Genomic DNA, 56,285 nt, shown 5'->3' on the forward strand with positions numbered 1-56,285 from the left:
GGGCCGAGGTGGAGGGCGGCGATGCGGTCTTTGATGTCGAGGTGCACGACGACGGTGGTGTGCGCGCTGTGGGGGCGCCGGGCGGCGTCGGCGTCCCAGGCGGTGTCGATGATGTCGAGGAACGCATCCACCGTCGTCGGGGCTGGGGGCCGCTGCCCGGACGGGGTGTCGGCGTGGTCGCGGTCCCACTGGGCGACCATGCCTTCGCGCCGGAACGTCAGGGCGGCGTCGACTTTCGCTGATTCGGCGTGGGGCAGGGTGATGCGCCAGTAGGTGTGCTGCTCATCTGAGGTCGTGGTGATCGACGCCTGCGGCGGCTCAGCCGCGGGTTTGGGCTCGTTTTCGAGCTCGGGTTCGGGTGCGGGTTTGGGTTCGAGTTTGATGGCGGTGCGCAGTTGGGTGACCGAGGCGTTGGCGGCCAAATGGGCGTCGTGCTCGTCGGATCCGGGTCCGGCGCTTTCGGCGATCACCCCGACCTGATCCAACGACAGTCGGCCCTCCCGTAGGGCCTGCACGCAGTGGGGGAATTCGGTGATGCGGTGGGCGATGGCGGCGATGGTCTTGCCGTTGCGCGGCGAGGACCCGGTCTTCCAGGCCATCAACGCCGCGATCGAGCGCGCACCGGTCATGCCCGCCAGTTCGTCGTGTTCGATCTCGGCGGCGATCTCCACCAGGCGCCCATCGATGGCGTTGCGCTGACCCATCAGCTCGCCGATCTCCTCGAACAACGCATCGAGACGATCCGCCGAACGCGTATCCACGCCATAGGAAGTCGCGACCGAAGGCATGACCCCATACAAGCAGAGGGGTCCGACAAGCAGCGCTACGGCTGGATGCGGATCTCGCCCGGCTTCCACAGCCCGCTGTGTGTCGCGGTGCCCAGATCGATCTGCGCCGGTTCGGCGTCGACGATGGTGTCGAACCTGCGCAGCGACCCCCAGTCCTGACCCCAGTCCTGGGAGAGGTACGTCGACATCACCGACGCCCGCAGCAGCAGGTCGGTGATGCCCAGCAGACCGCCGTTGAGGCCGTCCTGCCAGGTGTCGGTGCTCTGCAGCTTGGCGTAGTAGTCCGGTGAAATGCGGAATTTGGGGACCTCGGTGACCCCGTTGGCGTGCAGCATCGGCTGCTGGCACGGGAACGCCAACCCGACCGCCCAGTCCATCAGCACCGGCTGCTCGGAGCCCACGTACTCCTGCACCGACCGAACCTCGGGCACGCGTGGCGGCGTCACCGCGATCCAGTCGCCCTGACCGAGATTCAGATCCTCGGCGATCACACGGACGGCCACCGCGTCACCCGGGATCTGCGCCCGCGGATAGCGCAGATTGCGCCACGACGGTGTCGGCCCGATGTCGTACGGGTCGACGCGACCGGCGGGCACCGGCGCACCGTCGGGGCCGCGGCGGGCGTACTCCAGCGCGACGGTCTGTCCGGAGGTGAATCCCTCTGCGACACTGCTTCCGGCGATCGTGCCCGCTGCGGTGATCACGACGAGGGGGTGGGCGTCGTCGGGTGCGGGCAGTTCGTACCATGCGGACGCCAGCCGGCTTTCCTGTTGCACGCCAGTCGAATACGTGCCTGCGACCGGGATCCGGGTGGGGTCCAGGCCGTAGGGCAACGGCACCGTCGAGCCGTTCACCCCGGGCTCGGACAGCTGCTCGGGCTGGTTCCAGTCGTAGTCGGTGCCGGGCTGCGGATTGTTCAGCCGGATCGCCTCGGCGATGATGCGGTCCGGAACGCCGTTGGGGGAGAAGCCCACCGGCCCGGTGCCGCCGAGCGGTCCCAGCGACCCGTATTCACCCGGCAGCGCCCGCAGGAACCCCGCGTTCGAATCGGGTTCGACGAGCACGTCGTCGGCCAGGCCGCAGCCGCCGGCGAACGCGCGGATGTTGGCCCACCCGTTGGAGTAGGTCGGGTACTGGCGCACCACGCCGATCGCCATGGACGCCACCATGACCAGGACCATGAACCCGGCGGCCACGGGAATCGGTGCCGCGGTGAGCACGTCGACCACGCGGGACCGCCGCTTGTCACCGACGTGCAGCAGGAACGCCCACACGGCCGCGACGCCGCACAGCACGAAGAACACCGCGCTGACCGTCACACCGCCGAGCGCGGGCACCGACGTGTTGAAGGGTGCGCCGAAATTCGAGACGTACCACCAGCCGTTCGTGGACGCGAAGCACAGCGCCAGCACGAAGAGCAGCCCCGCCAGGAACGCCATCCGGTTGCGCGCCGACCGCAACACCACCGGCGAGACCAGTACCGTCGCCAATGCCGCCATCGCGCCGCCCACCGCGGCGAACAGGCCGAAGTGGTGGATCCACTTGGTGGGGGTGAACATCAGGAAGAAGATGGTGGCGAAGATGATGCCCATCAGCCGCCAGGCCGGTCCGCGCGCGACACCGGGTATCCGTTTGCGCCGCAACATGATGAACAGCGACGAGAACAGGCACAGCGCGGTGAACAGGAAGGCCACCCGCCGGGCGATCGCGCCGTCCACGGTCGGCAGGATCAGGTAGTAGTACCGCAGATTCTCGGTGTACCACTCCTGGCTGGGGCCGATCGCGGTGCGGATCCTGGTGGCTTCCAGCACCGTCGACAACGTCTGGTCGGCGAACACCACTGCCAGCACCACGGTGCCCGCGGCGAGCAGCGGCGCGAGCAGCGGCCAGATGCCCACGGTCTGCCTGCGCCGCATCAGGATTCGCAGGATCGGGCGGCCACCGGCCACCAGCGCGGCCACGGCGATCAGCCCGGTCGGCTGGATGCCGAGCGTGAACGCGGCGGTGGTCACGGCCAGCGCAGCGGGGGTGAGTCGGCCCGACGTGACCGCCCGTTCGATCAGCACGTAGGTGATGAGCGCGCCGGTGGCGATCTGACCTTCGGGGCGCAGCCCGTTGTTGAACGGCATCCACGCGCCCAGCAGGACGAACCCGGCTGCCCACAGGGCGGGGCGACTGGCGATCACGGCGGGCCCGAGGCGGGGCAGCACCTCGCGTGAGAGCAGCAGCCAGCAGACGACCGCGCAGATGAGGTCGGGCAGCCGCATCCAGATACTGGCGGTGCTGACGTGGGTCATCAGTGCCAGCAGGTTGTAGTACCAGCCGAACGGATCCTCGGGGCTGCCGAACCAGCGGAAGTAGTTCGACATGTAGCCGGCGTGGTCGGCGACTCGCGCCATCTGCAGGATGTAGCCGTCGTCGGAGGAGTTCGCGCCGATGACGTACCAGATCGCGAAGCCACCGAGCACGACGCCGTCGACGGCGGTCACCGTGCGCCATCGCGTGGGGATCAGGTGGTGCATCCGGCGACCGTCGAGGCGGTCCAGCCGCCACAGCGCCAGCAGCGCGATGACGGTCGAGATGATCGCCAGCAGGATCGCGGTCAGCTTGAGCGCGGTCGGCTGAGTGGTGAACCGGGTGTCGATGGTCGCCGAGAGCGACATCCCCGGTGGTGCGGGTCCGGTGAGGTCGGTGAACACGCCGACGATGGCGGGCCGCAGGTTCGGGTCGGCGTAGCCGGTGCGCTGCGGTGAGCCGTCGGCTCGGCGCAGACCGACGAAGTCGGCGAACGTGCCGTCCTCCGAGGAGGTGATGTCGATGCGTTCACACCCCGGGGTCCCGGTGACCCGGGCCCGGTTCACGCTGGCGACCACGACGTTGCGGACGATGACGTCGACGCGGGTGCGGGTGACGTTGACCAGCATGGCGTTGAGTGCCGCGTCACGGCCCTCGGCGGGGGCGGTGCCGAACACCAACCCACCCTCGGCGGGCAGCGTCCGGACCACCTCGCACGGCACCGAGGCGGTCAGGCTCACCGGCGCCTGGGAGAGCAGCGGCGCGGTGACGTTCGCGAACTGTCCCTGCTGTGGCCAGTTCAGGGTCGCCGTGGTCTGGGTGACGGGCAGCAGCGGGGTGGCGACGGCCATGACGAAGCCGAGGAGCCCGGCGATCGTGGCGACCCAGCGCGCGAGCTTCACGTCCCGGCCTGATGCGCCGTTCACGGCTTTTGCTGATGTGCCGTTCACGGCTGTTGCTGATGTGCCGTTCACGGCAGTGCCCTCACCGGTCCGCCGCGGCTCCACCCGAACACTCGCTTCGACCCCTCCTCGATCACGGCATTGGGAGCGTCGTCGCGCGGCACGAGCCGGATGTAGCGTTCGATCGAACCCCAGTCCCGGTACCAGTCGTTGCTCAGGTAGGTCGGGATCGTCGCCGTCCGCAGCAGGGCCTGGATGAACAGGAACGGCCCACCGTCCTCGGCGGACTGCCACTGGTTCGACGAGGTGACCACCTGTTTGAAGTTCGGCAGGATCCGGTACTCCGGCAGTTCGGCCACCCCGAGGTGTTCGGCGAACGGCCGCTGACACGGGAAGTTCGCCGCGGTCGCGATGTCCATCAGCACCGGTGTCTGCGAGCCGAGGAACTCACCGGCGGTCTGCAGCACCGGAACCCGCGGCGGCGTGAACGCGAACCACTGATCCTCCGACAGGTTCGGGTCGTCGGCGACGATGCGGGCCACGTTGGCCTCCGGCGGCGCCCAGGTGAGCGGGAAGCGCAGGTTGCGCCACGCCTTCTGCTGGACGATGTCGATCGGCTGGACCTCGTCGAGCGCCTGGTAGGAGCCGTCGGGCCGGTGCACACCCCACTGCAGTTTCAGTGACTGCCCGTAGTTGAAGGACCCGTCCTCCTCGTAGTACCAGATCGCCCCGGCGGCCGCGACGGTCACCAGTGGCCGGTCGGGGGTCCGCGGTGGCAGCTGGTACCACGCCGAGGTGGCCTGCGCGGCAACTCCGGCCTGATCCGAGCCGGGCTCGTCGAAGCTCCCCATCACCGGGGTGCGGTCGGGGTCGAGGCCGAACGGCAGGAACACCCGCGAACCGTTGACGCCCTCGGGCCCGTAACCGCCGCCGGTGCCCGCCGCGTATCCGACACCGATGTTCGGTTTGTCGACGGGTCCGTCTGAGTTCACCGTGCCCGGGTTGGCCGCCACGGGTTCGGCCGGTTCGAGGGTGTCGCTGACGCCGTTGGGGGTGAAGCCGACCGGGTCCTCACCGCCGAGTGGGCCGTACTCGCCGAAGCGCTGACCGGGAACCGGTTGCAGCATGCCGGCGTTCGTGTCGGCCTCCACGAGCACCTCGTCGGCCATCGCGCAGCTCGTGTCGGACAGGCCCGAGCGCAGGGCCGCCGCGTTGGCCGCGCCGATGGTGTAGACGGGATAGCGGCCGACGGTGGCCTTGACCATCGACCCCAGTTCGAGCACCACCATGATGACGGCCACCACGAGCAGCGGGGTCGACGCCAGCGCCCGGTTGCGTCCGGTGTCGGCGACCTCGGTGTGGCCGGCGTAGTCGATGCGGAAGTGCAGCCAGCCGGCGAGGATGCCGCCGGCGATCGCGAGCACCAGGAAGATCGTGGTGACGGGGTAGCCGACGATCACCGGTTGCTTGTCGAACCAGGGCACCCCGTAGTTCGCGACGTAGAACCAGCCGTTGATCCCCGACGTCGCCCACGCGAGCACGAACAGCAGTGCGGTGACGTACAGCGCCAGGTTCCGTCGACTGTTGACGCCCACCCGGGCGAACGCGAACGCGGTGATCCCGCCGAGCGCACCGGCCAGCCCGGCGAACGCGCCGAACTGCACCGCCCATTTCGTCGGCGTCAACGTCAGCAGCAGCAGCCCGACGGCCGTCGTCCCGGTCAGCCGCCACACCGGACCCCCGAAGGTGCCGGGCAGCCGTCCGCGGCGCAGCAGCAGCACGATGAGGCCGAACAGACACAGCAACAGGATCAACACCGAGAAGCGGCGGCTCAGGGAGCCGTCCACGCTCTCCTCGACCGTCAGGAAGTAGTACCGCAGGAACTCCTGGTACCACGGCAGCGTCGGGCCGACCACGTACTTGATGCGCACCGACTCGGCGACGGTCGCCAGCGTCTGATCCCGGAAGACGACGACGAACAGCAGCGAGGCCGCGGCCACCAGCGGGGCGAGCGAGGGCAGCAGCCCGTCGACAGCACGGCGGGCCGAGACGATGTGGGCGATCGCGCGCGCACCCACCAGCAGCGGCGCGAGGGCGACCAGACCCTGCGGCGCCAGCGTCACGGAGAACATCGCGACGACGACGGCGGCCGCGGCGGGCCACAGCTGCCGCGTTCCGATCGCGCGCTCGACGAGCATCCACACCGCGATCACCGCGAACGCGATCAGCGGTTCGGGCCGCAGACCGTTGTTGAACGGCAGCCAGGCCGCCAGGAACACCGCGCCCGCGGTCCACACCGCGACCCGGTTGGCGGCCAGACGCCTGCCGAGCCGCGGCATCACGCAGCGGCTGATGATCAACCACGTCGCGATCGCGGCGGCCGTGGCGGGGATGCGCATCCACACGCCGGCCGTGCTGACCGACGCCAACTGCGCGAGAACGCTCTGATACCAGTCGAACGGTGCCTCCGAGGCGCCGAAGTAGCGGAAGTAGTTGGCGGTGTAGCCGGCTTCGTCGGCGACGCGCGCGATCGTCAGGTTGTAGCCGTCGTCGGACGACTGCGCCCCGACCACATGCCAGATCAGCAGCGCCCCGATCACCCCGACGTCGGCCAGCCACGTCGACAGGCCGACCCTCCGCAGCGTGCGCCAGGAGCGCGGAACACCACGTCCGACGCGCCGGTCGAGGACGGCCAGCGCGATCATCGAGGCGATCACACACAGCACGCCCAGCGTCATCACCGCCAGCTTGAGCGGCGTGGGGCTCGTGATGAACCGGGTGTCGACGTCGATGCGGGCGCTCAGACCGGGCTGCGAGGCCACCTCGAGTTCGGTGAACACCCCGGCGACCTGCGGCCGCTTGTCGAGCGACAGCGTGCCCGCCGCACCGGGGATGCCGACGAAGTCCGCGCCCACCGCGCCCACGTTGGCCCAGATGCGCAGTTCACTGCAGGCGCCGGCGGCGATCGCGCTCCGTGGGGCGACGGCCGCCACGGTGTCGCGGAACGCCACCACCACGGCGTCGGCGTTGGCGCGGACGAACAGCCCGTTGCGGCCCGCGGCGATGCCCCCGGGCGGGATCGTGGAGAACACCAGGCCGCCGTCGGCGGGCATGGTGGCGATGGCCTGACAGGGGATGGTCACGTCGAGCGCGAGCGGGGCGCCGGACACCAGCGGGGCGGTCAGGTTGCCGACGAACCCGTCCTCAGCGGGGGCCTGGGGCCACAGAATCGTGGCGGTGGTCTGCCTGACCGGCAGCAGCGGGGCCAACGCGCACAGCACGATGCCCGCCAAGCCCGCGACGACGGCGATCAGGCGGACGAAGCGGTGTGCGGGCACGAGCGTCGATGGTAGGCGACGCACCTAGTGGCGCAGCGGCGCCGGGCTCCACAGGCCGCTACGCGTTGTCGAACCGAGATCCAGCCGGGCCGGCACGGCGTCCCGGTAGAACGGCGTGAGCTGCTGCAGCGCACCCCAGTCGCGCGACCAGTCGTCCTGCAGATAGGTCGGCAGCGTCGTCGGGCGGAGCAGCAGTTCGGTGATGCCCAGCGGGCCGCCGCCGAGGTAGTCCATCACCGGGGAGTTGGCCTCCGCGCCGAACCGGTCCGGCATGATCCGCCACTTGGGCACCTCGACGACGCCGTTGCGGTGCTCGAACGGCCGCTGGCAGGGGAAGGCCAGCCCGACCAGCCAGTCGAGCAGCACCGGATCCTCGGAACCCACCACGTCCTGCAGTGACCGCAACTCGGGGATGCGGGGCGGGGTCAGCGCGATCCAGTGGTCCGGGCTCAGGTCGTCGTCGGTGGCGACGAGGCGCACCCGGGTGGCGTCGGCGGGGACGGCCGCCAGCGGCACCCGCAGGTTGCGCCACGCCGGCGATGCCCCGACGTCGGCGAACCCGACCGCGCCGCCCGGCTCCGGGTTCGCGCCGCCCTCGTCGCTGGCCCACTGCACCACCACGTCGCCCGGGTCGAAGCGACCCGCCGCCGACACAACGAGCAGCGGTCCGGCTTCGTCGCGGTCGGGCAGCCGGTACCACGCGGACCGCAGATCGGCCGGCGCCTGCGTGCCGCTGCGCCAGCTGCCCAGCACGGGGGTGCGGGCCGGGTCGAGGTTGAACGGCAGCCGGGCGCGCGAGCCGTTGATACCCGCGCGCGCGGTGGTGCCGCCCTCGGTGCCGGCCTCGCCGCCGGTCTCGGTGTCGCCGTCGGTGTCGGCGAAGTTCGTCGCCCCTGTCTGGTTCATCACCGCGTCCGCGGACACGTCGGACGGGATGCCGTTGGGACTGAACGCCTGCGCGGAGGCCGCCCCCAGCGCGGCGCCCGCCGGACTGCCGAGGGGAGCGAGGAGCCCCTCGTTCGGGTCCTGTTCGACCATGACGTCGTTGGCGAGCCCGCACGTCTTCCCGGTCAACGCATCGAGATTGGACCGGCCGACCGTCCACGCCGGGTACTGGCTGACCATCGCCAGCGTCAGCGACACCACCTCGAACAGGACCACCAGCCAGGCGGCGATCGCCAGCGGGGACTGCGCGATGCGGCGCCAGCGCCAGCGGCCGTCGTCGCCGGGGGAGGTGTCACGGCCCGAGAAGTGGAACCACGCCGCCAGCAGCAGCGTGACCACCGACAGCCCGAGCAGGATCGTGGTGAAGCCGAACTTGTACTCCGGGAACGAATTCGACCACGGCACACCGAAGTTCGAGACGTACCACCAGCCGTTGACCGTGGCGAACGACAGCGCGGCGACGAACAGCACCGTGGCCGCGAACATGGCCCGGTTGCGTCGCGAGCGCATCGCCACGGCCAGCACCGCCACGGCCGCCAGCGCGCCCAGCGAACCCGCGAGTCCGGCGAACACCCCGAAGTGGTGGGTCCACTTGGTGGGCGTGAACATCATCGCCAGGAACGAGATGATCGTGATGCCGATGATCCGGCGGCTGGGGCCCGCGGCGGTGCCCGGGATGCGGCCCTTGCGCAGCGTCATCGCCACCGACACCGTCAGCGCGAGCAGCAGCGTCAGCACCGCGAAGCGCCGCGCCACCGATCCGTCGGGGCTGGTGGTGAACAGCCGCGAATAGCGGATGTGTTCGTCGAACCAGCTCAGGCTCGGCCCGACGGCGCTCTTGAAGCTGCTGGCCTGCAGCTCGCCGACCAGCGTCTGGTCCCGGAAGATGAGGATCGCGGTGACGGTGCCCGCGGCCAGGACCGGTGCCAGCAACGCGAGGTACCCGAACCGTGAGGTGTGCCGGGCGACGATCGTCTTCAACGGTCCGACGGCCACCAGCAGCGCACCGACCGCGGCGATACCGGTCGGCCCGGAGAACAGGGTGAGCGCGCCGATGATGATGGCGATCGCGACGGGCAGCAGCCGGCTGGTGGCCACGCCGCGCTCCACCGAGCACCAGGTCAGCAGGATGCCCAGCGCGATGATCGGCTCGGGGCGCAGGCCGTTGTTGAGCGGCAGCCAGAACGCCAGGAACATGCCCGCGGCGGTCCAGGCCGCCGCCCGGTTGGCCTTCACGGCATGCCCGAGGCGGGGGATCACCTCGCGGCTGATGACCCACCAGCAGGCCAGGGCCATCAGCAGCGTCGGCAGCCGCATCCACACGCTGGCGGTGCTGACCTGCGCCCACAGCGCGAGCAGGTCGTAGTACCAGCCGAACGGGGCCTCGGGGGTGCCGAACCAGCGGTAGTAATTGGCCATGTAGCCGGCGTGCTCGGACACCCGGGCCATGGTCAGGATGTAGCCGTCGTCGGCGGTGTTGGCGCCGACGAAGTGCCACCACACCAGCACGGCGGTCACCAGCCCGTCGAGCGGTGTCATCGACCACCAGCGCGACGGCAGGAAACGGCGGTGGCGCATTCCGTCGTCGGTGTCGAGGACGTGCAGCGCGCCGAGTGCGATGACGGTCAGCGCGACGCCTGCGAACATCACCAGCAGTTTGAGCAGGGTCGGGGTGCTGCTGTAGCGGGAGTCGACGGTGGCCGAGAACTCCAGGCCGGGCGGCGCCGGTCCGGACAGGTCGGTGAAGACACCGACGATCTGCGGCCGGAAGTCGTAGCCGCTGCGTTCGCCCCGCAACGGGCCGCCGGGCTCCTCGCCCGGTTGCACGTCGTCGGGGCCCTGGACGAGCCCGACGAATTCGCCGGTCACCTTGTCGGCGTGGGCGGTGAACACCAACTGCTCGCACTCCGGGCTGAGCACCTCGGTCAGCGGCGCCGAGACCACGGGTGTGTTGCGGACGATGACCAGCAGGTCGTTGTTGACCCGCTCGATCAGCAGGCCCCGGTCGATGGCCTTGGGTGCCTGTTTGGGGACCGTGGACAGCAACACGGTCCGGCCGGTGTTGGCCGGTCCGGCGAGCCCGGCGGCCGCCTGGCACGGCACCGTGATGGTCAGATCGGTGGCGACATAACCGATCAGCGGGGCGTCCACACTGCGCAGCACGCCGTCCTGCGGCCAGTTCAGCTCGGCGGTGGTCTGCTTCACCGGCAGCAGCGGGGTGGCCAGCGCCATCGCCGCGCCGAGCAGTCCCGCGACGATGGCGATGAGGCGCGCCGTCCGGTGGTTGCTCCCGACCGCAACCCCAGAGTTCACGGGCGTAGATGTTAACGGCCTGGGCTGGGTGTCAGCCATCGGCCGGTTGTCTGATCGCCAGCACGAACGGACCGATCTCGGAAACCTCGAAGCGCGGGTCGTCGAACAGCGCCGCGTCGAGCTTGACCTGGTACCGCCGCACATTCGGCTGGTTGGGGTAGACGTCGGAGGCCAGCCGCAGGGTGTAGGTGTTCTCTGATCCGCGGCGCATCAGGAACACCGTCGGCGGATCCCACGGCAGTTCGTCGAGGGCCGTGATGAACCGGTCGGCATCGCCCAGGGTCTGCCATCCCTTAATGGCCTCGGCGCGCTGGTCGAACTGGGCCAGCGGATTCGCGTAGTGCGACGTCAGACCCTGGAACCCGTAGTAGGGGTAGTAGGACAGGAAGCTGTAGTCCGCGGTCAGCACGATCGTCTCGTTGCGGGGACGGCCGGTGGCGTCGAGGATCGCCGCGTCCACCTCGCGGTAGTAGCGTTCGGCGCCGGGCGGCCTACGGTCGGCGCGCTGCCCGTAGCCGTCGGTGTCGGTGTAGGCGACGGCGATGTCGGGCCGCAGCGTGTCGGGGATGTCCTGGCTGAACGTCAGCGCGCCGATGGCGCCGATCGCACCGGCGGCCACCAGCACACGACGGCTGGAGAAGCTGTCGGCCAGGCCCCGCGCCGCCTCCACGAATCCGAAGACGCCGGCGGCCGACAGCAGCACCACCAGCGTCGGCTGCAGGCGGAACGAGAGCAACGTGGTGCCCGCCAGCGTGGTCAGCATCGACAGCAGTGACCAGGCGTAGACCGCGAGGACCGCGATGGCCAGCGCCCCCGCCCTGGTGGAGGTGCGGGCGCGCACCACCAGCCACACGGTGCCGACCAGGCAGAGCGCGCCGAGCAGCGTGAAGCTCAGCATCGGGAACGACAGCTGCGCGCCGTCGGCGGGCAGATAGTGCTGCGCGGTCCCGGTGTCGGCGGGGGTGCCGCGCAGCGCGGCCAGCAGGTACGGCGCCCACCCGATCAGCGCGATCGCGCCGGAGATCACCGCGATGACCAGCAGGCGCAGCAGCGGTTCGGCGCTCCGGCGGGCGACGGCGACGACGGCCGCCATGATCACCAGCGTGAACGCCGCGTAGGCCAACAGCAGCGTGTAGAACAGTGCGGCCACGCCGAGGAACAGCCCGACCCCGACGATCGCCGCCCAGCCGCCGCCGGGCCTGGTGCCGGCCCGCAGCCCGGACCAGGCGAGCACGAACACCGGCGGCAGCAGCACGGCGATGATCGCGGCGTACGGTTCGGCCGGCGAGTAGGCCAGCATCACCGCGGTGGTGGCGGTGGCGACGAGCAGCGCGTACCCGAACCGGATCATGGCCGCCCACAACACGAATGCGAGGGCGACGGCGACGGCGATCGAGATGATCGCCCACGGTTTGAACATCTCCCACGCCGGCGTGCCGGTCAGCGCGGCGAGCCGGCCGCCGAGCCAGAACCACCCGGGCGGGTAGAACGGCGGCAACCCGTAGTAGGTCATGTCGTGCAGCGCGGCGGTGTCGGCGAAGCGGGTGAGGTATTCGGTGCGGAACTGCTGATCCACCGAGATGCCGAACAGATAGAGCCTGGTCGCCCCCAGCGGCATCGCGAGCGTCACGACGGCGAACGCCGACAGGAACACCGTCGACGCCGCGTGCGCCGCCAGGCGCCGTCCGCGCCGGTGCAGCCAGCCCGCGGCGAACAACCCTGCCAGAGAGCCGAACTGGCCGACGGTGGTCAGTGCGTGCAGTTGGTTCGACGAGTTGTACGCCGGCCACTCGACCCGCGCGATCGCCGTGAGCGACACGACCGCGACGGCCGCGGCGATCAGCGCCGCCACCACCATCCGGCCGGCGGTCGTGATCGGGGCGGCCAGCGAGTTGGTGCCCACCGGGTTAGATGGGCAGCTTGCGGAAGATGGGCCGCGGGATGTGGCGCAGCACCATCATCACGTAGCGGAAGGCGCCGGGCGCCCAGACGAGGTCCTTGCCCTTGGCCGACGCGGTGACCGCCAGTTCGGCGACGTACTCCTTGTCGACGGTCAGTGGCGCTTCCTTGACGTGGGCGCTCATCCGCGTGCGCACCTGGCCGGGGCGGATCACTAGCACGCGAACCCCGTACTCGCGCAGGGCTTCCCCGAGGCCGAGGTAGAACCCGTCCAGCCCGGCCTTGGTCGAGCCGTAGACGAAGTTGGACCGCCGCACACGTTCACCGGCCGCCGAACTCATCGCGATGATCTGGCCGAAGCCCTGCGCTCGCATCTGTTCGCCGAGCAGCACCCCGACCGAAACAGCTGCGGTGTAGTTGATCTCGGCGATCTGCACCGCCTTGCGCTGGTTCTGCCAGAGTTCCTCGGCGTCACCGAGCAGTCCGAACGCGACGATCGCCACATCGATGTCGCGGGATCCGCCGGCGGTGGCTTTGTCGATGACGTCCGGGTGGCTCTTGGTGTCGACGGCGTCGAAGTCGATCACCTCGACCGATTTCGCTCCCGCGCTACGCATCTGAGCGGCCGCGGCGTCGCGGCCCGGATCGTCGGGCAGGGCGGCGAGCACGATCCGGGCGGGCGCGTCGCGCAGGTAGCGCTCGCAGATCGCCAACCCGATCTCGGAGGTCCCGCCGAGCAGCAGGATGGTCTGGGGGTTGCCGACGGCATCGATCACCATGCGCGCACCATCTAGAGCAGCTCCAAACGTCGGGCCATGTCGGAGGCGAACACCCCGTCGGGGTCGACGCGGCGGCGCACGGCGATCCACTCGTCGATGCGCGGGTACATGGCGTGGAAGGTTTCCGCGGTGGTGCGGGAGTCCTTGGCGGTGTAGAGCCGTCCGCCGAACTGCAGCACCCGGTGGTCGAGCCCGCTGACGAAGTCACCGAGTCCGGGTTTGATCGGGAAGTCGACGCAGACGTTCCAGCCGGGGATCGGGAAGCTCAGCGGCGCTTTGTTTCCCGGACCGAACAGCTTGAACACGTTGAGGAACGAGTAGTGCCCGGAGCGCTGGATGTCGACGAGGATGGCCTTGAACTCGTCGACCGCCTCGGTGGGGACCACGAACTGGTACTGCAGGAATCCGTTGCTGCCGTAGGCGCGGTTCCACTCTCCGAACATGTCGAGCGGGTGGTAGAACTGCGTCAGGTTCTGGATCTTGCCGCGGTAGGTGCCCGACTTGCGGTACCACAGTTCGCCGATCGGGCCGAACGTCCACTTGTTGGCCAACCCGTTGGGGAAGATGTCGGGGAACGTGAGCAGTTGCGGCGCATCGAATTTCAGCGGATTGCGGCGCAGCTTTTGGGGCAGCTGGTCGAGGGTGGCCAGCGAACCGCGGGAGATGGCGGCGCGACCGAGCTTGGGTGGCGGGCTGATCGCGTCGAACCAGGCGCTGGAGTAGGTGTAGTCGGCCTCGCTGCCGTCGCTGTGGATGGCGATGGTCTCGTCGAGGTCGGCGTTGGGGTCGCCGTCGGCGATGAAGTACGCGGTCTCGGTGGGTGTCATCGCGATGGTCGCGCGCAGGATGATCCCGGTCAGCCCGTTGCCGCCGACGGTCGCCCAGAACAGGTCGGCGTCCTTGCCGCGGGGTTTGAGGGTGCGCACGGTGCCGTCGGCGGTGAGCAGGTCCATCGAGCGGACGTGGTTGCCGAAGCTGCCCGCGCTGTGGTGGTTCTTTCCGTGGATGTCGCAGGCGATCGCACCGCCGACGGTGACCTGGCGGGTGCCGGGCAGCACCGGAACCCACAGGCCCAGCGGCAGCGCCGCGCGCATCAACTGGTCGAGATTGACCCCGGCGTCGACGTCGACGAGCGCGGTGTCGACGTTGATGGTGTGGATGCGGTTCAGGGCGGTCATGTCGACGACCAGACCGCCGCCGTTCTGCGCGTTGTCGCCGTAGGAGCGGCCCAGCCCGCGGGCGATGACGCCGCGCTGCGGATCGTCGGCGACCCGCGCGACCGCCTTGGCGATCTCTTCGGGGTCGGGCGTCGACAGCACCTCGGCCACGGTGGGCGCGGTGCGGGCCCATCCGGTGAGCCGCCGGGTCGTGGTCTGCAACATCGTGACGAGGGTACCGCCCCGGCCGTCCGGCTCCGTCGAGCCCGGAAAAGGTGAGCGGGGCCGGCGTGACGCCGCGGTAGCGTTGAGCAAACTGTAGGCGGGGGCGGGAATGCTGCTGAGTGACATCGACTCGTGGAATGTCGGTGCGCTGCATTCCATCGCGTTCGAACTCGGCGACGAGCTCACCACCATCGAAGGGGTCGCGTCCGACCTCGAGCTGATCTCCCGGTTGCCGGGTTGGGACTCGCCGGCGGCCGACGCCGCCCGTGGCAAGATCCACGACACCAGGGGCCGGGTGCTCGACGACGCCGCGGTGATCGGCGCGGTCGCCCAGTTGGCCGAGGAGACCGGCGCGGCGGTGACGACACTGCAGACGGAGTTGGCGGCGGTGCGCGCCGACGTGGCCGCGCAGGGCGGTTTCCTCCTCCTCGCCGACAACGGCGACGTGACGGTCACCGGGCCACCCGAGGTCCAGCAGGAACTCGCGGCCGTCGCGCAGGACATCGAAACCCGCGCCAAGGCGCTCATCCACCAGGCCGAGGACATCGACGCCGACTGCGCCGAGGTGTTCGGGCACCTGCAGGCCGGCGACATCACCGCCCGCGGAGCAACCGACTTCGCCACCGCCCAGGAGGTCGGACGCGATCAATCGGGCCTGTCGGCGCCCTATCCACCGGAAGGCGACGGCGCCACCCCGCAGGACGTCAACGCCTGGTGGAACGCGCTCAGCGACGAGGAGCAACGCAAGGTGATCGCCGAGCACCCGGACTGGATCGGCAACCGCGACGGGGTGCCGGTGGCGGTCCGCAGTGAGGTGAACAAGGCCGCACTCGACCGGGAACTCGCCGACGCGCAGCGCGACGTCGACGCGATCCCGACGCTTCAGGAGTACCTGAAGGACAAGGGCGTGGCGCTCGACCGCGGGGCGTACGGCCATGTGCAGGAGTACCACCGGATGGTCGCCGAGCGCCGGGCGCGCCTCGACGACCTCAGGGCGACGAAGGATGCGGTGTCCACCGGGGGCAAGGACGATCCGAACAAGTACCTGATGCTGCTGGAGTTCCCCGAGGGTCGCGAACCGCGCGCGGCGATCGCGGTCGGCAACCCCGACGACGCCAGGCATGTCGCGGTCACCACACCCGGGGTGGGCACGACGCCGACCAGTCTGCCGGACATGGTCAGTGAGGCGTCCGCCCTGCGCAGCGAGATCCAGAACCAGCTCGGTCTGGCGGGCAAGGGCGGCGAGCCGGTGTCGACGATCGCCTGGCTGGGCTACGAGCCGCCCGCCAAGGACGACATCTCGGTCGTCGAGGCGGGCTTCGAACGCCGGGCGAACGAGGCCGCGCCGGACCTGGCCGACTTCTACCGCGGCGTCAACGCCACCAACGTGCACGGCTCGGAGGTGAACCTGTCGGCGTTCGGCCATTCCTACGGATCCCTGACCACCGCTCAGGCGCTGCACGAACTCGGGGAGACCGGGGTCGTCGACAATGCCGCGTTCTACGGATCTCCCGGTCTCGGGTTCACCGACCAGACGACCACCGAGTGGCGCGGCAACGTGCCGTACGAGGCGGCGGTGCCGATCCGGGACGAAGCGGACCTGTTCCTGCCCGACGGGCGCGCCTACGTCATGTCCGCCCCCGGCGATCCGATCTCCGGGGATCCGGCGGTGCTGGGCGTCCCGGTACCGGCGCTGGGCGATTTCGGCGCCCTCGGCCCGAACCCGCTGACGCTGCCGATGGAACAGTTGTCCTCCGGTGCCGCCGTCACCCCCGACGGGGTCTCCCGGGACGGCGCGGCCTCGCACGCGGACTATCCCCGTTCCGTTCCGCAGGCCGACGGGACCCAGGTGCTGCGGACCCCGGCGTACAACCTGGCGATCATCGCGGGGGGCCTGGCCGACGTGCCCCTTGCCAACGGAGACGAAAGGCTGATCCGATGACGGCTCGCAGACTGCGCTGGACGGTGGCCCCGCTGGCGGTGCTGATGGTGGCCGCATGCGGCGGCGGAAGCGGGGACGAGTCCCCGATGGCGAGCCAGGAGGTTCCGAAGATCGACATCGCACAGCTTCCGGATATCGAGCAGACCCGGACGCAGATGACCGAACTGGTCGACAGTGTGCGCGCGGAGGTCGCGCGGCTCGTTCCCGAGAGCGCACCGTGGACGCAGTCCTACGAGGAGTCCCGCGACAACTGCACCCAGCAGGAGAGCGGGCAGAAGGGAACGGCGCTGTACCTCGCCAAGTGGACGTCGCCGCTGTCGATGTCCGATGCGCAGTGGAACCTGGTGTTTCCCGCGGTGCAGCGGTTGGCCGCCGACGCCGGACTGTCCACGGTGACCGCGATGGCCGACTCCAGCCGCAACCACGACGTGCGCCTGAGCAGCGACGACGGTCGGACGCTGGTGTTCGGGTCGAAGGAGGCGTCGCTGCTCACCGGCAGCATCGCGTGCCGCAGACCCGCGGCAGGCGCCCCGTGAGCGGTCAGAACGTCCACGTCGAGACCGCGGCGGTGCGCCTGTCGGCCGCGCAGATGCACGTGGTCGCCGAGGAGGCGTCGTCGAGCCGGGCCGGGGTGGCCGCCGGCATCGCCGGTCAGGAGTCGGCGTGGAAGACGGCCGGCAAGCCGGGCTTCGCGGCGTTCATCGACATCCTCGAGACCCAGGCCGAACGGTTGCGCACCGATCTGACCGATCTCGGGGACAAACTGAATGCCGCCGCCGACGTCTACGACCAGCAGGACGCCGTGGGCGGCGCGGCGCTCGACGAATCGGTCCGCTACGACTGACGCGGTCCTACCGCAGGCGGAAGATCACCGTGCGCTGCACGACGAAGTTGATCACCGTCGCGGCACCCTGCGCGATGACGAAGGCCACCGGCACCCGCCACGGCTTGTCCTCCCAGGCCATGTAGAAGACGTAGTTGAGGCCCACCTGCGCGGCGTAGGTCGTCGCGTAGAGCGCGCACACCGCGAGGAACCGGGCGCGGCTCGGCGGGGCCTGGAAGGTCCAGCGCCGGTTGATCAGGTAGGCGGTGGTGGTGCCGGCGATGAAGCTGAGCGTCTTGGCGACGTTGACGTGCAGCCCGGCCTCGAGCAACAGCACGTAGAGGCCGAAGTCGACGATCGCGGCGAAGCCGCCGGTGAGCAGAAACCGCCACACCTGCGTGGTCAGCGACAGCTGGGGCGACATGGGGGGCTCGGCCACCCCGGCAGCTTATGCTCCTGCGCGCTCAGCGCAGCGTCGCCTCCAGCACGCCGCACAGCGCGTCGACCGCCGCGGCGAAGGCGTGTTCGGCCGGTGCGCCGAAGCCGATGATGACGCCGTCGGGGTCGGCGACGTCCGGCCCGGCCGCCGGGTGCCGCATTGCGGACAGCCCCACCAGCGCGAGCCCCGCGTGGCCGGCGCGTTGCAGCACCTCCTGCTCGGCGCCGTCGGGCAGGGTGAGGAGAAGGTTGAGTCCGGCTGCCAGACCGCGGATTTCGACGTCGAACGGGGCGAGGGCCTCGACGAGGCGGTCGCGCCTGCGCCGGTACCGCATGCGCATCCGGCGGATGTGGCGGTCGTAGTGACCGTTGGTGATGAAGTCCGCCATGGTCAGCTGGGCGAGTGCGTCGACGAAGAACTGGTGGCCCCCGGAAGCGGCGACGACGGGTTCGACCAGGACGTCGGGCAGCGCCATCCACCCCAGCCGCAGCGCAGGCGCCAGGCTCTTGCTGGCCGATCCGAGGTACACCACCCGTTCGGGGTCCAGGCTCTGCATCGCGCCGACCGGTTGCCGGTCGTAACGGAACTCGCCGTCGTAGTCGTCTTCGAGGACGTAGGTGCCGCGGCGCTGCGCCCAGTCGACGGCGGCGGTGCGGCGGGTGGGGTGCAGCGGCATCCCGTGGGGGTTGTGGTGGGCGGGGGTGAGCAGGACCGCGGGCACGTCGTGGCGGGCGAGGTCGTCGACCACCGCGCCGTGGTCGTCGAGGCCGATGGGCACCGTCGAGGAACCGAGCGCGCTGATCGCATCGCGGAAGATGAACAGGCCGTAGGCCTCGACGGCGATCGGGCGCTGGGCGCTGAGGACGCGGGTGAGCAGTTCCACCGCGTGCCGGACGCCCGCGCACACCACGATGGTCTCCGGTGAGGTCCGGACACCACGCACCCGTCCGAGGTAGTCGGCGAGCGCCTCGCGGAGTTCCGGTCTGCCGCGCGGATCGCCCATCCACAACGCCTCGCTGGGCGCCGCGGCCAGCGCGCGGCGGGTCGAGGCGAGCCAGGCGCTGCGCGGGAACTCCGACACGTCGGGGGAGCCGGGCATCAGGTTGTGTCGCGCGGTCGTGCGTGATCCCCGCGGCCGGGCGGGCGGGCGGCGCGCCCCGGCGTTCACCACCCAGGTGCCGGCGCCCTGCCGAGAGGCGAGCCAGCCCTCGGCGACGAGCTCGGCGTACGACTCGGCGACGGTGTTGCGGGCGACGCCGAGGTCCTGGGCCAGAGTGCGCGATGGCGGCAGCATGGTGCCCGGGGTCAGCCGGCCCGACCGCACGGCCTCACGAAGGGCGTTGACCAGCAGTTCACGCACTCCCCGAGCGCCGGGACGGATGACCTCGCGCAGGTCGAGGTGCAGGTCGCGCGTCCCCGGATTGGCCCACGAAGTCATGCCTGAATTGAACCATCTCCGTGGTCTTTTCGGGATTAGCGTTCGAGGTATGACACAGACACTGGAAGCCGGGACCACCACCCGCATCACGATGTTCAAAGCCGCGCCGGAGCTCTACAGCGCCATGATGACGCTCTCGGAGGCCGCTTCGAAGGACCTGGATCCCGCCATCGGCGAGTTGATCAAGATCCGTGCGTCGCAGATCAACCGCTGTGCGTTCTGCCTCGACATGCACACCCACGACGCCCGCAAGGGCGGTGAGACCGACCAGCGCCTGGCGTTGGTCGCCGCCTGGGAGGAGGCCGGCGACCTGTTCACCGAGCGTGAGCGCGCCGCTTTGGCGCTGGCCGAGGCCATCACCGAGGTCGCGGGGCGGGGGGCCGTCTCCGACGAGGTGTATCGGCGTGCGGCCGAGGTGTTCACCGACCGTGAGCTTGCGCAGGTGATCGCGATGACGGTGACGATCAACGCCTGGAACCGGATCAACCTCGCCGCGCCCCAGCCGGTCCCGCGCCGCTGAGACGAATACCGTCGCAGGTGTGCAGACCCGGTCCGGTGCGGAGATCGCCTTCGACGGTGACGTCGTGGCCAAGCTGCACCGGTCCGGGACCGACCCGCGGGCGTTGCGAACGCAGCTGCGGGTGGCCGACGCGTTGCGGGGCATTCTGCTGGCCCCGGTGACGGTGGCGCCGGAGCAGGTGGGGACACGGCTGCGGACCCGGTGGCCTCGCGTGGAAACCGTTGCGCCGGAACCGGATCAGCTGCCGTGGGCCGAGGCCGGGGCGCTGCTGGCCCGGCTGCACGCCCAGCCGGTCACGGCCCGGCTGCCGCACGGCTGGCCTGCCAGGATGCGGCGCGTCGTCGAGGCACTGCGATCGGCGGACTCCGCCGCGGAACCGGCGCGGAGGGCGCTCACCGAACTGCCGCCCGCAGCGTGGCGAGCCGGGTCACCGGAGCGCCCCCGCACATTCGTGCACGGCGACTTCCACCTCGGCCAACTCGGCCGACGCGCAGCCGGACAGCCGTGGGTGCTCCTCGACGTCGACGACCTCGGGGTGGGCGATCCGGCCTGGGATCTGGCTCGGCCGGCGGGATACTGGGCGGCCGGGCACATCCCCGACGAGGACTGGTCGGCCTTCCTCGACGCGTACCGGCAGACCGGCGGGGCGGCGGTGGCCGATGCACCGCCCGATCCGTGGCCGGTGCTCGACCCGTTCGCCAGGGCGGCGGTGATCGCCGCGGCCGTGCATGATCCCGGCGACGAGCTGCTGGCGGACGCCTGTGCCCGGATGGTCTAGCTGGAGAAGAACAGCCGACCGAACCCCTGCTTGCGGTAGTGCTTGTTACCGCGGTGACCCCAGCCGGGGCCGTAGCCGCCGTAACCCGATCCGTAGCCGGATCCGTAGCCGGCCGGTGGAGGCGGAGGTGGCGGGGCGGCCTGCATGAACCGGTTCTCCATCTCGGTGAGCGCTTCGAGTTCGCCGAGGTCGAGGAAGATGCCGCGGCAGGTGTCGCACTGCTCGAGGTGAATTCCGTTGCGCTCGTAGGTTCGCATGACGCCCTTGCACTTCGGGCAGACCAGGGTGTGGCCCGGTCCGGGCGAGGACGAAGAGGTCGGCGGCTGGTATGGCGGGATGCTCATATCCGCATAACGCCGGATGAGCGCTGGAAGTGCCGGGCCCCGCGCGAACGCAACCGGTCCCTGCCGAATGGCAGGGACCGATCGCGTGGGTGGAGGGTTATTCGCTGGCTGCCGGAGCCTTCTCGGTCGAGGTGTCGTTGTCCGCAGCCGGAGCCTTCTCGTTGTCGGCGGCGGGAGCCTTCTTCGACGGACGCTTGGTGAGCTTCTTGCCGAGGTCGTTGACCGCCGAATTCAGCTGATCGCCCGCCGACTTGAGGGCGCCTGCGATCTTGGCTCCGGGGTTGACCCGCTTTTTGGCGGGCTTGTCGGCCGGTATTTCTCCGGCACCCTCGTCAAGGACCACCGGGGTCAGGGTGCCGTCGCCCGGCTGCTCGGTTTCGGTGGGTGTCCCGCTGCCGACGGTCGTATCGACGACGGCCGCACCGTCGGTCGACGATGTCACGTCGGCGGTCTTGCCTGCGTCGGTGTCCGTCGCCGACACCGTGACCGTCGTGGTCGCCGCGTTGAGGAGCTCGGTGTCATCCACGAGTCGCAGAGTGGACTCCGGTACATCGAGCGGCGCGGGCGGCGGTGTGTCCTCCTCGTGAAGCGGATTGCCGGTGCCGTCCCACCCGAGTGCCCGCGCGATGGCCTGGGAGAGGTCGATGAGGGATCCGATGGCGCCGGGACCCTGGCCGGGGATCGAGATGGGACCGAGGCCGATGTCGAGCGCGTTGAAGATCGATCCCCCGGGGCTGAGCAGACCGCCGAAGGTCAGGCCGATCTCGGTGCCGGGCGGCAACTCGAGGCCCAGAGCCGGCCCCAACGCCGACAGCACGGGGGTCAGGTCGAGCGTCTGTCCGCCGTTGAGGAACGCGTCGACCACGGCGGCCGGGGTGTTGATCAAGGTGTTGAACGCCGCACCGATATCCGGGGTCTCGCCGGTGAGTTCGGCGAAGATCGCGCTTCCGCTCGCGGCGAGCGCCAGCACCGGACCGATGATCGGGCCTACCAGGCCGAGCAGCACACCACTGAATGATGTCGTCGTGAAATCGAGGATCGGTCCCAGGTCAGCGAGTGCCGGCACGATCGCGGGAAGGAGGGTGAACGCCAGTTGGTGCAGCGGATCGAGCGTCGTCAGGTCACGCTCGTAGAAAACGCCCGCCGCCGCCTCGAGGTTTTCGGCGATCTGGCCGGCGATCAGCTCGAAGTCGGGGAGCTCGCTGAAGTAGCGGAGCTGGTTGACGATGACCTGCTGCAGCACCGGGAACGGCGCCTCGGCCCAGTCCTCGATGAGGCCCGCGAGGTTCGCCTCCGCGTTCTCGAACACGTCCACCCACGGCGTGATCGGGTCGATGACGGCGGACAGGTTGACCGACGGGCTGGAGATCTTGATGTCCGGCAGCGGCGGCGCCACCGGTGCCATCGCGATCGCGCTCGCGCCCACGAGCGCGACCCCGGCAGTCGCGTACGGACGAAGTCTCAGTTCCATCACGATCTCCTTACGGCTACGTAAATAATGTGCTTGAGAACGTAACTGAAAAGGTTCTGACGGGAAGCAAATTTGCTTGATTCGTTGAGCTATCTTTTGAAACTTGCAAATACATTCAAGATCAATTCTTGATCCGAAGTAGTTGACCGTCTCGGTATTCACGCAGTTCAGCGCATCGCAGAACCAAGAAATTGGCAGGCAATGGCCCCTTGGGAGACGCATCGGCGTTTCCGCTTTTTGCGATGACACGCAGTCGGTAGGCGTGTTGAGACGGGACTTCGCAGTTCGTAGCGCGTGCGCCGGCCGGTGGCGATCCCGCAACGAGCGCCGCTGCTGCGCTCGAGCTCTAAACCCAGTACGGCACCCGCGCCCGATACTGCTTCATCGCCAACGCCGCCATCGCCCACCCGATCACGGTCAACACCAGCACCACGATCCAGTGCCGCAGCTCCTGGTCCGCCCCCAGCAACGGCGCCCGCACGATGTCGAGATAGTGCAGCAGCGGGTTGAGCTCGACGATTCTGGCGTAGGACCCGGCGCCCTGCTGCTGCAGCGTCGCCTCGTTCCAGATGATCGGCGTCATGAAGAACAGCAGCTGGACGACGCTGTTGAGCAGCGGGCCGATGTCGCGGTAGCGGGTCGCGAGAATCCCGAAGCACAGCGACACCCACACGCAGTTCAGCATGATCAGCAGCAGCGCCGGGACCACCGCGAGATCGGTCCAGTGCCACGGCTTCGGATAAATGATCGCGATGATCACGAAGATGATGATGTTGTGGCCGAACAGGATCATCTGCCGCCACACCAGCCGGTAGACGTGTACCGACAGCGGCGTCGGCAGCTGTTTGATCAGTCCCTCGTTGGCGATGAACACCTCGGCGCCCTCGAGGATCGACGCGTTGATGAGGTTCCAGACGATCAGGCCCATCGTCACGTACGGAAGGTGTTCGGACAGCTCGAGTTTGAACAGCTTCGAGTACAGCAATCCCATCGCGACCGCGGTGGCGCCGGTGGCGATGGTGATCCAGAACGGGCCCAGCACCGAACGCCGGTAGCGCTGTTTGATGTCCTGCCATCCGAGGTGCAGCCACAGTTCGCGTTTGCCGAACCCGTCGCGAAGGTCACCCCAGGCGCGCGCCATCGTCTTCGACTGCGCTGACGCCTCATCGAAACTCATGTGCCCGGCCTCCCGAACCTCTCCTCGCGACCAAGACGGCGCAACCGAATCCATTCCCGCAGCCCGGCGGGGTCGCGCCGGGACACCAGGAAGTACCAGCCGAACCGCACCCACTCCTGCGGGAGCAGCTTGCGAAGTCCCGGCTGGGACAACAGGTATCCACGGTTGCGATAGGTGAAGAACCGTTTGGTCGCATCGTCGGGATACTGCGTGTGCATGCGGCCACCGAGGATGGGCTTGAATTCGTCACTGCCGTACGGGTGGACGTACGTGGCGCGCAGGCAGGTGCCGAACGGCAGACCGGACCGCACGAGACGGCGGTGCACCTCGACCTCGTCGCCGCGGACGAACAGTCGCAGGTCGGGGACGCCGACGGCCTCGATGGTCGAGGCGCGGAACAGTGCACCGTTGAACAGCGACGCGTAGCCCGGCAGCAACTCGGCGTCGCCCAGTTCCGAGACATGTCGCCGCCACACCAGTCCTCGGCGCAGCGGGAACGCCAACCGGGTGGGGTCGGCGATGTCGCACACCATCGGCGACACCTCGGCCAATCCGTGACGCTCGGCGCAGTCCAGGAGCGTCTGCAGCACCGAGGGGTCCAGCGGCCGTCCGTCGTCGTCGGCAAGCCACACCCAGTCCGCGCCCTGGGCCAGCGCGTGCAAGATGCCGAGCGCGAAACCGCCGGCGCCCCCGAGGTTTCGGCGCGATCCCAGATACGTCGACGGAACCGGTTGCGCCGCAACCAGATCGCGGACGAATGAATCGTCGTCGTTGTCCACCACGATCAGCCCGTCGGGCCGTCGCGTCTGCGCGCACAGCGCGTCGAGCGATTTGGCCAGCGACTCCGGACGTCGGTGGGTGACGACGACTGCGTAAACCGCGTCACTCATCGGTGACCGATGCCGGCCAGTCGCCGCGGTGTTCCTCCAGCACCTCCCGCACATGCCGTGCCGCGTCGTCACCCTCGTACGCACGCACGACGTCCTCGATGCCGCCGGTCATCTTGACCGTGCCGTGGTCGATCCACATCGCGGTCTTGCACAGCCGCGCGAGGAACTCGTTGGAGTGGCTGGCGAACACCAGGATTCCGGAGCGCTCCACCAGGCTCTGCAGCCGCGACTGGGCCTTCTTGAGGAACTCGGCGTCCACCGCGCCGATGCCCTCGTCGAGCAGCAGGATCTCGGGGTCGATGCTGGTGACGACGCCCATCGCCAGCCGCACGCGCATACCGGTGGAATACGTGCGCAGCGGCATCGACAGGTAGTCGCCGAGCTCGGTGAACTCCGCGATCTCGTCGATCTTGGCCAGCATCTGCTTGCGGGTCTGCCCGAGGAACAGGCCGCGGATGATGATGTTCTCGTACCCGGAGATCTCGGGGTCCATCCCGACGCCGAGGTCGAACACCGGGGCCACCCGGCCCGTCACGGTGGCCGAACCCCGGGTGGGTTCGTAGATGCCCGACAGCAGGCGCAGCAGCGTCGATTTCCCTGCGCCGTTGTGCCCGACCAGACCGACCCGGTCTCCGAGCTCCAGCGACATGGTGATGTCGCGCAGGGCCTCGATGACGACGACGTTCGACGCGTTGCGTCCGATGGCGCCGCCGGCCTTACCGAGGAACGCCTTCTTCAACGACCGGGTCTTGGCGTCGAAGATCGGGAACTCGACCCACGCGTCACGGGTCTCGATGCGAGGAACCGCCACCGCAGCCCTAGAGGTACTGCCCGGTGCCGGGGTGCGCGGGTCCGCCACGCTGGCCCTGCACCGCGATGCCGGGAGGCAACGCACCCTGGCGCATCTGTTCGAGCTGGGCCCGGGCAGCCATCTGCTGGGCGAACAGCGCGGTCTGGATGCCGTGGAAGAGCCCCTCGAGCCAGCCGACCAGCTGTGCCTGGGCGATGCGCAACTCGGCGTCCGACGGGACGCTGTCCTCGGTGAAGGGCAGCGTCAGCCGCTCGAGCTCCTCGCGGAGCTCCGGCGCCAGGCCCTCTTCGAGTTCCTGGATGCTCGTGTGGTGGATCTCGCGCAGCCTGTTGCGGCTCGCGTCGTCGAGGGGAGCGGCCCGCACCTCCTCGAGGAGCTGCTTGATCATGGTGCCGATCCGCATCACCTTGGCCGGCTGTTCGACCAGGTCGGACAGCGACTTGCCGTCGCCGTCCGCGGTGTCACCGCCGCCGGGGTCGCCGCCGATGATCTCGATGTTGTCGTCGTCGTTGTTCAGCGTCATCTGAGTCGCATTCCCTCTACAGGCTGTTCTATCGGTGTGACACTAGTCCGTTGTCTGCGTGACTCCCGCACGCCACCGCCCGGTCGGTCAGTGCCCACGCCACCGCCGGGAGGGCCGGTGGAGGTATCGCACGCGTCGGCGGGCGCCGCTGTCGGCAAACCCTCAGCAGACGCTGCGAGATGGCGGTCGCCGACACGTTCATCGCCGCGAGGTCGGTGGGTCCAACGGCAGGAAGGCCCCGGGCGCCGACGCTGGGGCCACCTCAGCAACGGCGGGGGGATTAGCACTCAACTCTCGAAGGGTCCTGGACTAGTATGGCTCGGCAGGTGTTCCGATCCGGTGCGGCGACGGCATGCGCGCGGTCGGACGCCGCCGGGAAATCGTGTCGGTTTGTGGAATTCACGAACGCTCTAAGGTGGCAGGAATGGCATACGACGTCGCCCGGGTGCGTGGGTTGCACCCCTCATTGGGCGACGGATGGGTGCACTTCGACGCCCAGCACGGGATGTTGGTGCCCGACGCGGTGGCCACGACGGTCTCCACCGCGTTCCGGGGGTCGATGTCGACCACCGTCGGCCCGCATCCGTCGGCGCGGCGCAGTGCCGCGGTGCTGCATGCGGCCCGCCAGGCGGTCGCCGACCTGGTGAACGGTGATCCGCGCGGTGTGGTGCTCGGCGCCGACCGCGCGCTCCTGCTGGCCTCGCTGGCCGACGCCGCGTCGACCCGGGTGGGGCTGGGATACGAGGTGGTCGTCACCCGACTCGACGACGAGGCGAACATCGCGCCCTGGCTGCGGGCGGCCAACCGCTACGGCGCCAAGATCAAGTGGGCCGAGGTCGACATCGAGACCGGCGAACTGCCCGCGTGGCAGTGGGAGGGGCTGATCACCGGGCCGACGCGCATGGTGGCGATCGCCTCGGCGTCCTCGACCATCGGCACGGTGACCGACCTGCGGGCGGTCACCAAGCTGGTGCACGAGGTCGGCGGCCTGGTGGTCGTCGACCACTCCGCGGCGGCCCCGTACCGGCTGATCGACCTCGACGAGATCGACGCCGACGTCGTCGCGCTCAACGCGGTGGCGTGGGGTGGCCCGCCGATCGGCGCGCTGGTCTTCCGCGACCCGTCGATCATCGAACAGTTCGGCTCGGTGTCGCTGGACCCGTACGCGACGGGACCGGCGCGCCTGGAGGTCGGGGTGCACCAGTTCGGCATGCTCGCCGGGGTGGTGGCCAGCATCGAGTACCTGGCCGGCCTCGACGAGAACGCCACCGGCACCCGCCGCGAGCGGCTGTCGCTGTCGATGCAGTCCGCCACCTCGTACATGAGCCGGCTGTTCGACTACCTGTTGATGTCGCTGCGCTCGCTGCCGCTGGTGATGGTGATCGGGCAACCCGAGGTCCGCATCCCGACGCTGAGTTTCGCCGTCCGCGATGTGCCTGCCGAGAAGGTGGTGCAGCGGCTCGCCGACAACGGCGTGCTGGCCATCGCGAACGCGAACTCCCGGGTGCTCGACGTCATCGGGGTCGACGACATCGGCGGTGCCGTCACCATCGGCCTCGCGCACTACACCACCACCGCCGAGGTGGATCAGCTGGTGCGCGCGCTCGCGTCGCTGGGCTGAGGGCCGCCCCGACCGTCAGTCCCTGACGCGGAGCAGGACCTTGCCCGACACCTCACCGGAGTCGAGCAGTTCCTGCGCGGCCTGGGCCTCGTGCACCGGGAACTCCGCGCCGATGATCGGGCGCACCCGGCCGTCGGCGACCATCGGCCACACGTTGGCCACCACCTGCGCGACGATGTCGCTCTTGCTGCCCGGCCCGGTGACGGGGCGTGAGCGCAACGCGGTCGCGGTCACGCTCGCGCGTTTGGCGAGCAGCTTGCCGATGTTGAGTTCTGCCTTGACGCCGCCCTGCATGCCGATGATGACCAGCCGTCCGCCCGCGGCCAGGGCGTCGATGTTCCGGTCGAGGTACGCCGCGCCCATGATGTCGAGAATCACGTCGGCGCCCGCCCCGTCGGTCTCGGCGCGGAGCCGCTCGACGAAGTCCTCGTCGCGGTAGTTGACGGCCACCTCGGCGCCCAGTTCCCGGCAGAGGTCGAGCTTGTTCGCCTTCCCCGCGGTGACGGCGACCCGGCAGCCGAGCGCGTTGGCCACCTGGATGGCATGAGTGCCGATCCCGCTGGCGCCGCCGTGGACCAGCAGCACCTCGCCGGCGGCGAGTGCGGCGGTCATCACGACGTTGGACCACACGGTGCACGCCACTTCCGGCAGTGCGGCTGCATGGGCGAGTTCGACCGATTCGGGCACCGGCATCACCTGGCCCGCCGGGACCGTGACGTTCTCGGCGTACCCGCCGCCTACCAGCAAAGCGCAGACCGGTTGCCCGACGGACCAGCCGGTCACCCCGTCGGCGATGTCGGTGATGACGCCGGAGACCTCGAGGCCCATGATGTCGCTGGCGCCCTTCGGGGGCGGATACTTGCCTGCGGCCTGCAACAGGTCGGCCCGGTTGATTCCGGCGGCAACGACCTCGATTCGAACCTCACCCGATTGAAGTGCGCGTTCCGGTACTTCCGTCCAATTCAGCTTTCCTGGGGACTCGGCGACAATCGCATGCATCATCTCAACCCTACTCTTGGGTACAGTTCGCTTCCCGGACACCGCTTCGTGCTTTACCATGGGCGGATGGAGGGGATGATAGGGGGGCGTACGGCGAGCGACATGCCGGGCCTCGACATCGCAGAACAACGGTCCTGGCAAAATTTCCTGGACGCCGCGCTGAGGCTCTACGCCACGCTGAACAAGACGTTGGTCGAACAGCACCATTTGACGCTGAACGACGTCCGCCTGCTCGACATGCTGGACAAGTCCCCGACAGGGTCCGCCCGCATGGGTGATCTCGCGGAGAAACTGATGTCGCTGCCCAGCCGGGTGACCCGTCAGATCCGCCGTCTGGAGATGCAGGGTCTGGTGCGGCGGGGGGCGAGCCCGGACGACGGTCGCGGCGTGCTGGCCTCGATCACCGACGACGGGCGCACCCAGGTCCGCGAGGCGATGATTACGTACTCGGAAGGCGTGCGGACCCATTTCCTGGGCAGGCTGTCCCGACCGCAGATCGCGGCCATGGGGGAGAATTGCCGCCGGGTGAGCGCCGCCATGCGCGCCGGCTCGGCGCCCGCCAGGCTCGGCCGCGTCTAGCACCCACTACGCTGTTGCGCGGTGGCGTGGCAGAGCGGCCTAATGCACTCGCCTTGAAAGCGAGAGACGGCTAACACCGTCCGGGGGTTCAAATCCCTCCGCCACCGCTCATGGGTGCTATTCGCCGGTGAAGTTCGGCGGCCGCTTCTGGAACATCGCGGTCACCGCTTCGCCGAGATCCTTCGACGGCAGGAACGCCGAGTTCCACGCCGCGACGTAGCGCAGACTCTCCGACACCCGGGCGATGCGCTGCTGGTCGAGAACGTCCTTGACGCCGTGGACGGTCAGCGGCGGGTTCGCGGCGATCTCCTCGGCGGTCGCGCGCGCGGCCGCCAGCGACGCCTCCGGATCGTCGTACACGTCGTTGACCAGACCGATCTTCTCGGCGCGTGCAGCGTCGATGTCCTTGCCCGTCAGCGCGAGTTCGCGAAGGTGCCCGTCGGTCAGGATCAGCGGCAACCGCGCCAGCGAGCCGACGTCGGCGACGATCGCCAGCTTCACCTCGCGGACCGAGAACTTCGCGTCGGCACTCGCGTACCGGATGTCCACGGCGCTGATCAGGTCGACACCGCCGCCGATGCACCAGCCGTGCACCGACGCGATCGTCGGGGTACGGCAGTCGGCCACAGCGCTGATCGCGCCCTGCATCGTCTGCAGCGTTTTGTGGAAGTCGGCGCGCGATCGGGCGCCGGCGTCGAGGCCGGGCAGCGTGCCACCCATGGCGGCGAGGTCGAGGCCGTAGCTGAAGTTGCGGCCCGAGCCGGTGAGCACGATGGCGCGCACATCGGGGTCCGCGTCCAGCGAGGTGAACACCTCTGGCAGTTCGGCCCAGAACGCCGGCCCCATCGCATTGCCCTTGCCGGGACCGATCAACGTCACCTGCGCGACGTGGCCGTCGACGTCGACGGTCACCGACTCGTATGTATCGCCCATGGTGTTCGAGGCTAGCGCCCGATGAGGATGTCGCTGAGCTTGGCCGAAGGCAGCACCTCGCAGATCGCGTCGGCCAGGGTTTTGGCGACGACCGCCCGCTGATCGCTCAGCCGGCCGCTGCCCTCGGCGACCAGCTCGCCGACGATGGCCAGCTGGGCGTCCTCTTCGAGTCCGAGGTACTCCTTGCAGGTGACCGTCGTCGCGTCGGGGATCGGCGGCCCGGGTTCGGTGGTCTGGGCGACGGTCCCGGTCACCGTCTGTGTGCAGCCGGCGAGCACACCCGCGCACAGCAGTGCCGCAACCGTCAGAGTCCTCGCGTGCGTGCCCATCTGGGCCACGATAGGTCACCGGCCACGTAACGTGAACGCCATGCGTAGTGACCTGCCGCAGGGCCCGGATTCACCGCCGACCGACGAACTGCGCAGTGCCGAGCTCAGTCTCGGCGTGCTGCACCAGGTGGTCCGCCCGATCGCGGCCGACGACCTGGGCAAGCAGACGCCGTGCCGCGAGTTCGACGTGGCCGGGCTCACCGAGCACCTGCTGCGGTCGATCACGATCCTCGGCGGCGCGGCGGGCGCGGAGATCCCGCAACGCGATCCGTCGGATTCGGTCGAGCGGCAGGTGATCCTCGCGGCGCGGCCTGCGCTCGACGCGTGGCACCGCCGCGGCGTCGACGGCGGCGTCGACGTCGGCGGCAACACGATGCCGGGCACCGTCCTGGTCGGCATCCTGTCGCTCGAATTCCTGGTGCACGCTTGGGATTACGCGACGGCGATCGGGCACACCGTGCCTGCGCCCGATTCGTTGTGCGAGTACGTGCTCGGCATGGCGGAGAAGATCATCACCCCGGAGGGCCGGGTGCGGGCGGGCTTCGACGAACCGGTCGAGGTGCCCGACGACGCCCCGCCCCTGCAGCGCCTGCTGGCGTTCACCGGCCGTCGCGCCGAGGTCTAGACCCGTTCGAGGTAGAAGTACAGGTGACGGTCGGCCCCCGAGCTGGAGTCGAGGGCGCCCTTGCCGTTCATGATGCCCATGACGGCGTTGTCGTCGACCTTCTTGAAGTGGTCATGCACGGGTGCGCCGTCGTAGACCATCGAGGCGGTCACCTCACCGCGGAACTGCTCCATCCAGAGGCTGGCCTCGCCCTTCATCGCCTCGGTGTTGGAGAACCTGTTGCCCTCGGTGTCCAGGCACACCAGGGGTTTGGCGTCGGTGGCCGAATGGAACGTCTTGCCGAACCAGTTGAGCCGCTCCATGAACCCGTTGGCCTTGTGTCCGGTGTGGAACTCGCCGCCCTTCCACTCGCCGATCATGAAGTCGATGTCGACGGGTTCCAGGGTGCTCCAGAACTCGTCGAGTTCGGCGTCGCCGAGGGTGCCGGTCCGCCCCTTGAGTTCGTCGAAGGTCTCGCGGGTCGTGCGCGTCGAGGTCATGGCTGTCCCATCCACTTGAGGGCGAATTCGAGGAAGGCGTCGTTCTCGTGGGGCGCGGCGACGGTCACCCGGACCCCGTCCTCACCGTAGGGGCGCACCACGAGCCGGTTCTGCGCGGCCTTCTCGATGAAGTCGAGGGTGCGCTCGGCCAGCGGCAGCCACACGAAGTTCGCCTGCGACGGCGGCAGCGTGAACCCGGCGTCGCGCAGGGTGCTCGTGACGCGGTCGCGTTCGGCGACGAGCTCGTCGGTGCGGGCGAGCAGTTCGTCGGCGGCGTCGATCGAGGCGATCGCGGCGGCCTGGGAGAGGCTGGTCGCGGAGAACGGCACGTACACCTTGCCGAGCGCGGTGACGATGTCGGCGTCGGCGACCGCGTATCCGATCCGCAGTCCGGCCAGCCCGTACGCCTTCGAAAAGGTCCGCAGCACCACGACATTCGGGTGGGACCGGACCAACCCGAAACTGTCCGGCGCCATGCCGTCGCGAATGTATTCGACGTAGGCCTCGTCGAGCACGATGAGGATGTGCGGCGGGACGGCGGCGACGAACTCGGCCAGCGCCGCGGGATCGACGACCGTGCTGGTCGGGTTGTTGGGGTTGCAGACGAAGATCAGCCGGGTGCGGTCGGTGATCGCGGCGACCATCGCGTCGAGGTCGTGGGTGTGGTCGCGCAGCGGGACCTGCACCGGGGTGGCCCCGGCCGTACGCACCTGCAGCGGGTAGATCTCGAAGCTGCGCCAGGCGAAGATCACCTCGTCGCCGACCGAGGTGGTGATCTGGATCAGTTGCTGGCACAGGCTGACCGAACCGCAGCCGACGGAGATCTGCTCAGGGGCGAAGGATCCGCCGTCGAGGTGCTTGGCCAGGTGCTCCCGCAGGTCGAGATAGCCGTTGTCGGGGTAGCGGTTGATCTGGTCCGTTGCCTTCTCGATCGCGGCGCGCACGCTCGGCAGCGGACCGTGCACGGTCTCGTTGCTGGCGATCTTGATGGCACCCGGAACCGTCTTACCCGGTGTGTAGGCCGGGATGTCGGCCAATTCGGGGCGGAGGCGGGCGGTCACCTGACCAGCATAGGGGGGTGGATCGACCGCTTTGCTTCCACGGCCGACGGATGTGTAGGCTGTGCGACCGGCGGTAACGTCAGGAGGCGTGCCAGAGCGGCCGAATGGGACTCACTGCTAATGAGTTGTCCCCCTTACAGGGGACCGGAGGTTCAAATCCTCTCGCCTCCGCCGCGGCTGACTCGTCAGCCACGACACAACTGAACAGGCAAGCGCCCGTAGCTCAACGGATAGAGCATCTGACTACGGATCAGAAGGTTAGGGGTTCGAATCCCTTCGGGCGCACTCGACGAGCGACAACGACTCCCGCGGCACGCATCATGCCCGGGAGTCGCGCTTTTCCGTATCGGGGGGATGATGCAGATCGACGTCGCGAACATGATCGCCGCCATCGCAGCGGTGTCGGCGCTTGCGTTGTCGATCTACACCCACCGCCGGCAGAGTGCCGCGGAGCGAACCGCCTACATGACCTTGACGCTCACGCTCGACCGGATAGCCGACACGCATCTGATCGCCAGGACGTGCCTCGAGAACCGCTCACCCACGGTCAAACACCTCGACGTCGTCCGACTCCTCGTGTGCCCGCAATCCGAAGCCCCCGAGACCGCATGCCAGACGCTGATGGACGGTCCGGGACGGCTCCACCGCGTCGTGCACCGCGCGTTCATACGCTGACGCCGATCGGGCTGTTGAGTGCCGGTACTGCGGTCACAGCCGCTCGACCGCGTAGGTCGCGGCCTGCTGCGTCATCCCGTTGATCCCGTAGAGCGCGTGCGCGATGCTCGGCTGCCCGCCCGGGGCACCGTTGCAGATGGTGTCGCCCTCCGCGCACAGCTGCAGCGTCTTCGGCTCGTAGAGCGGGCCGATGACGACCGGCGGGGCGCCGAACGTACCGAGCCACTGCGGAGACGGCAGCCCGAACAGGGTGACCGCCGAGACGTGCTCGGCGACCTCCGCCGCGAGCGGCTGGGGAACGGCGTTGCGATACGCGGCCGGGACGGCATCGGGCACCGTCGAGGAGGTCACGAACCCGGCGACCACGGCTCCCTGTGAGAAACCGCCCAGCACGATGTCGGTGTCCGGGCACGTCGTGGCAATGGTCTGGACGCGGCTCCCGGCGTCGCGGATCCCTTCGACGACGGTCCTGGCCAGGTCGTCGCGGGCGTCGAAGTTGTTCGACGCCGCGTAGTTCACCGAATACACGTTGACGGTTCGTGGACCGGCCTGCGCGCGCACGGCGTCGACGAACGACTGTCCGACGCCGCCGACACCCGGCGCCTCACCGCTGCCGCGGGCGAAGACGATCTCGACGTCCGGACACGCCTGGGCGGACGCCGGCGGGGCGGCCACGCCCACCAACGCGGCCCAGGTGGTCACGGCCACCGCGCCGAGGATGCGACCGAGGGGACGAACTCTCATAGGGGTAACTCCTGCTGAACGTAATGGCCCGACGAGAGGCGTGAGTACCCCCACGTGGGCCTGCCAAACTCCGCGTAATCTCGCACGGTATGACGACACCCACGGTGATCCAGCGCTGGCTCGACCTCATCGACGGTGATCACGGCGATGTGACGCCGCTTCTGGCCCGGGACGCGGTCTTCTACTCACCCGCGGTGTTCACGCCGCAGGAGGGGCGGGACAAGACCGCCGCCTATCTGAACGCGGCGGCAAAGGTGTTCGGCGGGAACGGGTTCCGCTACGTCAACCAGTGGTATGCCGACCGTTCGGCGGTGCTGGAGTTCGTCGCCGACCTCGACGGCGTCCACGTCAACGGCATCGACATGATCGACTGGAACGACGCCGACGAGATCACGTCGTTCAAGGTGATGCTGCGTCCGTTCAAGGCGCTGCAGACCGTCATCCCGAGGATGGCCGAACTGCTGCAGGCGCCGGTGCAGGAGTAGACCGATGCGGCTGCTCCTCATCGCCGACACCCACGTGCCCAAACGGGCCCGCGACCTGCCCGCGGCGGTGTGGGACGAGGTGGCGCACGTCGACGTCGTCATCCACGCCGGCGACTGGGTCGAGCCGGGTCTGCTCGACGTGCTCGAGGAGCGCTCCCAGCGGTTGGTGGCGTGCTGGGGCAACAACGACGGCGCGGAGTTGCGCCGCCGCCTGCCCGAACGCGCGGACGTCACGCTGGGCGGGGTGCGGTTCACGGTCGTGCACGAGACCGGGGCGTCCGGTGGGCGGGACGCGCGCATGGCCAAGCTGTACCCGGACACCGACGTGCTCGTGTTCGGGCACAGCCACATCCCGTGGGACACCACCGCGACGACGGGCCTGCGGCTGCTCAACCCGGGTTCGCCGACGGATCGGCGCCGCCAGCCGTACTGCACGTACATGACGGCGACGGTCGCCGACGGGACGCTGACCGATGTCGCTCTGCACAACATCGCCCCCGTGAGCCCGCGTGGCTGACCGTCCCGCCCGGGTCTCCGACGTCCACGAGGTCGCGGCCGCGATGCCGCACACGACACGCATCGAGGGGCCGAAGGGCAACGCGATCTACCAGGTCGGCGGGAAGTCGTTCGTGTTCTTCCGCACGCCGCAGCCGGACGCCGCGGATCCCGGCACCGGCGAGCGCTATCCCGACGTCATCATGATCTGGGTGGAATCCGACGCGGACAAGCTGGCCCTGGTCCAGGACCCCCACTCACCGTTCTTCACCACCGACCGGTTCGACGGTCACCTCTCGGTTCTGGTGCGCGGCAAGGACATCGGCCGGATCGGGCTCGAGGAACTGACCGAGTTGATCCAGGACGCGTGGCTGTCGCGGGCGTCGCGCCGGCGCGCCGAGCGCTGGCTGGCCGGTCGGCAGGACTGAGAAGCCGCTGCACGGCGGTGTGCATGGTGACATCATCGCCAAGGTGGCCCCCGACACCCCGCAGTCCATCGCCTATCCCGCGCCGGGCGCGCATCCGCACCGCGTCGACGAGGAGAAGCTCGACCCCCACGTCATCGTGTTGTTCGGCGCGACCGGCGATCTGGCGAAACGCAAACTGCTGCCCGGCATGGCGTACCTCGTGCAGTCCGCGCTGGCGCCCAAGATCCGCGTGGTCGCCACATCGCTCGAGGAGCTCAGCGGTGACGAGTTCCGGGCGCTGGCCCGCGAGGCCGTCGACGCGTTCGGCAATCACACGCTCTCCGACGAGGAGTGGGAGGGTTTCGCCTGCCGGATCTCCTACGTGCCGCAGAGCGCCGGGCCCGAGGCGCTCTCCTCGGCGGTGAAGGCGGCCGAAGCCGAACTCGGCCCCGACACGCGGCGGCTGCACTACCTGTCGGTGCCGCCCAAGGCGGCCACGGCCGTCATCACGATGCTCAGAGAATCCGACCTCGTCGACCGCTCGCGCGTGGTGATGGAGAAACCGTTCGGCACCGACCTGGCCAGCGCATGCGAACTGAACGCCTTCGTGCACGAGACCTTCGACGAGGCGCAGATCTTCCGCATCGACCATTTCCTCGGCAAGGAGGCCGCACAGAACATCCTGGCGTTCCGGTTCGCCAACGGGCTGTTCGAACCGATCTGGAACCGCAACTTCATCGACCACATTCAGATCGACATCCCGGAGAAGCTCGGCCTCGACCAGCGGGCCAACTTCTACGAGAGCACCGGCGCCTTCAAGGACATGGTGGTGACCCACCTGCTGCAGGTGATGGCCTTCGTCGTGATGGAGCCGCCCACCGCGCTGGAGCCCAGGGCGATCAGCGAGGAGAAGAACAAGGTCTTCCGGTCGATGCTGCCGGTGGACCCGAAGAAGGTGATTCGCGGTCAGTACGTCGGCTACCGACGGGAGGAGGGTGTCGCACCGGATTCGGAGACCGAGACGTTCATCGCGATGCAGGTCGGCATCGACAACTGGCGCTGGGCCGGGGTGCCGATCTATCTGCGCACCGGCAAGCGGATGGCCGAGGGGCAGCGGATCATCTCGATCGCGTTCAAAGAGGCGCCGCGTTCGATGTTCCCGCCCGGCTCGGGCGTCGGGTCCCAGGGCCCGGACCATCTCACGTTCGACCTCGCCGACAACTCCAAGGTGTCGCTGTCGTTCTACGGCAAACGGCCGGGCCCGGGGATGAAACTCGACAAACTGTCCATGCAGTTCTCGACCCAGGAGACCGGGCGCGTCGGCGACGTGCTCGAGGCCTACGAACGCTTGATCCTCGACGCGATGCGCGGTGACCACACCCTGTTCACGACGGCCGCGGGCATCGAATCACTGTGGGAGCGTTCGGCTCCGTTGCTCGAGGACCCGCCGCCGGTGAAGGTCTATCAACCCGGCACCTGGGGCCCCAACGCCATTCACCAGCTGATCGCACCCAACGCGTGGCGGCTGCCGTTCGAACGCGAATGGCGGGAGAAGAAGACGGAGTAGGCGCGTCCTCACCCGCCGGAGCGCTGCTGGTGGCAGGGTCGTCGGCATGGATTCGAAGCCACCGAGCGCGGCCATCGACGCGGCGCACAGGGATCACCTGAGTACGCTGCCATTTGCCGACAGAAGGGATTTCGACGACGCCGACCGCGGCTTCCTCGCCGCACTCGAACCGTGCGTGGTGACCGCCGCCGACGGGCGGGTGGTGTGGGACAACGACGCCTACGCCTTCCTCGGCGGGGACGAGGCGCCGGCGTCGGTGCACCCCAGCCTGTGGCGGCAGTCCCGGCTCGCCGCCAAACAGGGTCTGTACGAGGTGGTCGGGGCGAGCGGAGCGACGGGAGATGACCGGGCGGGTATCTATCAGGTGCGCGGGCTCGATCTGTCGAACATCACGTTCGTCGAAGGGGACACGGGCGTCATCGTCATCGATCCGCTGGTGTGCACGGAGACCGCCGCCGCCGCGCTGGCGCTGTACCGCGCGCACCGCGGCGAGCGCGCGGTCCGGGCGGTCATCTACACCCACAGCCACGTCGACCACTTCGGCGGTGTGCTCGGCGTGACCAGCCAGGCCGAGGTCGACGCCGGCGCCGTCGTGATCATCGCGCCGGAGCACTTCACCGAACACGCGGTGCAGGAGAACGTCTACGCCGGCACCGCGATGGCCCGCCGGGCGGCCTACATGTACGGCACCGTGCTGCAGCGCGGCGTACGCGGCCAGGTCGGCTGCGGGCTCGGCCAGGCGCCGTCGACCGGTGAGGTCGCGCTGATCGTGCCGACCGTCGACATCCGCACGACCGGTGAGACCCATACCGTCGACGGCGTCGAGATCGAGTTCCAGATGGCGCCCGGCACCGAGGCTCCCGCCGAGATGCACTTCTATTTCCCGAAGTTCCGTGCGCTGTGTATGGCGGAGAACGCCACCCACAACCTGCACAATCTGCTGACGCTGCGCGGCGCGCTGGTGCGCGACCCGCACGGCTGGGCCGGTTACCTCACCGAGGCCATCGACGCGTTCGCCGACCGCGCCGATGTGGTGTTCGCCTCCCACCACTGGCCGACCTGGGGACGCGAACGCATCGTGGAGTTCCTGTCCCTGCAACGGGATCTGTACGCGTACCTGCACGACCAGACCTTGCGCCTGCTCAACCAGGGCCACACGGGCATCGAGATCGCCGAGACCTTCGCACTGCCTCCCGCGCTCGAGAAGGCCTGGCACGCACATGGTTACTACGGTTCGGTCAGCCACAACGTCAAGGCGGTCTACCAGCGCTACATGGGCTGGTTCGACGGCAACCCCGGCCGGCTGTGGCAGCACCCGCCCGCGGCCGCCGGGCCGCGCTACGTCGCGGCGATGGGCGGGTTGGACCGGGTGGTCGAGCTGGCCCGGGCCGCCTTCGATGACGGTGACTTCCGTTGGGCGGCAACGTTGCTCGATCATGCCATCTTCACCGACGAACACCACGCCGACGCGCGTGATCTGTACGCCGACACACTGGAGCAACTCGCATACGGGGCGGAGAACGCCGTCTGGCGCAACTTCTTCCTGTCCGGTACGACCGAACTGCGCGAGGGCAACTTCGGGACCCCCACCCAGGCGACGTCGCCGACGGTGCTCGCGCAGCTCACCCCCGAGCAGATGTTCGACGCTCTGGCGATCAACGTGGACGGTCCGCGGGCGTGGGACCTCGACGTGGCGGTCGACGTGACGTTCGCCGACACCGGCGACAACCACCGGCTGACACTGCGCAACGGTGTTCTGGTGCACCGCAAGACGTCCGCGGACCGGGACAGTGCGCAGGCCACCATCCGGCTGTCGAACAAGCTGCGGCTGCTCGCCTACGCCGCGGGCGACACCGCATCGCCCGGCGTCGAAATCGACGGCGACGAGGCGGCGCTGGCGAACATCGTGGGCGTCCTGGACCGGCCCGATCCGGGATTCGACATCGTCACGCCCTGATCCGTCACGCCGCGACTCAGGGGATGCCGCCGTCGGCGCGCAGGATCGAACCCGTCGTGAAGCTCGACGCGTCCGACATGAGGAACAACGCGGCGCCGACGATCTCGCCCGGTTGGCCGGCCCGCTGCAGCGCGGAGTGACCGAACGGGTTGGACTCACCGCCGGTGAACGTCCACGCCTTGCTGATGTCGGTGAGGAACGGCCCGGGCATCAGCGTGTTGACCCGCACGGTGGGTCCGTAGGCCTGCGCCAGGGCCTCGGTCATCGCGTTCAGGCCGGCCTTGGACGCCGCGTAGGGGATGAACGACGGGTGCGGCCGCAGGGAGCCGTGCGTGCTGACGTTGATGATCGACCCGCCACCATCGGCGACCATGCGCTCACCGGCCAGCACCGACAACCGGAACGGGCCCTTGAGGTTCAGGTTCACCACCGCGTCGAACAGCTTCTCGGTGACGCTGCCCAACGAGTCGTACAGCGGCGACATCCCGGCATTGTTGACCAGCACGTCGAGCTTCCCGAACCGCTCGTACACCGCGTCGACGAGGCCGTCGAGCTGATCCCAGCGGCCGACGTGCACCGCATGGGCCATGGCCTCCCGGCCCGTCGAGGCGGTGATCTCCGCGGCGGTCGCCTCACACGTCTCGAGCGAGCGGCTCGCGATCACCACGTCGGCTCCGCACCGGGCCGCACCGAACGCGATCTCGCGGCCCAGGCCGCGGCTGCCGCCGGTCACCACCACCACCCGGTCGGTCAGATCGAACAGATCGTCGGCATAACCCATGGGCCCATATGGTGTCACGGTGCAATTGCTTTTGGTCAGACATGCGCTGCCGTTGCGTAGCGAACCCGGTCAGGGGTCCGACCCGGACCTCTCCGAAGAAGGATTCGAACAGGCCAAACGGCTGCCCGACGCGCTGGCCCGGTTCCGGGTCGCGCGATTGGTGAGCAGCCCGCAACGGCGCGCGGTGCAGACCGCGCAGCCCGTGGCCGACGCGCTGGGCCTCGCGGTCGAGGTCGACGAGCGCCTCGCCGAATACGACCGCGACCTGCCGCACTACATCCCGATCGAGCAGATCGCGAAGGAAAACCCGCAGGAGCTCGAGCGTCTGATGAGCGGCAGGCTGCCCAGCGGGGTCGACGAGGACGCGTTCACCGCGCGCATCTTCGCCGCCGTGGACGACCTCGTGGCCGGCGCCCGGCGGGAGGACACCGTCGCGGTGTTCAGCCACGGCGGGGTGATCAACGCGCTGCTGCACCGCGTGCTGCGCACCGAGAAACTGCTCTCGTTCAACGTCGACTACGCCTCGGTGACCCGGCTGCTGTGGTCGTCACGGGCCGGGCAGCTGGCGGTGGCATCGGTCAACGGGACCGAGCACGTATGGGACCTGCTGCCCCGAAACCTGCGGTGGTAGACATTTCGCCATGACGTCTTCCACCCTCGACGGGCTCGACCTCGGCGCACTCGACCGCCATCTGCGTGCCGAAGGCATCGCCCGCAGCGGCGAGCTTCGGGCCGAACTGATCGCGGGCGGCCGCTCCAACCTGACATTCCTGGTGTCCGACGACGCGTCGAAGTGGGTGCTGCGCCGCCCGCCGCTGCACGGCCTGACCCCGTCGGCGCACGACATGGCCCGCGAGTACCGCGTGGTGGCCGCGCTCGCCGACACCGCCGTCCCGGTGGCCCGCGCGGTCACGATGCGCAACGACGACTCCGTCCTCGGTGCCCCGTTCCAGATGGTCGAACACGTCGAGGGTCGCGTGGTACGCACCGCCGACGAACTGCAGGCGCTCGGTGACGTCGCGACGCTGCACTCCTGCGTCGACGAGCTGATCCGGGTGCTGGCCGAACTGCACGCGGTCGATCCGGCCGCTGTCGGCCTCGGTGATTTCGGCAAGCCCAACGGGTACCTCGGACGTCAGGTCAAGCGGTGGGGGTCGCAGTGGGGGCATGTGCGTCTCGACGACGATCCGCGCGACGCCGACGTGCACCGGCTGCACGCCGCGCTCGGCGAACGGGTGCCCGCCGAGAGCCGCGCGTCGATCGTGCACGGCGACTACCGCATCGACAACACGATCCTCGACGCGACGGACGCCACGACGGTGCGGGCGGTGCTGGACTGGGAGATGTCCACGCTGGGCGATCCGCTCAGCGATGCGGCGCTGATGTGTGTGTACCGCAACCCGATGTTCAACTACGTGCACACCGATGCGGCGTGGACCTCGGAATTGCTGCCGACCGGTGACGAGATGGCGCAGCGCTACGCGACGGTGTCGGGTCAGCAACTCGCGCACTGGGACTTCTACATGGCGTTGGCGTACTTCAAGCTGGCGATCATCGCCGCGGGCATCGCGTTCCGCGCCCGGATGGGTGGTATCGGGGACAACGTGGGCGAGGCCGTCGGCCCGCTGATCGCGGCGGGACTGGACGCGCTCGACTAGCGCTCCGGCATCACCGCATCGCCGCCTTGTAGTTCTTCTTCGCCGCGCGCCGCAGCTGGAAGAGCCGTGCGGCCCCGGCGAGGGAGGCGATCAGGCCGCCGCACACCGCGGCCAACAGGATCGCCACACCCACCGGCAGGCTCCAATGCCAGCCCAGGAAGGCGAGTTCCACCGATTCGGTGTTCTGGGCGATGAAGATCAGCAACACGATGAGGATGAGCAACCCGACGATCACCGACGTCCAGACGGCGGCGGCGCGGGTGAAGTGGACCTTCTTCACCTCGGGCGGTGTGCGATCCGCGACGTTGTAGTCGCCCGGGACCGGGGGGCCGGGGTTCGGCGCGTCGTAGGGCTCCGGCTCACGCCCCGCTGACGGTCCGTACGGATCGGTGCTCATAGCTCATCATTGCCCGCTGGGGCGGTTTGCGAAACCCCCGCGCGCACGCATCGCGGTGAGGCAAAGGACGGCGCGTCCCGCCGCATCCCGCTAGTGTCCGCAGGAGCCCACCGCACGAGCCAACCCGCCGAGAGGACTTCCGAATGGCGAGCACGCGCAGACGCAGACGGGGTGTCATCCGATGGGTGGCACTGCTGGCCTCGGCGACGTTGGCACTGGCCGCCTGCGGCAGTTCCAACCCGCTCGGCGGCGGGGAGATCTCCGGTGACCTCAAGACGATCACCGTCGGGTCGGCCGACTTCACCGAATCCAAGATCATCGCCGAGATCTACGCACAGGCGTTGGAGGCCAACGGTTTCCAGATCAGCAGACAGTTCGGCATCGGCAGCCGCGAGACGTACATCCCGGCCGTGCAGGACCACTCGATCGATCTGATTCCCGAATACACCGGAAACCTGTTGCAGTACTTCGACGAAGAGACCGACGTGACCACCCCGGACGCCGTCGTGCTCGGGTTGCTGCGCGCGCTGCCCGGCGACCTGTCGATCCTGTATCCCTCACCCGCCGAGGACAAGGACACCGTCGCGGTGTCGGCCGAGACTGCGCAGCGGTGGAACCTCAAGACGATCGCCGACCTCGCCGTCCATTCGCCGGAGGTGAAGTTCGGCGGCCCGTCGGAGTTCCTCAACCGGACCGAGGGTCTGCCCGGGCTCAAGGCGAAGTACGGCCTGGACATCGCGCCCTCGAACTTCATCGCGATCAGCGACGGCGGCGGTCCGGCGACGGTGCGCGCCCTCACCGACGGGACGGTCACCGCCGCGAACATCTTCAGCACCTCACCGGCCATCGAGCAGAACAACCTGGTGGTGCTGGAGGATCCGAAGAACAACTTCCTGGCGGCCAACGTCGTGCCTCTGGTCGCTTCGCAGAAGAAGTCCGACGACCTCAAATCCGTCCTCGACGCGGTGAGCGCGAAGCTGACCACCGAGGGCCTCATCGAACTGAACTCCGCGGTCGAGGGCAACCGCGGTGTCGACCCCGACGAGGCCGCGCAGAAGTGGGTGGCCGACAACGGGTTCAACCAACCCCTGCGGAAGTAGGCGACCTGTGATCACGTTCTCCAACGTCACGAAGCGGTACCCGGACGGCACCGTCGCGGTCGACGACCTCAGCCTCGAGGTGCCCGAGGGCACGCTGACGGTGTTCGTCGGTCCCTCGGGCTGCGGCAAGACCACCTCGATGCGGATGATCAACCGGATGATCGAGCCCACCTCGGGCACGCTGACCGTCGACGGGAACGACGTCACCCGGGTCGACGCCGTCAAACTCCGCCTGGGTATCGGATACGTCATTCAGAGCGCCGGGCTGATGCCGCACCTGCGGGTGGTCGACAACGTCGCGACGGTGCCGGTGCTGCGCGGCGAATCCCGCCGCAGCGCACGCAAGGCCGCGCTGGCGGTGATGGAACGCGTCGGCCTCGATCCCGCGTTGGGCGACCGGTATCCGGCTCAGCTGTCCGGCGGTCAACAGCAGCGCGTCGGGGTCGCCCGCGCACTGGCCGCCGACCCGCCGATCCTGCTGATGGACGAACCGTTCAGTGCCGTCGACCCGGTGGTCCGCGAGGAACTGCAGACCGAGATCGTGCGGCTGCAGAACGAGCTGCGCAAGACGATCGTCTTCGTCACCCACGACATCGACGAGGCCATCAAACTCGGTGACAAGGTGGCCGTCTTCGGCCGCGGCGGGGTGCTGCTGCAGTACGACGCCCCGGCTCGGCTGCTGTCCAATCCGGCCGACGATGCGGTGGCCGGATTCGTCGGGGCCGACCGCGGTTACCGCGGGCTGCAGTTCTACCCCGCCACCGGTGCGGCCGGCCTGCCGCTGCACGACATCCGTCACGTCCGCGAATCCGAGATCGACGCACTGCGATTGGGGCCGGGGGACTGGGCGCTGGTCACCCGGCCCGACGGGACGCCGTACGCCTGGATCAACGCCGACGGTGTCGCGCTGCACCGCGAGGGGAGTTCGCTCTACGACAGCACGATCGCCGGCGGTTCGCTGTTCCGGCCGGACGGCACGCTGCGGCTGGCGCTCGACGCCGCGCTGTCCTCGCCGTCGGGTCTCGGCGTCGCCGTCGACGAGGCCGGCCAGGTGATCGGCGGGGTGCGGGCCGACGACGTGCTCGCCGCGCTCGAGCGGCAACGGCAGGAGGCCTGACGCCGTGCGCTACCTGCTGACCCACCTCGACGACCTGTGGGCGCTCACGGTGATCCACCTGCGGCTGTCGCTGATCCCGATCGTGCTCGGGCTGGTGATCGCCGTGCCTCTCGGCGCGCTGGTGCAGCGCACCACGGCGCTCCGACGGTTGACCACGGTCACCGCGAGCATCATCTTCACTATCCCGTCGCTCGCGCTGTTCGTGGTGCTGCCACTGGTCATCCCGACCCGCATCCTCGACGAGGCCAACGTGATCGTCGCGCTGACGCTCTACACCGTCGCCCTGCTGGTGCGCGCGGTGCCCGAGGCGCTCGACGCGGTGTCGCCCGCCGTGCTCGACGCCGCCACCGCAGTCGGGTACCGACCGCTCACGCGGATGCTCAAAGTCGAACTGCCCCTTGCTGTTCCCGTGCTGATCGCCAGCCTGCGCGTGGTCGCGGTCACCAACATCTCGATGGTGTCGGTCGGTTCGGTGATCGGCGTCGGCGGGCTCGGCACCTGGTTCACCGAGGGGTACCAGGCCAACAAGAGCGACCAGATCGTCGCCGGCATCATCGCGATCTTCGTGCTGGCCGTCGTGATCGACACCCTGATCATGCTGATCGGCAGGGCGCTGACGCCGTGGACGAGAGCGTCCGGAGCCGCCCGGCCGGCCCGGCGGAAGGCGGGGGCGGCCGCGTGAACTTCCTGTCCGAGGCACTGTCGTTCATCTTCACCGCCGCCAACTGGGCGGGCCCCGCCGGGCTGGGCGCCCGCATCGTCGAACACCTCGAATACACCGTCATCGCGGTCGTCTTCTCCGCGCTGATCGCCGTCCCGCTGGGCATGATCATCGGCCACACCGGCAAGGGCACGTTCCTGGTCGTGACGGGGGTGAACGCGCTGCGCGCGCTGCCCACCCTGGGCGTGCTGCTGCTCGGCGTGCTGCTGTGGGGACTGGGCCTGGTCGGCCCGACCGTGGCGCTGATGCTGCTGGGCATTCCGCCGCTGCTGGCGGGGACCTACGCCGGGATCGCCAACGTCGACCCGGCGGTGGTCGACGCGGCGCGCTCGATGGGGATGACCGAGCGGCGGGTGCTGCTGCGGGTCGAGGTGCCGAACGCCCTGCCGCTGATCCTCGGCGGGCTGCGGACGGCCACACTGCAGATCGTGGCCACCGCCACCGTCGCCGCGTACGCGAGCCTCGGCGGACTGGGCCGCTACCTGATCGACGGCATCAAGGTCCGGGAGTTCTACCTGGCGCTCGTCGGCGCGCTGATGGTGACGGCGTTGGCGCTGATTCTCGACGGGTTGCTCGCGTTCGCGGTGTGGCTGTCGGTGCCGGGCACCGGGCGGTGGCGCCGGGCGGCCCGGATGCCGCAGCCGTTCCTGGGCGACGAGGTGGCCCTGGAGTCACGAAGTCACGGCGGTTCGCGGCCGACTTCGGCGGCGGGCTACGAACCGGCGGGCGCGTCGCCTACGGTAGAAGGGTGAGTGAAGCCGACCGCTCTGACCTGAAGAACCCCTGGCGCGAGGTCCTGACGTGGCAGGCGCACGACGTCGCCCGGATGGAATCCGTCCGGGTGCAGTTGTCGGGCAAGCGCATCAAGGCCTACGGACGGATCGTCGCCGCCGCCTGCGATGCGCACCCGGCGTTCTCCGCCTCCTACGACCTGGTGACCGACGAGCACGGGGCGACGAAGCGGTTGGCCATGACGGTCACGCTGGCCGAGCGGGAGCGCCAGGTGTCGTTCGCCCGCGACGAAGAGAACATGTGGTTGGTCCGGGACCAACAGAACCAGATGAAACGGGCCGCGTTCGACGGTGCACTGGACGTCGACGTGGTGCTCAGCCCGTTCTTCAACACGCTGCCGATCCGCCGCGCCGGCCTCCACGAGCACAGCGACTCGATCACCGTCCCGGTGGTGTACGTGCGGCTGCCGGAGTTCTCCGTGGAGCAGGCGTCGATCAGCTACAGCGGCGGGCCGGGCCCCGGCGGCATCAAGCTGCAGTCACCGGTCGCCGACACCACGATCACCGTCGACGCCGACGGGTTCATCGTCGACTATCCCGGGTTGGCAGCGCGGATCTGATCACCCCGCCCGCGCGCCCGGCGGCGGCCAGTTCGTCGCGCCAGTCCTCGGCGCCGATCACGGTGGTGATGATCTCGGGTCGGCTGAAGCTGTCGTAGCGCATGCGGGCGGCGTGACCCGATTCGACCAGTTCGGCCACCGACCCGTGCCGCGCCAGCGCCTCGCGCGCGGCGGTGAGCAGGTCGATGCTGCGGTCCAGGGCCGGGACGAGCTGCGGTGAGTTCGCCTCGCACATGGCGCGCACCAGATCGGGTGCGGTCCCGGCGACCCGGGTGCCGTCGCGGAACGATCCGGCCGCCAGCGCGAACGCCAGCGGCATCTCCCCGGCGGTGACGGCCAGCGCCTCGGCGAGCAGATGCGGCAGGTGCGAGATGGCGGCGGCGGCGGCGTCGTGTTCGTCCGAACGGGCAGGCACCACCACCGCGCGGCAGTCCAGCGCGAGCGTCATCACGTGCGCCCACACGTCGGGGTCGACGTGGTCGTCGACGCTGATCACCCACGGCGCACCGACGAACAACGCGGCGTCGCCCGCCGCCCAGCCGGAGTGGGCGGTGCCGGCCATCGGGTGCCCGCCGACGAAGCGGTCCTGCAGTCCGAAGCTTCGGACCTGTTCCAGCACAGTGCCTTTGACGCTGGTGACATCGGTGAGGGGGCAGTGCGGCGCGCTGTCGCGGATGTGGCCCAGCATCAGCCCGAGGGCGGGTACCGGCACGGCGAGCACGATCAGCGCCGACGTCTCCGCGGCGCGGCCGAGTACCTCGTCGAGGTGTTCGCTGGCGTCGAAGCCGTCGAAGCGCGCACCCTGCACCCCCTCGACGGACCGGTTGTAGCCGAACACCTCGCGTCCGGCGGCCGCGGCCGCGCGCATCACCGAGCCGCCGATCAGGCCCAGGCCCAGTACGCACACGGGTGGATTCGTCACCGTTCCAGGTTGGCACACGGCGCCTGCGGTGGTGACCACGCCTGGTCAAAAGCGCTGGTGGGCGACTACCGTAACGCGACATGGGAGCACAGAGTGCGCCGGCGCAGGGCACGCCCGACGGGTTCGGGGTGGCCGTCGTCCGCGAGGACGGCAAGTGGCGGTGCGCGCCCATGCGACGGGCCTCCCTCAACAGCCTCTCGGTCGCCGAGAAGGAGTTGTGCGAAATCCGCAGTGCGGGAGCGGTGTTCGGTCTGCTCGACATCGACGACGAGTTCTTCGTGATCGTCCGCCCCGCCCCGTCGGGCACGCGGTTGCTCCTGTCGGACGCCACTGCGGCGCTGGACTACGACATCGCCGCCGAGGTGCTCGAACAGCTCGACGCGGACATCGAAGCCGACGACCTCGACGACGTCGACCCGTTCGAGGAGGGCGACCTCGGTCTGCTCTCCGACATGGGACTGCCCGAGGCGGTGCTCAGCGTCATCCTCGACGAGACCGACCTGTACGCCGACGAGCAGCTCGGCCGCATCGCCCGTGAGATGGGGTTCGCCGACGAGCTGTCCGCGGTGCTCGACAAACTCAATCGGTGAGCTCCGACGAGCTCCTGATCCGCGCCGCGCTGGACGCCGCGGCGCTCGCCGGGCCCAGGGACGTGCCGATCGGCGCGGTGGTGTTCGGACCCGACGGCGCCGAACTGGCCCGAGCCGCGAACGCGCGCGAAGCGCTGGGGGATCCGACCGCGCACGCGGAGGTGCTGGCGCTGCGGGCGGCGGCCGCGGAGCTCGGCGACGGGTGGCGGCTCGAGGGCACGACGCTGGCGGTCACCGTCGAACCGTGCACGATGTGCGCGGGCGCCCTGGTGCTGGCGCGGGTCGCGCGGGTGGTGTTCGGGGCGTGGGAACCCAAGACCGGCGCGGTCGGATCGCTGTGGGACGTCGTGCGCGACCGCAGGCTCAACCACCGGCCGGAGGTGCGCGGCGGGGTGCTGGCCGGTGAGTGCGCCCGGCCGCTGGAGGCGTTCTTCGCCCGGCAGCGCTGAATCTCTGCACCGGCCGGCGATTAGGGGCTGCGCGGCCGGTTCGGTAAGCTGCCACACGGTGGCGTGTCCGAGCGGCCTAAGGAGCACGCCTCGAAAGCGTGTGACGGGTAACCCCCGTCCGAGGGTTCAAATCCCTCCGCCACCGCCATAAAGCTCCCGCCGGCTCACGCTGGTCGGGAGCTTTGTTCTTCGCATGCTTACCCGGCGGACAGTAAACCCTTCCTTCCCGCCGGGTGATTCTGGCTTGCGGGCGATTACGCAGTCGCGGCCTGGTCGGCAGGATTTCCGGTACCGCCCACCGAGAGGAATCACCATGATCACCGCCACCGCCGGCAAACTCTCCCGCCGCAACTACGCCGCCGCGCTCCTCGGCGCCGCCGCCCTGTTCGCCCTCGCCCCGGCCACCGCCCACGCGCTTCCACCGGGCAACACCACGGGCAACACCGGCTGCCACTACACCGACAAGGACGGCTACGACATCCCGATCGACGACGGCCAGTCCGTCATCGTCGACGGCAAGACCGTCACCTGCACCGGCGGGACGATCACCGTCAGCGGGGCCAAGGCCGACGGCGTGCGGCCGCAGCGCATCCCCACCCTCCAGGTCTTCGAGGCGCAGAAGCCGGCCCTGACGCAGGCCCGCTGAGCACCTGTCGGCCCGCCATCCGCGAAAGCCGATGGCGGGCCGCCCCGGTTATCGGCCGCGAAGCGCGATACTGACCGGGTGTCCGAACGCAATGTGCTCGGCGGCCCGCTGCAGGAATGCGGCACCGATCCGCTGACCGGTTTCTACCGCGACGGCTGCTGTTCGACCGGACCCGAAGACCTCGGCGCCCACACGATCTGCGCCGTCGTCACCGCGGAGTTCCTCGACCACCAGCGCTCGATCGGCAACGACCTGTCCACCCCGCGGCCCGAATACCGGTTCCCCGGACTGAATCCCGGCGACCGCTGGTGCGTGACGGCGGCCAACTGGCTGCGCGCGCATCACGACGGATACGCAGCGCCGGTGGTGTTGGCCGCCACCCACGAACGCACGCTCGACGTGGTGCCGATCGACGCGCTGCGGCGACATGCGGTCGACGTCCCCGACGACCCGGGCGGCCTCGGCTAGTAGTAGAACGCGGTGAAGTCGGGTTCCCAGCCGTCCTGACACGTCAGCACCAGCCCGTCGGGGGACTGCGCGACACCGGTGCTCCCGTCACACGGTGCGCCCTGGGTGCGCACGCCCACCAGTGGCGGCTGCGGCACCCACGCGCGCTGCGCGTTGCACAGATAGTTGTTGCCCGACGCGTCGAGCCCGAACAGGTAGCGACTGCCACCGGAGACGCACTCGTCGCTCGGATCGATGTTGCGGTCCACGTACGGCACGCAGTCCACGCTGTTGCAGGGGATCGCCGCGGCCGGCGAGGCCGTGACGAGGGGCGCGGCGAGCACACCGCCGGCCACGGCCAGGACAGCCACCAGTTTCATGGGCTCAGCTTGCCCGATTCAGCCCGCCGGCCGCAGGAAGTTGCCCGAGACCGTGATCGCCGGCGCCGACGAATCCCCGCCGACCACCAGCGTCGCGAACGCGATGTCACCCGCGATCCCCGCGAACCACCCGTGCGAGTGGGTGTTGTCGCCGAACTCCGCGGTGCCGGTCTTGCCGCCGAGGTCGGCGATGTCGGACAGCGCGCTCGCGGTGCCCTCGGTGACCGTCGCGCGCATCATCGTCCGCAGCGCGTCCACGACGTCGGCGGGCAGCGGTTCGGCCGGGGTGTCCGCGGTGGTCTTCTCGCCGAGGACGAGCGTGGGGGTGACCGTGGCGCCGTGCGCGAGGCTGGCCTCGGCGAGCGCGAGCCCGAACGGGCTCACCGTGACCGTGCCCTGGCCGATCCCGTTCTCCACCCGCTGGGCGGCGGTGTCCGCGGCGGGTACGCGGCCGGTGACGGTGGTCAGACCCGGGATGACGTAGTCGACGCCGATCCCGAACGCGCGCGCGGTGGTGGACAACGCGTCGGCGGGCAACCGGTCGGCCAGCGCGGCCATCGACGTGTTGCAGGACCGCGCGAACGCCGTGGTCAACGGCACCGTGCCGAGGTCGAACTCGTCGTCGTTGGGGATCGTGCGGTTCTCGATCGTGAGCCGGCCCGGACATTGCACCGGTGTCTGCGGGGTCGCCAGGCCGGCCTCCAGGGCGGCGGCGGTGGTGATCGTCTTGAACGTCGACCCGGGCGGATACAGCCCGGTGAACGCGATGGCGCCCTGCGCGTCGGCCGCCTCGTTCTGCGCGGCCGCGAGGATGCCACCATCCGATGGCGAGATCGCGACGAGCATCGTGGGTCGCGGCTCGGCGGCGACGGCGGCCTGGGCCAGCAGCTGCAGCCGCATGTCCAGTGAGGTGCGGACGGGGTCGGTCGGTGCGGGCGGGGTGGCGGTCAACCGTTGTGCCGCCGCCCCCTCGGCGTCTACCAGGTACACCGACCAGCCTGCGGCCCGGGTGATGCGGTCGTGCCACACCGTCGGCAGTCCGGCCATCGCCGGCGAGGACAGCGCCCGGTCCGCGGTCAGCAGGTCGCCCTGTTCGACGATCGCGACGCCGGGCACGGCGCGCAGCTGCTCGGCGATCGGCGTGAGATCGGCCTCCCGCAACCGGATCACGGTGACGGCCGGGTCGTCGTTGCCGTCGAACTGCGCCAGAATCGACGCGGGTGTGACGGTCGGTTCGATCGGGGCGAGCAGCGCCGCCAGTGCGGGAGCCGAATCCCGTTGGGCGCGGTCCAGATTGACCAGTCCGACGGTCTGCCACGTCATCAGCGGTTGGCCGGTGCGGTCGAGCACCGGCGTCTGCAACTCGCTGTCCTCGCTGTACTGGAAGGCCATCCCGGGCCGGAGATCGGGGTGCAGCAGCGCGGGCGACCAGTCCAGCCGCCACTCGTCGCCGCTCTGCTCGGCGGTGCCGGTCGCCTGATATCCGAATTCGCGGCCGGGGGCGAGGGTCCATCGATAGCTCAGCGTCTCGGTGGTGTCCTCACCGTCGACGGGCGCCGCCTCGACGCGCACACCGGCGTCGGCGCCCATCCCCGCGAACATGGCGGCGATCACCTGTTCGGCGGCGGCCGGGTCGTCGGTCTGCTGGGCGGCCGCCTTGGCGTCGCGTCGGCCGAGGGCGTGGGTGAAGGCGCGGAACGGGTCCGCGGGGCTCGGCGACGAGCAGGCCGTGAGGGTGAGGACGAGTGCGCACACCAGCGCGAGGACGAGCCGCTTCACGACCCCATCGTGACAGTCCGCGAAAAGGGCCAGAAACGCCGACCAGTAATGGGCGTCGCGTGTCGCGCGCCGAGACGGCAGGATCGTCGCTGTGACGGAAATCAACGACCTGGCCCAGGGTCGGATGCGGATCCTCGACGCCAAGGCGGTCAACCTCGACGGATTCAGCGTCACCGATCCGGCGCTGGGCCTGGTCGCCATGCGCAGCCCGCACGACCCGGAACCGTCGCTGGTGGTGCGTGACGGGCGCGTGCTCGAACTCGACGGCACCCCGGCCGCGGACTTCGACGTGATCGACGAGTTCATCGCCCGCTACGGCATCGACCTCGCGGTCGCCGAGGAGGCGATGGCGCTCGACGATGCGGTGCTGGCCCGCATGGCGGTCGACGTCAACGTGCCGCGTGCCGAGGTGGTGCGCCTGGTCGGCGGGATCACCCCCGCCAAGCTCGCCCGCGTCATGGCGGTGATGACACCGGTCGAGATGCAGATGGCGATGCACAAGATGCGGGCCCGGCGCACTCCGAGCAACCAGGCGCACGTCACCAATCAGCTCGACGATCCGCTGCTGATCGCCGCCGATGCGGCCAGCGCGGTGGCCTACGGGTTCCGCGAGGTGGAGACGACGGTGCCGGTGCTCGGCGACGCCCCGTCGAATGCCGTTGCGCTGCTCATCGGTTCGCAGGTCGGCGTGGCCGGGGCGATGGCGCAGTGCTCGATCGAGGAGGCCCTCGAACTGCGGCTCGGCCTGCGCGGGTTGACCAGCTACGCCGAGACCATCTCGATCTACGGCACCGAGCAGGTCTTCGTCGACGGTGACGACACCCCGTTCTCCAAGGCCATCCTGACCTCCGCCTACGCCTCGCGCGGGCTCAAGATGCGGGTGACCAGCGGCGGCGGGGCCGAGGTGCTGATGGGCGCGGCCGAGAAGTGCTCGATCCTCTACCTCGAGTCCCGGTGCGTGTCGCTGGCGCGGGCGCTGGGATCCCAGGGCGTGCAGAACGGTGGCATCGACGGCGTCGGCGTGGTGGCGTCGGTGCCCGAGGGTATGAAGGAACTGCTCGCCGAGAACCTGATGGTCATGATGCGTGACCTCGAGTCGTGCGCGGGCAACGACAACCTGATCAGCGAATCCGACATCCGCCGCAGCGCGCACACGCTACCGGTGCTGCTGGCCGGCGCGGATTTCATCTTCTCGGGCTTCGGGTCGATCCCGCGCTACGACAACGCCTTCGCGCTGTCGAACTTCAACGCCGACGACATGGACGACTTCCTGGTGCTGCAGCGGGACTGGGGCGCCGACGGTGGTCTGCGCACCGTGTCGCCCGAGCACCTGGCACGGGTGCGCCGCCGCGCCGCCGAAGCGGTGCAGGCCGTGTACCGCGACCTCGGGCTCGCCGACTTCGACGACGACCGCATCGACGCCGTCGTGGTCGCCAACGACTCACGCGACCTGCCCGCCGGCGACCCGAAGGCCGTGGCGGAGGCGGCGACCGCGATCGAGGCCCGCCAGCTCACCGTGTTCGACGTCGTCGCCGCGCTGCACCGCACCGGCTACACCGACGAGGCCGAGGCGATCATGCGGCTGACCCGCGAACGCCTGCGCGGTGACCAGCTGCAGACCTCGGCGATCTTCGACGACCGGTTCCGGGTGCTGTCCAAGATCACCGATCCGAACGACTACGCCGGACCCGGCACCGGATACACGCTCACCGAGGAACGCCGCGCCGAGATCGACGGCATCCGCCAGGCCCGCACCGCCGCCGAGCTCACCGCCGACCAGGCCGAGCACGCCGGACACCTCACGTTCACCGACGTCGAACCGGCCCGCCAGGGCAGCGATCCGCGGGAGGTGTGCATCGGGCTGTCCCCGGCGCTCGGCCGGTCGGTGTGGCTGACGCTGTGCGGTCTGACGGTCGGCGAGGTGCTGCGTCAGCTCTCCGCCGGACTCGAGGAGGAGGGCTGTGTGCCGCGGCTGGTGCGCATCTGCTCCACCATCGACGTGGGGTTGATCGGGCTGACCGCCGCCCGGCTGTCCGGCTCCGGCATCGGAATCGGGCTGCAGGGTAAGGGAACCGCGCTCATCCACCGACGGGACCTGGCACCGCTGGCGAACCTCGAACTGTTCAGCGTCGCCCCGCTGCTGACCGCGAAGATGTACCGGGAGCTGGGCCGCAACGCCGCCAGGCACGCCAAGGGGATGGCGCCGCTGCCGATCCTCGCCGGCGGCACCGACGAATCCATCTCCGCCCGCTACCACGCCCGCGCGGTGGCGCTGGTGGCGCTGGAACGCCAGGCCTGCGAACCGGGGCAGGCGCCGATCACCGTGGAGGCCAGACGAGTATGAGCGACGACTTCACGGTGGCGGCCGCCGTCGACGGCAAGCTGACGTTGTCCGATCTGCGGATGGACCCCACCACGCTCGCGTACCAGGCCGTCGTCGCGGAGGAGAACGGCAATCCGCAGCTGGCCGAGAACTTCCTGCGCGCAGCGGAATTGGCGGTCATCGACGACGAGGCGGTGATGGGTCTCTACGAGGCGCTGCGCCCGTACCGGTCGACGGCGGCCGAACTCGAGGCGCTGCGCGTCTCGCTGGACAACCGCGGGGCATCCCGGTGCGCCGAATTCGTGCGCCAGGCCGCCGAGGTCTACGCCAGGCGAGGTCTGTTGCGGTGAGCGGGCGTTCGGTCGTGGTGGCCGGGTGCGACGTCGGCAATCACACCACCGAGATCGTGCTCGCCCGAGTCGGCGGCGGCGTGGTGGAGCCACTGTCCCACGGGCAGGCGCCGACCCGCGGCCGCAAGGGTTCGGCGGAGTCCCTCGAAGGCGCCGCGGCGTTGCTGCACCGACTGGAGGTCGACGCCGGGGTGCGCGTCGACGAGGTGGTGCTCGCGGCGATCCGGCCGGTGGACACTGCGACCGCGCCGCTCCCGCCCGCGGTGTCGCCGCGGGCGCCGGTGCGCAGTCTGCGCCGACCGGATGCCAGCACGCCCGCGGGCACGGGCCACGGCGTCGGCGCCCACCTGCCGCTGGCCGACCTGTCCGGACCGGTGCATCCCGGCCCGGTGATCGTGTCAGTGTCGGCGACAACGGATTTCGAGGACGCCGCGCAGGCGGTCAGCGACGGGGTGGCGCGCGGCTGGGACATCGCCGGTGTGCTGGTCGCCCAGGACGACGCGGTGCTCATCCGCAACCGCATCCCGATCGACGTCCCGGTGGTGGACGAGGTCGACCTCGACGGCCTGCGCCGGGGTGCGCTGGTGGGTGTCGAGGTGGTCGCCGAGGGCCGGGCCTACCGCGCGCTGGCCGATCCGATTGCGCTGTCGGCAGCGCTGCACCTGGGCCATGACCGCCTGTTCGACGTCGCCGAGTTCACCCGCGAGCTGGCCGACGCCCCGGCGATCGCCGTCACCGCGCGCACCGAACCCCCCGCTCCGCCCGCGGTCGACGACGACTACGTCGACTGCCGCACGGGCGGCGAGATCGTCCGCTACGCGCCCGCGGCGGCGCACGCCGTCCTGCGTCTCGAGCCGCCGGGCAGCGCGGTCGAGGTCCGGTTGCGCGCGATGCCCGCCGCGGAACACGGCATCGCGGTCGACGACGCGTTCTTCACCGACCTCGCGGCGATCGACAACGGGGCCTGGTTGCGCCGCGGCGTGGCCGACGCACGCGGCACCGTCGTCGCGCTGCTCGCCGCCGAGCCGGTGACCGACGCCGCCGCAACGCTTTCCGGGCTGACCGGCCGCCCCGCGAGGACCATGGCCGGCGAACCGGCGGCGGCCGCGCGGGGCGCGCACACCACGCCGGGACTGCCACCCGGGGCGGTGGTGTGCGACATCGGCGGCGGCACAGTGGATCTGATCGGTCAGGGCCGCACGGTCACGGCGGCCGGTGCCGGCGAGACGATCACCACGGCGGTGGCCCGGGTGCTCGGCATCCCCCGCGCGCTGGCCGAGCGGGTCAAGCGGACCCCGGCGCTACGGGTGGAGGGTCCGCACGTCGCCCATGAGGAGGACGGCCGCCGGGTGTTCCTGGACAGTCCGGCGCCCGCCGACGCGATCGGCCGGTTGTGCACCCGGGGCAGCGCGGGTCTGGTGCCGTTCTCGCACCGGTTGGCGGCCGAGGAGTGGCGCAGTCTGCGGTTGGCGATCAAACAGGAGACCGTCGCGGCGAACATCGCGCGGTGTCTGGCCACGTTCGACCACCCGCCGAGCGCGCTGGTGCTCGCCGGCGGCGGCGCACTCGACGACGAACTGCTGCGCACGGTGGGGGAGTCGCTACGGACGGCGCGGGTGGTGGTCGGCAGGGCCGACATCGACGGGGTGCACGGTCCGCGGTTCGCGGTGGCCTCCGGGCTGGTGCATCTCTATGCCGCGTCGGCCGGGGTGTCCTGCGCGTCGCGGTCGGGGTCCTGACCCTGGTCGTCCTCGGCGGGTTCGGTCTCCGCGGCCTCGTCGTCGCGTGACCCGGAATCGGGTTCTTCTTCCGTGTCGCCGCCGATGCTGTTGCGCTGCACGGGGGTGTCGTCGTCGCGGAGGTCGTCGGCGATCTGCTTCTGCTTCTTTTTCGCCACACGCGTGGTGGCGGGCGCCGACGGCAGGGCGTCGACGAAGTTCTCGGCGCCGTCGCGCAGCGCGTCGGGCAGCGCGGACGCGGTCTCGACGATCCGGTCGGGCGGGGTGAACACGGAGAACCGCGTGGCCCGGTCGGCGTCCTGGTAATCGGTGCCGTCGTCCACCCCGACGGTGCGGTAGTCGCGGTCGGTGTAGCCCATGTCGACGAGCAGGCGCAGCGTGGGTTCGACGGCGCCGACGAACGGTTCGACCACGCCCGTGGTCCCGGTGGCCGCCGCCAGATCGCGGATCGGCCGCAGCAGGGGCAGGTGTTCGGCGCGGATGAGGACGTAGGTGTCGGTGCCGCCCGCCTCGCTGGTCACCACCTTCACCGACTGCGGGGCGGTTTCCAGGTCGACGTTGTCGGGTCCCTGGTCGCCGTGGACGTAGATCAGGCCTGCGACGGCGTTGGCCAGCGACAGCGGGTTCGCGTAGGCGGGGAAGTCACCGATGAGGTCGTACTCGAGCGTCACGAACGTCTCGTCGGCCGGCGACGGTGCGGCCGCGCCGGTGCTGGTGAAGCCGGGAAGCCGCAGGCCGGGGAAGCGCGAGTAGACACCGCCGTTGGGGACGAACGGGGCGGC

At 69.7% G+C, this 56,285-nt stretch carries 55 protein-coding genes and 4 tRNA genes (1 of these 59 running past the window's edge); 32 read left to right on the forward strand and 27 right to left on the reverse strand.

Going from position 1 to position 56,285, the window contains the following annotated elements:
* The 7 genes from AU196_RS12225 to dprE1 all read right to left on the reverse strand — a co-directional run.
* A partial coding sequence (locus AU196_RS12225; RefSeq protein ID WP_157546272.1) for a DUF222 domain-containing protein occupies positions 1-788 on the reverse strand: 788 nt, incomplete at its 3' end.
* Between the two features lie 35 nt (positions 789-823).
* Complete coding sequence (locus AU196_RS12230; protein WP_197415773.1) at positions 824-4,009, reverse strand: arabinosyltransferase domain-containing protein; 3,186 nt, start codon at positions 4,007-4,009, stop codon at positions 824-826.
* A 44-nt stretch (positions 4,010-4,053) separates the two neighbouring features.
* On the reverse strand, positions 4,054-7,323 hold the full coding sequence (locus AU196_RS12235; RefSeq protein WP_059095348.1) for an arabinosyltransferase domain-containing protein: 3,270 nt from the start codon (positions 7,321-7,323) through the stop codon (positions 4,054-4,056).
* 24 nt (positions 7,324-7,347) lie between these two features.
* Positions 7,348-10,620: an arabinosyltransferase domain-containing protein gene (locus tag AU196_RS12240; protein WP_059095349.1), complete on the reverse strand. Its 3,273-nt coding sequence runs from the start codon at positions 10,618-10,620 to the stop codon at positions 7,348-7,350.
* On the reverse strand, positions 10,613-12,439 hold the full coding sequence (locus AU196_RS12245; RefSeq protein WP_059095423.1) for a galactan 5-O-arabinofuranosyltransferase: 1,827 nt from the start codon (positions 12,437-12,439) through the stop codon (positions 10,613-10,615). The genes AU196_RS12240 and AU196_RS12245 overlap by 8 nt, the downstream gene beginning before the upstream one ends.
* A 49-nt stretch (positions 12,440-12,488) precedes the next feature.
* A complete protein-coding gene (dprE2, locus tag AU196_RS12250; RefSeq protein WP_059095350.1) occupies positions 12,489-13,259 on the reverse strand; it encodes a decaprenylphospho-beta-D-erythro-pentofuranosid-2-ulose 2-reductase in 771 nt (256 codons plus the stop codon).
* A gap of 11 nt (positions 13,260-13,270) precedes the next feature.
* Positions 13,271-14,641 (reverse strand): decaprenylphosphoryl-beta-D-ribose oxidase, encoded by a 1,371-nt coding sequence (dprE1, locus tag AU196_RS12255; RefSeq protein WP_059095351.1) that lies wholly within the window; start codon positions 14,639-14,641, stop codon positions 13,271-13,273.
* 109 nt (positions 14,642-14,750) lie between these two features.
* Between dprE1 and AU196_RS12260 the strand changes: the two genes are divergently transcribed.
* The 3 genes from AU196_RS12260 to AU196_RS26095 are packed head-to-tail and all read left to right on the forward strand — an operon-like array spanning position 14,751 to position 17,427.
* Positions 14,751-16,583, forward strand: coding sequence for an alpha/beta hydrolase (locus AU196_RS12260; protein ID WP_059095352.1), 1,833 nt, complete (start codon positions 14,751-14,753; stop codon positions 16,581-16,583).
* A complete protein-coding gene (locus AU196_RS26090) occupies positions 16,580-17,119 on the forward strand; it encodes an LppA family lipoprotein (protein ID WP_059095353.1) in 540 nt (179 codons plus the stop codon). The genes AU196_RS12260 and AU196_RS26090 overlap by 4 nt, the downstream gene beginning before the upstream one ends.
* Entirely contained in the window at positions 17,116-17,427 is a 312-nt protein-coding gene (locus AU196_RS26095) for a type VII secretion target (protein WP_059095424.1), read from the forward strand. The genes AU196_RS26090 and AU196_RS26095 overlap by 4 nt, the downstream gene beginning before the upstream one ends.
* Positions 17,428-17,434: 7 nt before the next feature.
* Here the strand turns inward: AU196_RS26095 and AU196_RS12275 are convergent, their stop codons facing one another.
* On the reverse strand, positions 17,435-17,830 hold the full coding sequence (locus AU196_RS12275; RefSeq protein WP_059095354.1) for a GtrA family protein: 396 nt from the start codon (positions 17,828-17,830) through the stop codon (positions 17,435-17,437).
* Between the two features lie 40 nt (positions 17,831-17,870).
* Entirely contained in the window at positions 17,871-19,283 is a 1,413-nt protein-coding gene (pdxR, locus tag AU196_RS12280; protein ID WP_059095355.1) for a MocR-like pyridoxine biosynthesis transcription factor PdxR, read from the reverse strand.
* Between the two features lie 49 nt (positions 19,284-19,332).
* On the opposite strand from pdxR, the gene AU196_RS12285 reads away from it, so the two are divergent.
* Entirely contained in the window at positions 19,333-19,803 is a 471-nt protein-coding gene (locus AU196_RS12285; protein ID WP_059095356.1) for a carboxymuconolactone decarboxylase family protein, read from the forward strand.
* Between the two features lie 19 nt (positions 19,804-19,822).
* A complete protein-coding gene (locus AU196_RS12290) occupies positions 19,823-20,581 on the forward strand; it encodes a phosphotransferase family protein (RefSeq protein ID WP_059095357.1) in 759 nt (252 codons plus the stop codon).
* Here AU196_RS12290 and AU196_RS12295 read toward each other — a convergent pair.
* From AU196_RS12295 to AU196_RS12320, 6 genes are all read right to left on the reverse strand, one after another.
* Positions 20,578-20,925, reverse strand: coding sequence for a TFIIB-type zinc ribbon-containing protein (locus AU196_RS12295; RefSeq protein ID WP_059095358.1), 348 nt, complete (start codon positions 20,923-20,925; stop codon positions 20,578-20,580). The genes AU196_RS12290 and AU196_RS12295 overlap by 4 nt on opposite strands.
* A gap of 97 nt (positions 20,926-21,022) precedes the next feature.
* Positions 21,023-22,396, reverse strand: coding sequence for an outer membrane porin GjpA (gene gjpA / locus AU196_RS12300; RefSeq protein WP_059095359.1), 1,374 nt, complete (start codon positions 22,394-22,396; stop codon positions 21,023-21,025).
* A gap of 346 nt (positions 22,397-22,742) precedes the next feature.
* Positions 22,743-23,573 carry a galactan export ABC transporter permease subunit Wzm/RfbD gene (gene wzm, locus AU196_RS12305; RefSeq protein ID WP_059095360.1) on the reverse strand — a complete coding sequence of 277 codons (831 nt, stop codon included), beginning with the start codon at positions 23,571-23,573 and terminating at the stop codon, positions 22,743-22,745.
* Positions 23,570-24,463: a galactofuranosyltransferase GlfT1 gene (glfT1, locus tag AU196_RS12310; protein WP_059095361.1), complete on the reverse strand. Its 894-nt coding sequence runs from the start codon at positions 24,461-24,463 to the stop codon at positions 23,570-23,572. The genes wzm and glfT1 overlap by 4 nt, the downstream gene beginning before the upstream one ends.
* Positions 24,456-25,274 (reverse strand): galactan export ABC transporter ATP-binding subunit Wzt/RfbE, encoded by an 819-nt coding sequence (gene wzt / locus AU196_RS12315; RefSeq protein WP_059095362.1) that lies wholly within the window; start codon positions 25,272-25,274, stop codon positions 24,456-24,458. The genes glfT1 and wzt overlap by 8 nt, the downstream gene beginning before the upstream one ends.
* A gap of 7 nt (positions 25,275-25,281) precedes the next feature.
* On the reverse strand, positions 25,282-25,797 hold the full coding sequence (locus tag AU196_RS12320) for a bacterial proteasome activator family protein (protein ID WP_059095363.1): 516 nt from the start codon (positions 25,795-25,797) through the stop codon (positions 25,282-25,284).
* A 424-nt stretch (positions 25,798-26,221) separates the two neighbouring features.
* Here AU196_RS12320 and AU196_RS12325 point away from each other — a divergent pair, with 424 nt between their 5' ends.
* Entirely contained in the window at positions 26,222-27,418 is a 1,197-nt protein-coding gene (locus tag AU196_RS12325; protein WP_059095364.1) for a cysteine desulfurase-like protein, read from the forward strand.
* A gap of 15 nt (positions 27,419-27,433) precedes the next feature.
* Here the strand turns inward: AU196_RS12325 and AU196_RS12330 are convergent, their stop codons facing one another.
* Positions 27,434-28,417: an NAD(P)H-quinone oxidoreductase gene (locus AU196_RS12330; RefSeq protein ID WP_059095425.1), complete on the reverse strand. Its 984-nt coding sequence runs from the start codon at positions 28,415-28,417 to the stop codon at positions 27,434-27,436.
* A gap of 66 nt (positions 28,418-28,483) precedes the next feature.
* Between AU196_RS12330 and AU196_RS12335 the strand changes: the two genes are divergently transcribed.
* Both AU196_RS12335 and AU196_RS12340 read left to right on the forward strand, forming a co-directional pair.
* A complete protein-coding gene (locus AU196_RS12335) occupies positions 28,484-28,996 on the forward strand; it encodes a MarR family winged helix-turn-helix transcriptional regulator (RefSeq protein ID WP_059095365.1) in 513 nt (170 codons plus the stop codon).
* A gap of 20 nt (positions 28,997-29,016) precedes the next feature.
* Positions 29,017-29,103: transfer RNA gene (locus AU196_RS12340), tRNA-Ser, on the forward strand.
* Between the two features lie 10 nt (positions 29,104-29,113).
* Here the strand turns inward: AU196_RS12340 and AU196_RS12345 are convergent.
* Both AU196_RS12345 and AU196_RS12350 read right to left on the reverse strand, forming a co-directional pair.
* On the reverse strand, positions 29,114-29,929 hold the full coding sequence (locus tag AU196_RS12345) for a crotonase/enoyl-CoA hydratase family protein (protein WP_059095366.1): 816 nt from the start codon (positions 29,927-29,929) through the stop codon (positions 29,114-29,116).
* 11 nt (positions 29,930-29,940) lie between these two features.
* Positions 29,941-30,258: a hypothetical protein gene (locus AU196_RS12350; RefSeq protein ID WP_231737539.1), complete on the reverse strand. Its 318-nt coding sequence runs from the start codon at positions 30,256-30,258 to the stop codon at positions 29,941-29,943.
* Between the two features lie 40 nt (positions 30,259-30,298).
* Here AU196_RS12350 and AU196_RS12355 point away from each other — a divergent pair, with 40 nt between their 5' ends.
* Positions 30,299-30,883: a TIGR03086 family metal-binding protein gene (locus tag AU196_RS12355; protein ID WP_059095426.1), complete on the forward strand. Its 585-nt coding sequence runs from the start codon at positions 30,299-30,301 to the stop codon at positions 30,881-30,883.
* Here AU196_RS12355 and AU196_RS12360 read toward each other — a convergent pair.
* Both AU196_RS12360 and hisC read right to left on the reverse strand, forming a co-directional pair.
* A complete protein-coding gene (locus AU196_RS12360) occupies positions 30,880-31,362 on the reverse strand; it encodes a DUF4334 domain-containing protein (protein WP_059095368.1) in 483 nt (160 codons plus the stop codon). The genes AU196_RS12355 and AU196_RS12360 overlap by 4 nt on opposite strands.
* Positions 31,359-32,423, reverse strand: coding sequence for a histidinol-phosphate transaminase (hisC, locus tag AU196_RS12365; protein WP_059095369.1), 1,065 nt, complete (start codon positions 32,421-32,423; stop codon positions 31,359-31,361). The genes AU196_RS12360 and hisC overlap by 4 nt, the downstream gene beginning before the upstream one ends.
* 82 nt (positions 32,424-32,505) lie before the next feature.
* Between hisC and AU196_RS12370 the strand changes: the two genes are divergently transcribed.
* From AU196_RS12370 to AU196_RS12380, 3 genes are all read left to right on the forward strand, one after another.
* Positions 32,506-32,594, forward strand: a tRNA-Ser gene (locus AU196_RS12370).
* Positions 32,595-32,635: 41 nt separating this feature from the next.
* A tRNA-Arg gene (locus AU196_RS12375) sits at positions 32,636-32,708 on the forward strand.
* 72 nt (positions 32,709-32,780) lie between these two features.
* On the forward strand, positions 32,781-33,098 hold the full coding sequence (locus AU196_RS12380; protein WP_157546275.1) for a hypothetical protein: 318 nt from the start codon (positions 32,781-32,783) through the stop codon (positions 33,096-33,098).
* 33 nt (positions 33,099-33,131) lie between these two features.
* Here the strand turns inward: AU196_RS12380 and AU196_RS12385 are convergent, their stop codons facing one another.
* Positions 33,132-33,842, reverse strand: coding sequence for a cutinase family protein (locus AU196_RS12385; RefSeq protein WP_059095371.1), 711 nt, complete (start codon positions 33,840-33,842; stop codon positions 33,132-33,134).
* A gap of 89 nt (positions 33,843-33,931) precedes the next feature.
* On the opposite strand from AU196_RS12385, the gene AU196_RS12390 reads away from it, so the two are divergent.
* From AU196_RS12390 to AU196_RS12410, 5 genes are read left to right on the forward strand one after another with little or no spacing between them, the layout of a single operon-like run.
* Positions 33,932-34,327, forward strand: a complete 396-nt coding sequence (locus AU196_RS12390; protein ID WP_059095372.1) for a hypothetical protein — start codon at positions 33,932-33,934, stop codon at positions 34,325-34,327.
* 4 nt (positions 34,328-34,331) lie between these two features.
* Positions 34,332-34,844 carry a metallophosphoesterase family protein gene (locus AU196_RS12395; protein WP_059095373.1) on the forward strand — a complete coding sequence of 171 codons (513 nt, stop codon included), beginning with the start codon at positions 34,332-34,334 and terminating at the stop codon, positions 34,842-34,844.
* Positions 34,837-35,250 (forward strand): MmcQ/YjbR family DNA-binding protein, encoded by a 414-nt coding sequence (locus AU196_RS12400; protein WP_059095374.1) that lies wholly within the window; start codon positions 34,837-34,839, stop codon positions 35,248-35,250. The genes AU196_RS12395 and AU196_RS12400 overlap by 8 nt, the downstream gene beginning before the upstream one ends.
* 43 nt (positions 35,251-35,293) lie before the next feature.
* Entirely contained in the window at positions 35,294-36,796 is a 1,503-nt protein-coding gene (gene zwf / locus AU196_RS12405) for a glucose-6-phosphate dehydrogenase (RefSeq protein WP_059095427.1), read from the forward strand.
* Between the two features lie 46 nt (positions 36,797-36,842).
* A complete protein-coding gene (locus tag AU196_RS12410; protein ID WP_059095375.1) occupies positions 36,843-38,753 on the forward strand; it encodes an alkyl/aryl-sulfatase in 1,911 nt (636 codons plus the stop codon).
* A gap of 16 nt (positions 38,754-38,769) precedes the next feature.
* On the opposite strand, the gene AU196_RS12415 is transcribed toward AU196_RS12410, so the two are convergent.
* Positions 38,770-39,534 carry an SDR family NAD(P)-dependent oxidoreductase gene (locus tag AU196_RS12415; RefSeq protein WP_059095376.1) on the reverse strand — a complete coding sequence of 255 codons (765 nt, stop codon included), beginning with the start codon at positions 39,532-39,534 and terminating at the stop codon, positions 38,770-38,772.
* A 19-nt stretch (positions 39,535-39,553) separates the two neighbouring features.
* Here AU196_RS12415 and AU196_RS12420 point away from each other — a divergent pair, with 19 nt between their 5' ends.
* Entirely contained in the window at positions 39,554-40,165 is a 612-nt protein-coding gene (locus AU196_RS12420) for a histidine phosphatase family protein (RefSeq protein ID WP_059095428.1), read from the forward strand.
* A 10-nt stretch (positions 40,166-40,175) separates the two neighbouring features.
* Positions 40,176-41,192, forward strand: coding sequence for a phosphotransferase family protein (locus tag AU196_RS12425; RefSeq protein WP_059095377.1), 1,017 nt, complete (start codon positions 40,176-40,178; stop codon positions 41,190-41,192).
* A 10-nt stretch (positions 41,193-41,202) separates the two neighbouring features.
* Here the strand turns inward: AU196_RS12425 and AU196_RS12430 are convergent, their stop codons facing one another.
* On the reverse strand, positions 41,203-41,589 hold the full coding sequence (locus tag AU196_RS12430; RefSeq protein ID WP_059095378.1) for a LapA family protein: 387 nt from the start codon (positions 41,587-41,589) through the stop codon (positions 41,203-41,205).
* A gap of 143 nt (positions 41,590-41,732) precedes the next feature.
* Here AU196_RS12430 and AU196_RS12435 point away from each other — a divergent pair, with 143 nt between their 5' ends.
* Genes AU196_RS12435 through AU196_RS12455 form a run of 5 tightly spaced genes read left to right on the forward strand, consistent with a single transcriptional unit; the run spans position 41,733 to position 45,878 of the window.
* Positions 41,733-42,689, forward strand: coding sequence for an ABC transporter substrate-binding protein (locus AU196_RS12435; RefSeq protein WP_059095379.1), 957 nt, complete (start codon positions 41,733-41,735; stop codon positions 42,687-42,689).
* A 7-nt stretch (positions 42,690-42,696) separates the two neighbouring features.
* A complete protein-coding gene (locus tag AU196_RS12440; protein ID WP_059095380.1) occupies positions 42,697-43,806 on the forward strand; it encodes an ABC transporter ATP-binding protein in 1,110 nt (369 codons plus the stop codon).
* Between the two features lie 4 nt (positions 43,807-43,810).
* Positions 43,811-44,488 (forward strand): ABC transporter permease, encoded by a 678-nt coding sequence (locus AU196_RS12445; RefSeq protein WP_059095381.1) that lies wholly within the window; start codon positions 43,811-43,813, stop codon positions 44,486-44,488.
* Positions 44,485-45,279, forward strand: a complete 795-nt coding sequence (locus tag AU196_RS12450) for an ABC transporter permease (RefSeq protein WP_059095429.1) — start codon at positions 44,485-44,487, stop codon at positions 45,277-45,279. Before AU196_RS12445 ends, AU196_RS12450 begins: the two co-directional genes overlap by 4 nt.
* Positions 45,276-45,878 (forward strand): putative glycolipid-binding domain-containing protein, encoded by a 603-nt coding sequence (locus tag AU196_RS12455; RefSeq protein WP_059095382.1) that lies wholly within the window; start codon positions 45,276-45,278, stop codon positions 45,876-45,878. The genes AU196_RS12450 and AU196_RS12455 overlap by 4 nt, the downstream gene beginning before the upstream one ends.
* Here the strand turns inward: AU196_RS12455 and AU196_RS12460 are convergent.
* Positions 45,841-46,785 (reverse strand): prephenate dehydrogenase, encoded by a 945-nt coding sequence (locus AU196_RS12460; RefSeq protein WP_059095383.1) that lies wholly within the window; start codon positions 46,783-46,785, stop codon positions 45,841-45,843. The two genes, AU196_RS12455 and AU196_RS12460, sit on opposite strands and share 38 nt — an antisense overlap.
* A gap of 95 nt (positions 46,786-46,880) precedes the next feature.
* Here AU196_RS12460 and AU196_RS12465 point away from each other — a divergent pair, with 95 nt between their 5' ends.
* The 5 genes from AU196_RS12465 (at position 46,881) to AU196_RS12485 (ending at position 48,953) form a co-directional block, all read left to right on the forward strand.
* The gene (locus AU196_RS12465; RefSeq protein WP_059095384.1) at positions 46,881-47,390 is read left to right on the forward strand and encodes a tRNA adenosine deaminase-associated protein; all 510 of its coding nucleotides are present in this window, start codon (positions 46,881-46,883) and stop codon (positions 47,388-47,390) included.
* Complete coding sequence (locus AU196_RS12470) at positions 47,387-47,839, forward strand: nucleoside deaminase (RefSeq protein ID WP_059095385.1); 453 nt, start codon at positions 47,387-47,389, stop codon at positions 47,837-47,839. Before AU196_RS12465 ends, AU196_RS12470 begins: the two co-directional genes overlap by 4 nt.
* 57 nt (positions 47,840-47,896) lie before the next feature.
* Positions 47,897-47,987 (forward strand) — tRNA-Ser (locus AU196_RS12475).
* A 165-nt stretch (positions 47,988-48,152) separates the two neighbouring features.
* Complete coding sequence (locus AU196_RS12480; RefSeq protein WP_059095386.1) at positions 48,153-48,485, forward strand: hypothetical protein; 333 nt, start codon at positions 48,153-48,155, stop codon at positions 48,483-48,485.
* Positions 48,486-48,563: 78 nt separating this feature from the next.
* Entirely contained in the window at positions 48,564-48,953 is a 390-nt protein-coding gene (locus tag AU196_RS12485) for a DUF2237 family protein (RefSeq protein WP_059095387.1), read from the forward strand.
* Here AU196_RS12485 and AU196_RS12490 read toward each other — a convergent pair.
* Positions 48,950-49,312 carry a hypothetical protein gene (locus AU196_RS12490; protein WP_059095388.1) on the reverse strand — a complete coding sequence of 121 codons (363 nt, stop codon included), beginning with the start codon at positions 49,310-49,312 and terminating at the stop codon, positions 48,950-48,952. The two genes, AU196_RS12485 and AU196_RS12490, sit on opposite strands and share 4 nt — an antisense overlap.
* An 18-nt stretch (positions 49,313-49,330) precedes the next feature.
* Entirely contained in the window at positions 49,331-51,091 is a 1,761-nt protein-coding gene (locus tag AU196_RS12495; RefSeq protein WP_059095389.1) for a penicillin-binding transpeptidase domain-containing protein, read from the reverse strand.
* Positions 51,092-51,215: 124 nt separating this feature from the next.
* Between AU196_RS12495 and AU196_RS12500 the strand changes: the two genes are divergently transcribed.
* The 3 genes from AU196_RS12500 to AU196_RS12510 are packed head-to-tail and all read left to right on the forward strand — an operon-like array spanning position 51,216 to position 55,503.
* Positions 51,216-53,435 carry a propanediol/glycerol family dehydratase large subunit gene (locus AU196_RS12500; protein ID WP_059095430.1) on the forward strand — a complete coding sequence of 740 codons (2,220 nt, stop codon included), beginning with the start codon at positions 51,216-51,218 and terminating at the stop codon, positions 53,433-53,435.
* Positions 53,432-53,764 carry a diol dehydratase small subunit gene (locus AU196_RS12505; protein WP_059095390.1) on the forward strand — a complete coding sequence of 111 codons (333 nt, stop codon included), beginning with the start codon at positions 53,432-53,434 and terminating at the stop codon, positions 53,762-53,764. Before AU196_RS12500 ends, AU196_RS12505 begins: the two co-directional genes overlap by 4 nt.
* Positions 53,761-55,503 (forward strand): diol dehydratase reactivase ATPase-like domain-containing protein, encoded by a 1,743-nt coding sequence (locus AU196_RS12510; protein ID WP_059095391.1) that lies wholly within the window; start codon positions 53,761-53,763, stop codon positions 55,501-55,503. Before AU196_RS12505 ends, AU196_RS12510 begins: the two co-directional genes overlap by 4 nt.
* Here the strand turns inward: AU196_RS12510 and AU196_RS12515 are convergent.
* Positions 55,455-56,285 carry the 3' portion of a PE-PPE domain-containing protein gene (locus AU196_RS12515; RefSeq protein ID WP_286141152.1) on the reverse strand. Its footprint extends 423 nt past the window's final position, so only the last 831 of its 1,254 coding nucleotides appear in the window; its start codon lies off the right edge, out of view; its stop codon occupies positions 55,455-55,457. The genes AU196_RS12510 and AU196_RS12515 overlap by 49 nt on opposite strands.

Origin of the sequence: Mycobacterium sp. IS-1742, assembly GCF_001500125.1 — a bacterium.
GTDB lineage: Bacteria > Actinomycetota > Actinomycetes > Mycobacteriales > Mycobacteriaceae > Mycobacterium.

Coding starts and splice junctions, on each gene's coding strand:
- AU196_RS12240 (WP_059095349.1), bottom strand. CDS start 10,620: ATGGCTGACACCCAGCCCAGGCCGTTAACATCTACGCCCGTGAACTCT.
- AU196_RS12285 (WP_059095356.1), top strand. CDS start 19,333: ATGACACAGACACTGGAAGCCGGGACCACCACCCGCATCACGATGTTC.
- AU196_RS12325 (WP_059095364.1), top strand. CDS start 26,222: ATGGCATACGACGTCGCCCGGGTGCGTGGGTTGCACCCCTCATTGGGC.
- glfT1 (WP_059095361.1), bottom strand. CDS start 24,463: ATGAGTGACGCGGTTTACGCAGTCGTCGTCACCCACCGACGTCCGGAG.
- AU196_RS12345 (WP_059095366.1), bottom strand. CDS start 29,929: ATGGGCGATACATACGAGTCGGTGACCGTCGACGTCGACGGCCACGTC.
- AU196_RS12430 (WP_059095378.1), bottom strand. CDS start 41,589: ATGAGCACCGATCCGTACGGACCGTCAGCGGGGCGTGAGCCGGAGCCC.
- AU196_RS12425 (WP_059095377.1), top strand. CDS start 40,176: ATGACGTCTTCCACCCTCGACGGGCTCGACCTCGGCGCACTCGACCGC.
- AU196_RS12320 (WP_059095363.1), bottom strand. CDS start 25,797: ATGACGCTGAACAACGACGACGACAACATCGAGATCATCGGCGGCGAC.
- AU196_RS12360 (WP_059095368.1), bottom strand. CDS start 31,362: ATGACCTCGACGCGCACGACCCGCGAGACCTTCGACGAACTCAAGGGG.
- AU196_RS12465 (WP_059095384.1), top strand. CDS start 46,881: ATGGGAGCACAGAGTGCGCCGGCGCAGGGCACGCCCGACGGGTTCGGG.
- AU196_RS12505 (WP_059095390.1), top strand. CDS start 53,432: ATGAGCGACGACTTCACGGTGGCGGCCGCCGTCGACGGCAAGCTGACG.
- AU196_RS12275 (WP_059095354.1), bottom strand. CDS start 17,830: ATGTCGCCCCAGCTGTCGCTGACCACGCAGGTGTGGCGGTTTCTGCTC.
- pdxR (WP_059095355.1), bottom strand. CDS start 19,283: ATGACTTCGTGGGCCAATCCGGGGACGCGCGACCTGCACCTCGACCTG.
- AU196_RS12490 (WP_059095388.1), bottom strand. CDS start 49,312: ATGAAACTGGTGGCTGTCCTGGCCGTGGCCGGCGGTGTGCTCGCCGCG.
- gjpA (WP_059095359.1), bottom strand. CDS start 22,396: ATGGAACTGAGACTTCGTCCGTACGCGACTGCCGGGGTCGCGCTCGTG.
- AU196_RS12480 (WP_059095386.1), top strand. CDS start 48,153: ATGATCACCGCCACCGCCGGCAAACTCTCCCGCCGCAACTACGCCGCC.
- AU196_RS12330 (WP_059095425.1), bottom strand. CDS start 28,417: ATGCATGCGATTGTCGCCGAGTCCCCAGGAAAGCTGAATTGGACGGAA.
- AU196_RS12435 (WP_059095379.1), top strand. CDS start 41,733: ATGGCGAGCACGCGCAGACGCAGACGGGGTGTCATCCGATGGGTGGCA.
- AU196_RS26090 (WP_059095353.1), top strand. CDS start 16,580: ATGACGGCTCGCAGACTGCGCTGGACGGTGGCCCCGCTGGCGGTGCTG.
- AU196_RS12395 (WP_059095373.1), top strand. CDS start 34,332: ATGCGGCTGCTCCTCATCGCCGACACCCACGTGCCCAAACGGGCCCGC.
- AU196_RS12295 (WP_059095358.1), bottom strand. CDS start 20,925: ATGAGCATCCCGCCATACCAGCCGCCGACCTCTTCGTCCTCGCCCGGA.
- AU196_RS12415 (WP_059095376.1), bottom strand. CDS start 39,534: ATGGGTTATGCCGACGATCTGTTCGATCTGACCGACCGGGTGGTGGTG.
- AU196_RS12385 (WP_059095371.1), bottom strand. CDS start 33,842: ATGAGAGTTCGTCCCCTCGGTCGCATCCTCGGCGCGGTGGCCGTGACC.
- AU196_RS12350 (WP_231737539.1), bottom strand. CDS start 30,258: ATGGGCACGCACGCGAGGACTCTGACGGTTGCGGCACTGCTGTGCGCG.
- dprE2 (WP_059095350.1), bottom strand. CDS start 13,259: ATGGTGATCGATGCCGTCGGCAACCCCCAGACCATCCTGCTGCTCGGC.
- AU196_RS12355 (WP_059095426.1), top strand. CDS start 30,299: ATGCGTAGTGACCTGCCGCAGGGCCCGGATTCACCGCCGACCGACGAA.
- wzm (WP_059095360.1), bottom strand. CDS start 23,573: ATGAGTTTCGATGAGGCGTCAGCGCAGTCGAAGACGATGGCGCGCGCC.
- dprE1 (WP_059095351.1), bottom strand. CDS start 14,641: ATGTTGCAGACCACGACCCGGCGGCTCACCGGATGGGCCCGCACCGCG.
- AU196_RS12260 (WP_059095352.1), top strand. CDS start 14,751: ATGCTGCTGAGTGACATCGACTCGTGGAATGTCGGTGCGCTGCATTCC.
- AU196_RS12380 (WP_157546275.1), top strand. CDS start 32,781: ATGCAGATCGACGTCGCGAACATGATCGCCGCCATCGCAGCGGTGTCG.
- AU196_RS12245 (WP_059095423.1), bottom strand. CDS start 12,439: ATGGTGGTGGCGGCGCTGATCGCCGCGGCCGTCGCGGTCGTGTCGCTC.
- AU196_RS12500 (WP_059095430.1), top strand. CDS start 51,216: ATGCGGATCCTCGACGCCAAGGCGGTCAACCTCGACGGATTCAGCGTC.
- AU196_RS12410 (WP_059095375.1), top strand. CDS start 36,843: ATGGATTCGAAGCCACCGAGCGCGGCCATCGACGCGGCGCACAGGGAT.
- AU196_RS12335 (WP_059095365.1), top strand. CDS start 28,484: ATGGAGGGGATGATAGGGGGGCGTACGGCGAGCGACATGCCGGGCCTC.
- AU196_RS12390 (WP_059095372.1), top strand. CDS start 33,932: ATGACGACACCCACGGTGATCCAGCGCTGGCTCGACCTCATCGACGGT.